General features: G+C 43.3%; 40 protein-coding genes (1 of these 40 cut by a window edge). 7 read left to right on the top strand and 33 right to left on the bottom strand.

Going from position 1 to position 41,908, the window contains the following annotated elements:
- Positions 1-257: hypothetical protein (locus tag J7I93_RS18785; RefSeq protein WP_214727498.1), on the top strand; the 257-nt coding region annotated here is incomplete at its 5' end.
- Here J7I93_RS18785 and J7I93_RS18780 read toward each other — a convergent pair.
- Complete coding sequence (locus J7I93_RS18780) at positions 249-728, bottom strand: GNAT family N-acetyltransferase (RefSeq protein ID WP_214727496.1); 480 nt, start codon at positions 726-728, stop codon at positions 249-251. The two genes, J7I93_RS18785 and J7I93_RS18780, sit on opposite strands and share 9 nt — an antisense overlap.
- Before the next feature lie 167 nt (positions 729-895).
- On the opposite strand from J7I93_RS18780, the gene J7I93_RS18775 reads away from it, so the two are divergent.
- A complete protein-coding gene (locus J7I93_RS18775) occupies positions 896-2,161 on the top strand; it encodes an ATP-binding protein (protein WP_214727494.1) in 1,266 nt (421 codons plus the stop codon).
- A 38-nt stretch (positions 2,162-2,199) separates the two neighbouring features.
- Here J7I93_RS18775 and J7I93_RS18770 read toward each other — a convergent pair whose 3' ends face one another.
- The 6 genes from J7I93_RS18770 to J7I93_RS18745 all read right to left on the bottom strand — a co-directional run bounded on the left by J7I93_RS18770 (position 2,200) and on the right by J7I93_RS18745 (position 6,491).
- Positions 2,200-2,907 (bottom strand): nucleotidyltransferase domain-containing protein, encoded by a 708-nt coding sequence (locus tag J7I93_RS18770; RefSeq protein ID WP_214727492.1) that lies wholly within the window; start codon positions 2,905-2,907, stop codon positions 2,200-2,202.
- A gap of 2 nt (positions 2,908-2,909) precedes the next feature.
- Entirely contained in the window at positions 2,910-3,500 is a 591-nt protein-coding gene (locus J7I93_RS18765) for a histidine phosphatase family protein (protein WP_214727491.1), read from the bottom strand.
- Positions 3,501-3,804: 304 nt separating this feature from the next.
- On the bottom strand, positions 3,805-4,359 hold the full coding sequence (locus J7I93_RS18760; RefSeq protein WP_214727490.1) for a DinB family protein: 555 nt from the start codon (positions 4,357-4,359) through the stop codon (positions 3,805-3,807).
- Between the two features lie 105 nt (positions 4,360-4,464).
- The gene (locus J7I93_RS18755) at positions 4,465-5,289 is read right to left on the bottom strand and encodes an MBL fold metallo-hydrolase (RefSeq protein WP_214727489.1); all 825 of its coding nucleotides are present in this window, start codon (positions 5,287-5,289) and stop codon (positions 4,465-4,467) included.
- Between the two features lie 110 nt (positions 5,290-5,399).
- Positions 5,400-5,792, bottom strand: coding sequence for a GNAT family N-acetyltransferase (locus J7I93_RS18750; RefSeq protein WP_214988596.1), 393 nt, complete (start codon positions 5,790-5,792; stop codon positions 5,400-5,402).
- Positions 5,793-6,098: 306 nt separating this feature from the next.
- Positions 6,099-6,491 (bottom strand): DUF3139 domain-containing protein, encoded by a 393-nt coding sequence (locus J7I93_RS18745; RefSeq protein WP_214727487.1) that lies wholly within the window; start codon positions 6,489-6,491, stop codon positions 6,099-6,101.
- A 133-nt stretch (positions 6,492-6,624) separates the two neighbouring features.
- On the opposite strand from J7I93_RS18745, the gene J7I93_RS18740 reads away from it, so the two are divergent.
- Positions 6,625-8,304: a hypothetical protein gene (locus tag J7I93_RS18740; protein ID WP_214727486.1), complete on the top strand. Its 1,680-nt coding sequence runs from the start codon at positions 6,625-6,627 to the stop codon at positions 8,302-8,304.
- Positions 8,305-8,989: 685 nt separating this feature from the next.
- Here J7I93_RS18740 and J7I93_RS18735 read toward each other — a convergent pair.
- The 6 genes from J7I93_RS18735 to J7I93_RS18710 all read right to left on the bottom strand — a co-directional run bounded on the left by J7I93_RS18735 (position 8,990) and on the right by J7I93_RS18710 (position 16,640).
- A complete protein-coding gene (locus J7I93_RS18735) occupies positions 8,990-9,835 on the bottom strand; it encodes an STAS domain-containing protein (RefSeq protein WP_214727484.1) in 846 nt (281 codons plus the stop codon).
- Positions 9,836-9,916: 81 nt separating this feature from the next.
- Positions 9,917-11,227: an MFS transporter gene (locus tag J7I93_RS18730; protein ID WP_214727482.1), complete on the bottom strand. Its 1,311-nt coding sequence runs from the start codon at positions 11,225-11,227 to the stop codon at positions 9,917-9,919.
- Positions 11,228-11,434: 207 nt separating this feature from the next.
- Positions 11,435-12,628, bottom strand: a complete 1,194-nt coding sequence (locus J7I93_RS18725; protein ID WP_214727480.1) for a class I SAM-dependent rRNA methyltransferase — start codon at positions 12,626-12,628, stop codon at positions 11,435-11,437.
- Positions 12,629-12,920: 292 nt separating this feature from the next.
- Positions 12,921-14,219 (bottom strand): dicarboxylate/amino acid:cation symporter, encoded by a 1,299-nt coding sequence (gene dctP, locus J7I93_RS18720; RefSeq protein WP_214727479.1) that lies wholly within the window; start codon positions 14,217-14,219, stop codon positions 12,921-12,923.
- A 110-nt stretch (positions 14,220-14,329) separates the two neighbouring features.
- Positions 14,330-15,019 (bottom strand): response regulator, encoded by a 690-nt coding sequence (locus J7I93_RS18715; protein ID WP_214727477.1) that lies wholly within the window; start codon positions 15,017-15,019, stop codon positions 14,330-14,332.
- Positions 15,009-16,640: an ATP-binding protein gene (locus J7I93_RS18710; protein ID WP_214727475.1), complete on the bottom strand. Its 1,632-nt coding sequence runs from the start codon at positions 16,638-16,640 to the stop codon at positions 15,009-15,011. The genes J7I93_RS18715 and J7I93_RS18710 overlap by 11 nt, the downstream gene beginning before the upstream one ends.
- 196 nt (positions 16,641-16,836) lie before the next feature.
- Between J7I93_RS18710 and J7I93_RS18705 the strand changes: the two genes are divergently transcribed.
- Positions 16,837-17,892 (top strand): TRAP transporter substrate-binding protein, encoded by a 1,056-nt coding sequence (locus J7I93_RS18705; protein ID WP_214727473.1) that lies wholly within the window; start codon positions 16,837-16,839, stop codon positions 17,890-17,892.
- 92 nt (positions 17,893-17,984) lie between these two features.
- On the opposite strand, the gene J7I93_RS18700 is transcribed toward J7I93_RS18705, so the two are convergent.
- Entirely contained in the window at positions 17,985-19,517 is a 1,533-nt protein-coding gene (locus J7I93_RS18700) for a succinyl-CoA:acetate CoA-transferase ScpC (protein WP_214727471.1), read from the bottom strand.
- A 132-nt stretch (positions 19,518-19,649) separates the two neighbouring features.
- The gene (locus J7I93_RS18695) at positions 19,650-20,294 is read right to left on the bottom strand and encodes a LytTR family DNA-binding domain-containing protein (protein ID WP_214727469.1); all 645 of its coding nucleotides are present in this window, start codon (positions 20,292-20,294) and stop codon (positions 19,650-19,652) included.
- Positions 20,295-20,472: 178 nt separating this feature from the next.
- Between J7I93_RS18695 and cbpA the strand changes: the two genes are divergently transcribed.
- A complete protein-coding gene (gene cbpA, locus J7I93_RS18690; protein ID WP_214727467.1) occupies positions 20,473-21,117 on the top strand; it encodes a cyclic di-AMP binding protein CbpA in 645 nt (214 codons plus the stop codon).
- A 244-nt stretch (positions 21,118-21,361) separates the two neighbouring features.
- On the opposite strand, the gene J7I93_RS18685 is transcribed toward cbpA, so the two are convergent.
- The 11 genes from J7I93_RS18685 to J7I93_RS18635 form a co-directional block, all read right to left on the bottom strand.
- A complete protein-coding gene (locus J7I93_RS18685) occupies positions 21,362-21,817 on the bottom strand; it encodes a hypothetical protein (protein ID WP_214727465.1) in 456 nt (151 codons plus the stop codon).
- A gap of 59 nt (positions 21,818-21,876) precedes the next feature.
- The gene (locus tag J7I93_RS18680) at positions 21,877-22,383 is read right to left on the bottom strand and encodes a GNAT family N-acetyltransferase (protein ID WP_214727463.1); all 507 of its coding nucleotides are present in this window, start codon (positions 22,381-22,383) and stop codon (positions 21,877-21,879) included.
- Positions 22,384-22,397: 14 nt separating this feature from the next.
- On the bottom strand, positions 22,398-22,781 hold the full coding sequence (locus tag J7I93_RS18675; protein ID WP_214727461.1) for a MazG nucleotide pyrophosphohydrolase domain-containing protein: 384 nt from the start codon (positions 22,779-22,781) through the stop codon (positions 22,398-22,400).
- Positions 22,782-22,910: 129 nt separating this feature from the next.
- Positions 22,911-24,122, bottom strand: a complete 1,212-nt coding sequence (locus J7I93_RS18670; RefSeq protein ID WP_214727460.1) for a benzoate/H(+) symporter BenE family transporter — start codon at positions 24,120-24,122, stop codon at positions 22,911-22,913.
- A 634-nt stretch (positions 24,123-24,756) separates the two neighbouring features.
- A complete protein-coding gene (locus J7I93_RS18665; protein ID WP_214727459.1) occupies positions 24,757-26,301 on the bottom strand; it encodes a BCCT family transporter in 1,545 nt (514 codons plus the stop codon).
- A 285-nt stretch (positions 26,302-26,586) separates the two neighbouring features.
- Positions 26,587-28,029, bottom strand: a complete 1,443-nt coding sequence (locus J7I93_RS18660; RefSeq protein WP_214727458.1) for an aldehyde dehydrogenase family protein — start codon at positions 28,027-28,029, stop codon at positions 26,587-26,589.
- 21 nt (positions 28,030-28,050) lie between these two features.
- The gene (locus tag J7I93_RS18655; RefSeq protein ID WP_214727457.1) at positions 28,051-29,106 is read right to left on the bottom strand and encodes a homoserine dehydrogenase; all 1,056 of its coding nucleotides are present in this window, start codon (positions 29,104-29,106) and stop codon (positions 28,051-28,053) included.
- Complete coding sequence (locus tag J7I93_RS18650; RefSeq protein ID WP_214727456.1) at positions 29,096-30,343, bottom strand: M20 metallopeptidase family protein; 1,248 nt, start codon at positions 30,341-30,343, stop codon at positions 29,096-29,098. Before J7I93_RS18650 ends, J7I93_RS18655 begins: the two co-directional genes overlap by 11 nt.
- A gap of 29 nt (positions 30,344-30,372) precedes the next feature.
- Positions 30,373-31,575 carry a cystathionine gamma-synthase family protein gene (locus J7I93_RS18645; RefSeq protein ID WP_214727455.1) on the bottom strand — a complete coding sequence of 401 codons (1,203 nt, stop codon included), beginning with the start codon at positions 31,573-31,575 and terminating at the stop codon, positions 30,373-30,375.
- Positions 31,576-31,589: 14 nt separating this feature from the next.
- Positions 31,590-32,594 carry a cyclodeaminase gene (locus J7I93_RS18640; RefSeq protein WP_214727453.1) on the bottom strand — a complete coding sequence of 335 codons (1,005 nt, stop codon included), beginning with the start codon at positions 32,592-32,594 and terminating at the stop codon, positions 31,590-31,592.
- Positions 32,595-32,610: 16 nt separating this feature from the next.
- A complete protein-coding gene (locus tag J7I93_RS18635) occupies positions 32,611-33,798 on the bottom strand; it encodes a M24 family metallopeptidase (protein WP_214727451.1) in 1,188 nt (395 codons plus the stop codon).
- A 192-nt stretch (positions 33,799-33,990) separates the two neighbouring features.
- Here J7I93_RS18635 and J7I93_RS18630 point away from each other — a divergent pair, with 192 nt between their 5' ends.
- Entirely contained in the window at positions 33,991-34,218 is a 228-nt protein-coding gene (locus tag J7I93_RS18630; RefSeq protein ID WP_214727449.1) for a hypothetical protein, read from the top strand.
- A 152-nt stretch (positions 34,219-34,370) separates the two neighbouring features.
- Here J7I93_RS18630 and J7I93_RS18625 read toward each other — a convergent pair whose 3' ends face one another.
- The 7 genes from J7I93_RS18625 to J7I93_RS18595 all read right to left on the bottom strand — a co-directional run bounded on the left by J7I93_RS18625 (position 34,371) and on the right by J7I93_RS18595 (position 40,892).
- Positions 34,371-36,077, bottom strand: a complete 1,707-nt coding sequence (locus J7I93_RS18625) for a PucR family transcriptional regulator (RefSeq protein ID WP_214727447.1) — start codon at positions 36,075-36,077, stop codon at positions 34,371-34,373.
- A gap of 387 nt (positions 36,078-36,464) precedes the next feature.
- Positions 36,465-37,475: a hydroxyectoine utilization dehydratase EutB gene (gene eutB, locus J7I93_RS18620; protein WP_214727517.1), complete on the bottom strand. Its 1,011-nt coding sequence runs from the start codon at positions 37,473-37,475 to the stop codon at positions 36,465-36,467.
- A gap of 247 nt (positions 37,476-37,722) precedes the next feature.
- Positions 37,723-38,721 (bottom strand): DUF3231 family protein, encoded by a 999-nt coding sequence (locus J7I93_RS18615; RefSeq protein ID WP_214727445.1) that lies wholly within the window; start codon positions 38,719-38,721, stop codon positions 37,723-37,725.
- A gap of 82 nt (positions 38,722-38,803) precedes the next feature.
- Complete coding sequence (locus tag J7I93_RS18610) at positions 38,804-39,589, bottom strand: STAS domain-containing protein (RefSeq protein WP_214727443.1); 786 nt, start codon at positions 39,587-39,589, stop codon at positions 38,804-38,806.
- Positions 39,576-40,220 carry a cobalamin B12-binding domain-containing protein gene (locus tag J7I93_RS18605; RefSeq protein ID WP_214727441.1) on the bottom strand — a complete coding sequence of 215 codons (645 nt, stop codon included), beginning with the start codon at positions 40,218-40,220 and terminating at the stop codon, positions 39,576-39,578. Before J7I93_RS18605 ends, J7I93_RS18610 begins: the two co-directional genes overlap by 14 nt.
- A 1-nt stretch (position 40,221) precedes the next feature.
- Positions 40,222-40,590, bottom strand: a complete 369-nt coding sequence (locus tag J7I93_RS18600; protein WP_214727439.1) for a hypothetical protein — start codon at positions 40,588-40,590, stop codon at positions 40,222-40,224.
- On the bottom strand, positions 40,587-40,892 hold the full coding sequence (locus J7I93_RS18595) for an antibiotic biosynthesis monooxygenase family protein (protein ID WP_144542073.1): 306 nt from the start codon (positions 40,890-40,892) through the stop codon (positions 40,587-40,589). The genes J7I93_RS18600 and J7I93_RS18595 overlap by 4 nt, the downstream gene beginning before the upstream one ends.
- 669 nt (positions 40,893-41,561) lie before the next feature.
- Between J7I93_RS18595 and J7I93_RS18590 the strand changes: the two genes are divergently transcribed.
- Positions 41,562-41,908, top strand: partial view of an efflux RND transporter permease subunit gene (locus J7I93_RS18590; RefSeq protein ID WP_214727437.1) — the beginning only. Its footprint extends 2,716 nt past the window's final position; 347 of the gene's 3,063 nt are visible here — the first part of the coding sequence; the start codon lies at positions 41,562-41,564; its stop codon lies beyond the right edge, outside the window.

Raw genomic sequence — 41,908 nt, 5'->3', positions numbered from 1 at the left:
ACCCATGCCGGGCGCACACGATAGAAGGCGTTCCCAAATGGAAACGCCTTCGCCTTGAACGTTTATCTACTCTATCTAAATCTCATAATCCCTGCGGAAAGTTAGTGCCTGAAGCGGATAACAGAGACAAATTTATCAGAGCCAAAATAATAGACATAAAAACTGCAGGATGTTCAACAAGGAAAAGCGGAATGAAGCAAAAACAGCGGAAAAGCTTAACTTCAGTCATGTATCTTATTTTTACGGTCCTATTCTAAAAGCTTTTCCAATTCTATTTCATCCCGAATTGGAATTCCATCATAGCCAATCAGCGGGATTTGCGGCTTGATTTTTCTCGCCTTTTGAACGGCGTCAAGGTGAAGGGCGCTCAGCCTATAACCCCGTTTTTGATAAAACCGGAGAGCGTTCAAGTTGTCATTTGTAGTAATGAGCTTTATACAGCTGCATCCGGCAGCCTTCGCAGCAGCTTCTGCTTTTTCAATAAGAGCAGTACCGACCCCCTTCCCTTCTCGGATACTATCCAAAGAAATAATTTCGCATCTTTGTTCTTTTATGATAAAAGTTATCAGACCGATGATTTCTTCCATTTCATCAAGTGCGGCTATACCGTCCAGTTTGCTGCAGTCATACACTCCGCTGGAAATAACCATTTTTGGACTGCCCCAGTAAGTGGTGAAGAAATTCCTTAAGGTTCCTATTGGCAATTCCTTTGTCTTTAAAAATATCATTCTTTACCTCCATTCACTGATTTTCGCAACGTTTATGTTACCGTATTCTTTTGATTTTTTCTGACAATTTACATGGAAATGTGCTAAAATTTTAAATCAGTTATTGTCAATAATAGTAAAACAATATAGAATTTTCTTATAACCTCTTATGGCAGGCAGGTGAAACGGTGGAAATTACGAAGCATTTTTTCTTTAATCTATCGCTTTTAATCATCATTTTATTTTTTGTGCTCGTATGGGCGGATAAAAGCTCTAAGTTCCGTTTTTCGAAAGGCTGCTCACTATTTTGGTTTTTGTTTATGATGTGGATATGCTTTCAGTTTTCCTATCAGCCGGATCCGCATTATTTCTATGATTTGAGAATGATTATAGTCATTATCGGCGGTTTATATGCTGGGATTGGCCCGCTAATGGCTGTAGCAGTTATTTTAATGAGAGGCTTTTATGGGATAGAACCCGGCTTTTATACAAATATCTTTTTATATTTTCCGCTGGGGATTATACTCTGGAGGATGTATCCGTGGTTTTGGAGGCAAGCTGCCAGGAAACGGATTCGAGTTGCAGTTCTTATGGCCACGATTATTAGTGTGCTGACCGTGATTACAATGGAAATATCGATACCGCCGCAAAATCGATTTGACGCCTGGTTTGCCTATCTGGTGATTCCGCCACTGGGAGTAGGCATGATCTCTTATTTGATTGAGTTCGCCAAGCGAAATCTTGATATACGCGAAAATATGGTCCGGACAGAAAAGCTGGAGGCTGTGGAGCAAATGGGCGCAGCGATTTCACATGAAATCCGGAATCCTTTAACAGCGGCTATTGGCTTTGTCCAATTATTGCAGGAACAAAAACTGACTCCTCGTAAGCGGCAGGAATATCTGACCATTGTAAAGTCGGAGCTTGAATCTGCCGAGCAGGTCATCCAAAACTACTTAACCTTTTCAAAACCATCTTTAGATAAAATAGAAGAAATAAATGTAAAGAAAGAACTAATGCAAGTCATTAACATATTAAAACCTACCGCTAATCAAAACTCAGTAGAGATTAATTCAGATTTTGCCCTGCTGGGTTCGATCGAAGGGGATCGGCAGAAATTTCACCAATGCTTCTTAAATATTATTAAAAATGCAATCGAAGCGATGCCGCGCGGCGGACAATTATACATAGAAACACAATATAGCAGCAGCCACATAACCATTGAAATAAAAGACACCGGCATCGGAATGACCAAGGAACAGCTTCAGCGCCTTGGCGAACCCTATTATTCCACAAAGGGCTCAAAAGGAACGGGCCTTGGAATGATGGTTGTATTCAGTATCGTGAGGGCCATGCAAGGCAGTGTGAAAGTCCAGAGTGAATTAAATAAGGGCACTGTGTTCACTTTTTCTTTTCCCTCTTATACGCCGGCTTTGAAAAAGAATGAAGCTTAAGAAAAACGGCTGAGCCTCCAAATTTTAGGAGGCTTCATTTATTTTCCGAGCGAGAATCCTTCAAATAATGGACCTCCATGCGGCTCCAGCATTTTCTCTGTAAGTTCAATAATATTGGTTTTAATGCCATCTCGATAAAAAATGTCAAAAGCGGCCATAAACTCCTCTGCAAAGACAGGGTCATATTGCTGTAACGCTCTTGCTGTCCATTTCGAAGAACCGATCCACTGCCTGTTGGTCCTTAGAACAAACTCACTCAAAAGCTCAGCCAGTGTCCCTGCAATGAAGATTTCCTCTCCCCTGTTGCTGCTGCCTCTCAAATCATCTACAGCATCTGTAATAAAGTAACGTTTGAGACGGATTGTCTCCTCTGTCCAGGCTTCCGGCCCCTTAGCAAGCAGGCTTAGTGCTTCTTTTTTAATTTCCTGAAGAATGCCGCTGTCCTTCAAGGGCATGCCTTCTGCCACCATCCTTGGCAATGACGGCCGCGCCCGCTCCGCATCGTTGCGAAAAAAATCCTTGTAAGAGTCCAGATTATGGACAAATACTTCTATCGGCCAGCCAAAAAAGATAAACGACTCCCGATAGGCAGTCTTTATTGCTGAATCGAACACCACAATATCAAGATCCGATGTGTCTGTTTCCTCTCCTCTGATCACACTGCCTGCAAGCACTGCTGCCTGGCAGGCGGGAAAATGCCGCGTGATAAATTCCTGTGAAGTCTCTGCTGCATGGATCTTTTTCATGATTATTTAATCTGTTCCTTTTCTAAATGGTTCGTGCAGTTATACAGTTCGCAGTCCCACTGGCTTTCTTTTATTAAAAGCGTGGTAAGGGAAGTATTTTTCGGTGGATGGGTGAGGTCGGCATGCGGAACCAGTTCTCTAAGGAGATGCCGGATAAATGAGCCGTGGCTGACCACCAGCACATTTTCACCCGCGTGCTTGGCTGAGATCTCCTTTATGAATTCCATTCCTCTATCGATCACGCTATTATGCGGCTCGAATCCAAGATCCATTTCACGCCAGCCGCTGCCCCATTTTTCAAGCCGTTCTGCTTCTGTGGTGCCTTCAATTAATCCGCCGCCGACCTCTCGAATTCGTGAATCAAGCTGGAGAGGGATCGTCCTGATTTTCTCCTTAATGGTTTCCGCTGTTTGCCGTGCTCTCAACAGATTACTGGCGTATATGACATCCCACTTTTCAGCACTGAGCCGTTCAGCTAATAGCTTTGCTTCAGCCAAGCCTTCCTCATGCAAGGGAATATCCGAGCTTCCCTGTGCCCGGCCCTCTTTATTCCAAGATGTAATGCCATGCCTGATCAAACCAATTTTTGTCATATGTACACGTCCTTTCGAATTCACTTAATTGGTATTCTATTAAAAAGAGAATATCCCTTAAAAAAGCAGCCGATCATTTGACCATTGCAAATAGCATCAAGAAACCTGGAAATAGAAAAGGTCACTATGCAAAAAATACAGTAGTCTCTTAATCTATGAATAAGAAGAGCGGTACCAATTAGTACCACTCTCCGCACCTAATCTACTTGCCTGATGTTTTCAAAGCACATAGTAAAGTTAAAAGAAAAATACTCTAATCACAATTCTATGCAGAGTCCAAACAAAAGAGACTTAAGCCAGCCCTTTAGATCTCTCCATTACCATCCCCTTTGTTATAACCTTCCGCTTTCATATACCGCTCTTTAATCAAGTTTCGGTGGTGAAGTTCATGTCCGGCAATGATATAGGCAATAGCCCTGGCGGTTACTTCGGTTCCGTTGGCATTACCGCGTTGCATTAGTGACTCATCATCCAGGCTTTTTAAAAGACCGAGTGTGTTTTGACGGACAATGGAGAGTTGTTCCAAAAGCTCTTTTACGTTGAAACGATTAAAATTTCCTTCTTTTACATACTGATTATCATCATACCCTGGCAGCATCGCTGTTTCTCCTCTGCTGATGCAAAGCAGACGGTAGCCCATGATGCGCTCGGTGTCCGTAACATGGCCGATTACTTCTTTAATCGTCCATTTTCCTTGCGCATACCGAAAGCTGGCCTGGTCCTCATTAAGATTTTTTAGTAGATTGACAGTCTCTTTTACTTGTTTATCAAGAATCTCCAGCAAATCCCCATCTGGTACGGAATGAACATATGCTTCGTAATATGGTGCATATTCGTTTGCTTCAGGTTTTTGCAGCATGGCTTCCACCCCTCTTTATTCCCTTATTTTACTAAAAAATGCGGATCTAGTCATCCTTCAAGTGAATAGGTTTCGTGAAAAAGAACGAGCATGCTGCCACAATCATTATGTCTGAAAAAGCTGTCCCCTGACCGCCTTTATATATCTTTCTGCCGAACGCTGGACAGCCAGGTTTGCCTCTTTTTCTATGATCTTATGAAAAGCATTGTATAGACGGTCATAGGCAAGCGGCTTCACTTTACCGGCCATTCGTTCAACGGTTTCAGGCGGCAGAGGAATGAGGTTCGGGTAGCTGTACATAAAGCTGACCCATTGTCGGTCCGCAACAACCTGGATGATATCACCGGTCAGCAATACCCCTTTTCCATCATGGCCCATTTGCCAGTGAAGGACTGCACCGCCTTTGAAGTGGCCCCCAAGGCGGTGAATGTCAATTCCCTCATGAAGCTTCAAGCTTTCTCCGCTCCAGAAAATAATATGGTCACTATTTCTCATCACCCATTGCCTGTCATCTTCATGAATGTAAATAGGAACGTTGAACGTTTCCGCCCATTCAATCTGGGAGGAGTAGTAATGGGGATGTGAAAGCGCAATTGCGTGGATGCCGCCAAGCTCCTTTATCGACTGAATTGTCGCATGGTCAAGATAGGAAATGCAATCCCATAAAAGATTAAAGCCATTGTTTTGAACCAGATAAGCGGTCTGACCGATTGCGAATTCAGGTACGGTTTTGATGCTGTAAAGATTGGATTCTTCCTGGGATATTTTATTGTTATAAGCACTGCTTTTTAGCATTTCATCCAATGTGGTCCATTCCTGGCCTTCCAGTGCCACATACTGCCGTTCTTCCTCGCAGATTTGACAGCTTTCAGGCTGATGATCCGATGGCGGATATTGAGTTCCGCACGTGCTGCAAATATATTTTTCCATAAAGGTTTGCCTCCATCTCTTTGGCTGGTTATAATATCCATTTTACAGTCAGAAGTTCACTGCTAAATCGCCGGATGGGCTGAAACTGTCTACACCTTTAGTCGCACATTTTAAGATTTATATTTTAAGCCTAATGTAAATATTTCAAAGCCTAATTTTTCATAATAGCCGGCTTTCTCTTCCTCGGCCAGCAGCTGAAGATGCAGCTGTGACTCCGTGCAGCACTCGGCCATCAGGCGCACCATTTCCCTTCCAATCCCTTTGCTGCGATACGCAGGTTCTACGATTAACCCGCAAAGATAGGCATTAATGATGCCATCAGAAATAATCCGCCCCGTGCCAATCAGGCGCTCTCCATCATAGGCGCTAACCACAAGCCAGCTCTGCTCCATCGCTTGATAAAGCCTTTCTTTCGGCAGCTTCAAAAAATCATTCCAGCCGTCATGTTCATATAAGCGGTATAATGGCTCCATTTCCGGAACCTTTTTTTCATACCTGATCACTTGGATTCTCCTTTCATACCAGATTGCTCTTTTCATTCTCTTTAAGGTTGTAAAATACCTCTTTTAGGCGAGTTGATGATATTTCGAGTTAGTTGATGATATACCGGTAGGGTTGATGATATACCTAGTTAGTTGTTGATATATCGGTAGGGTTGATGATATACCTAGTTAGTTGTTGATATATCGGTGGAGTTGATGATAAAAGTTTGTTAGTTGATGATATTTTAATCATTAGGAAATAAATCGGCCCTTTTTTAGAGCCATCCCGGCAAAAAAATTGCTATATGACAATTTAACGTTAATTTTTTAACGATTTTCCAGCATATACTCGCATGATTCTTCACTATGCTCAGTCGTTTTGGCTGTAAGGTCATAGGTTGACGCATTATCTTTTTCACAAAACTGTACAACTTCACCAAACCATTTTTTTTTGCCATAGTAGTATGTCAATTGCGGTTCATCCTTGAAAATCACTCCATAATGAGTTTGATAAAAGTCATGATTGATCACCATTTTAGGGATGACGTACTGCTCTTTCTGAATATCGCTTTTTTCATAAGCCATTTCAGTTAAATGATTTTTCACATCATGAGTTATCCATTTATTCATGAGCGGATTGCCATGGTTTAATATAGATAGAACGATAAGGGGAGAACTAAGCAGGAGAAGAACAGCAGCCATCACCAATAACTTTTTCATTTACTTCACTCCAATAAACTCTTTTAGTGTAATTTTACACTAAAATTAACCCTTGGTGGAATATTTTTCTTAACGGAACTTTTTTTGGTTTCATCCGTAGATAAACATAACGAACTTATTAGGAGAGATATTAATGGGAAACATCTTTATTTTTTCGCTCATTGCCGGACTGGCAGCCTCTGTGCTGGTGATTCCTTTTAGTTATATGGCAAAGTCTGAAAAGGAAGGTAAAAAGCTGGGGTCTGGCATCATAGCCGGAACCATTGTCGTAACCGTACTGCTTATTTTTGCCTTTTATTATTTAAGCAATCTTGACCGGAACTTAAGCAGCATTTGGCCGCTTGCCATTATTGCCTCTCTCGGCGGAGCCTTTCTTGCAGCCGGGAAGGAGCGAATGATTAAAGGAATCCTTTTTATAGGTAGCCTTATTGTCGGGGTGTTCTTTCTAACTGCTTTTCTCTTTAATGCTGATGAAAAATATGAAAGCGCCAAAATGAAGGAACAAACGGAGATTGAGACGTTTGACGAAACGGAAACGCCGGCTAGCGTGCCTCCGCAATTTGCGCGCAACAAGATGAAAAAGGCTTTTGGCCAGGTTCCGAATACCAGCTATTATGAACTCGGCAGCCTGCAGATCCAGAAGGTTAATGGGGAGTATGTATACATTGCGCCTGTTGAATTCTCCGGCTTTTTTAAATGGTGGAACGGGGATAAGACACCTGGTTATTTTACCATCAGTGCGACAGATTCCTCAGCCAATCCGAAGTTCGTGAAAAGCGATATGGTCTACACGCCATCCTCCTATTTTAATAAAAACATTGAGCGCCATATCCGCATGCAGTATCCGCAGCAGATCTTTTACGGGGATGTTCAATTAGAGGTGGATGATGAAGGCAAGCCTTATTATATCCGCTCTTACGGTGAATTTATCTCGGCCCGAAATGGTTTTGACGTTCAGGGAATGGTTATGGTCGATCCGGTGAATGGAACAACAAAAAACTATAAGCTTGAGGATGTTCCTGGGTTTATTGATGGGGCCGTGTCTCCGGAAACCGTCAGCCTGCAGAATAGCTACTACGGCAATTATATTCATGGCTTCTGGAACAGCAAATTTGGCAAAACTGATGTGAGGCTACCTTCAGATGAAGGAACGGAAGCAAATGTCAGCCCGATATTTGATGAAAATGGAGACATGTACTATTTTACGGATTTTACAAGTCCGAAAGAAGGCGTCGATTCGATGCTTGGATACTCACTGACCAATTCCAGGACAGGTGAAGCGACCTTCTTTACCGGCAATCTTGAGGAGTCGTATATGGATTCGCATGGTGCCCTGCAAATCATTGAGAAAAAGTTTATTGAAAAGAAATGGAATGGCGAAATGCCGGTTCTGTATAACTTCTACGGAGAAGCGAGCTGGCTGACACCGGTTCTCGACGCCAATGGCTTTTTGCAGAATTATTTCATCGTATCTGCTGCCAATCCGGAAATTTCCGCATATGGCACGACGCCAAATGAGGCTTTAAGGCTTTATAAAACAGCTCTGCAAAGAGGCGGCGGCACAGTGGATGGAAGCTCGAAGGCAGAGGAAAAACAGATAATCGGAACCGTGTTGAGGGTCTACAAGGAAAAAACCGGTGATTACACCGTTGTCTCGTTTTTACTCGACAACCGTCAGAGCTATGTGGTTTCAGCTGAAACCGTTCCAATGGCGATCTATTTGCAGGAAGGCGATCAGGTGAATTTGAATTATCTGGAGACAGGCGAAGCATTCCTGCCTGTGAAGGGAATGACCATTAAAGGATTGGAATAAAATGCTATTGATAAAGTGATCTCACTAAAAACACGATGAAGGCCAGCTGAAGGGGTTTACTTTAGAGGTGCAAACATTATAAAACACATAGCAAAACGCACTTGAATTCACAATATAATTCAAAGTGCGTTTTTTTATTGATTTATCAATATTTTGGCAACCTTTAGCTGCTTACTTTTGTCCTAATTCACATTGTAAATCACAGAGTATGAAATAATTATTGTAGAGTGTGTGAAGTGGATTATGTTGATATTTAAAATAAGCGGAGATTTTTCGGTTAGACTGCAGAATAGAGCTCGGTTCGGGGTATATAAGCGGAGTTTTTCCGATTAAGTAAAGAAAAATTACCCATTTCCTCGTTTTTCAAGTCACTAGTCGGAATCTTTCCGCCTATTTAAGCTATTTTCAGTGCTATTTCCTAATTAAGAGAAATTTCTCCGCTTATTTATCAAACTCGCTTTATTGTCTAATGACTTGTACAACTTACGGGAGGGGGGAATAAGTGAAAAAAAGATAATACAAAAAAGGCTTAGAGATGCCAAAAATATCTAAGCCTTTTTTGACTGTAAAAATATCCTGTGAATTGTGTTGTGAAATTTATGTGATTTGCTATCTGATTAGGTCTGTGAATGAACGTTTTGCACCCCAAGTAAACCCGTTAAGGCCAGCTTCATCGTGTTTTTTATTAGCCGGGTATGAGGCTGGCTGATTTGATCGAACTTGAGAGTGTAGACTTAATGCTTACGTGATCAAATGAAAGACCGAGCTGGACAGCGGTCTGGGCGATTTCAGGCCTTAACCCGGAGATTGTGGTCTTTACTCCGATGAGGCTTAACGCTTCAATCAATTGGAATAACTGATGGGCCACCATTGTGTCGATCATGACAACACCTGAAAGATCCATGAATAGCTGATTCACACCCAGTTTATTGCATTGCTGAAGGGTATTTTCAAGCATGCTCTTTGCCCGGGCTGTGTCAATATCCCCAACGAGCGGCAATAGGGCGATGTCTTGAGTTAAAGAGATGACGGGAGAACTTAATTCACGGATTAAATCCTGCTGGGCCTCCAGCCTTTTTTGGGAATGGTTATTATACTCTTCCGTGAACCACGTGACCACTTCACTAAAAGACTTCACTACAATCCGGCGCCAAGTAGTTACCTGGCTGCAATCAAACTGGCCTTTATTTGTTTCAGTAAACTCATCTATTAAATTCAAATACTGCTCCTGAGTTGTAAAAAATTCACGGAGAATTGATTGCAATGGCGTGCTAAGGTGTCCTTCATCCTGCGCTACTTTTACAATCCATTTTTCGAAGTCATTGAAGAATGACTCTTCGTCTTTATTAAAGACTTCACAGAACTTTTGATGAAATTCATAGTTTTGCTGTTTAACGCTTTCAATAATGGCCGGGTCGTTGGAGCTATAGATTCCAGCGTTATCGCCTTTTTCCAGATTTTTATACCATTCTTCTGTCAATTGCCTCGTTTTCTCCAGTAAAAATTGATATAGGTCCTTATTACGATGCATCCTATGACTCCCCTTACCGTTCAAATTCTTCTATTAATATTTTAACTTATGAGGAAAAAAGTGTCGATTTTAAACCACTCATTAGCTATTTTTCACAACGATATGGCTACCTGTATGCTTGTAGTTTACTTCTTGTTTAGGAAGCAGCATGCATAGGGCTGAAGCGCCAATCAGCAGAATAATGGAAGCTATAAAAGAAATATCATAGCTTCCTGTCAAATCAAATAATACACCCGGGACGAAGGAACCCAGCGCAGATCCAAGCTGGTGGCTGAGATAAATCCAGCCGATAACTGCACCGACTGAGAGGTGTTTGAAGTATTCGGTTGCCAGCTTCATGGTTGGAGCTACCGTTGCAAAATTCACGACACCAAAGCTGATCGCAAATAGAATCAGCAGATGTGATTCTGAGATGAAGAAGCCAAACAAGGAAGCATCATTAACAATGATTAATAACAGAACAATCGTAAGAGCTCTCACTCCGTATAAAAAAGCCAATATCCTTTTGCAATTCCACCGGTCTGCCAGGAACCCGGAAACGACTGTGCCCAAAATATTAAAGCCGGCCAGCAAGCTGACAGCTGCTCCTGTAATGCCCGGTGTAAAACCGCAATACTGTGCAAAAGGTATAAGGTGCGTATCCATCAAACCTGTCGTTGTGACGCCGCAGACGAAAAACGGAAGCATGAGAAACAGGAATTCTTTACGCTTCATAAGCTGGAAGATTGATAGAGTTGCTTTTAGGGCTTCTGTGCCGCCGTTCTTACTGCTTTCTGTGTCTTCCTTGGCGCCATAGGCTTTTATGTTAATGTCACCTGGATTCGATCGGACAAACAGGATAAGCAGCGGAAACACGACTAAAATCAGAAAACAGCCTAATACCATAACGGTCATTTTCCATCCGATCTGGTCGATAAGAAACAAGGACAGCGGGACGAGAACGAGCTGACCAGCTGCCGTTCCGGCGGACATGAGCCCCATGGCCATCCCCTTTTTATCCGCAAACCAATTCGCCACAGCTATCGTTCCCGCCACATTGGAGGCACCGCCAAAGCCAATGGACGCAATAACCCCATATATGATCATCAGCTGGACAGGATCGGTTGTGAAGAAGGTGAGAATCGTAGATAAACCAATCAGCAAAATGCTGCAGGATAATATGTAGCGGATCCCATACTTATCAATCAGCCTGCCGACATAGGGCTGGGAAAGAGCGAACACGATATAGCTGATAAACGCAACTAACGAAATGACGCTGCGATTCGTGGAGAATTCAGTCTCCCACGGTGTCATAAAAGCCCCAAACGAAAGCCTCACCCCTTGTGCGGCCAGCAAAGCAACAAACGTCAAAATCAAAATCACCCAAGCATAATGAACCCTCAAACGCTGCACAATGTAAACCTTCTTTCTGGTGACAGGCACCTATACCAGTCGGCCTCAACTGGTATAGGTGCCCGGTACTTTTTTATCCATAATCATACCATAAAATAGTCATATTCTTCGGAATTTTGGCGATAGATGGATGCTTATAGATAAATACAGAAGGTGCCAGGTACCTATACCACTTCCGTTAAGTGGTATAGGTACCTGGCACTTAGTTCATAGCTTTTGTATAAACGCGACCTTGAGGTAGTCTCCCTCTTTGAATTCCTTGATTGTGCGAAAGTCTTCCGGGAGGGTGAATTCTTCAAGGATTTTGTATCGGTCCCCTGTTTGCCCGAACGCTTTTTTAATAAAATCTTTGAATTTTTTCATGTTAAAGGTGCTGCAGTTGGATGAAGCGACGATAATGCCGTTCTTTTCTGTGATTTGGATGGCTTGTTCGAGCAGCTCCGGATAATCCTTTCTCGCACTGAACGTATGCTTTTTGGACCTGGCAAAGCTAGGCGGATCCAGGATGACCATATCAAACTTCAGCTGCTTGCGGACCGCATATTTAAAGTAGTTAAAAACATCTTCAACGATTATATCCTGCGCTTCATAGTCAATGCCATTGACGCTGAACATTTCGATCGTTTTGCTTTTGCTGCGGTTTGCCAGGTCAACACTTGTTGTCTTTGATGCCCCGCCCAAAGCGGCAGCAACTGAAAAAGCCCCCGTATAAGAAAACGTATTTAAAACGGTTTTGCCTTCCGCATACTTGTCCCTGATTGTTTTCCTGACATGTCTTTGGTCAAGGAAGACGCCGACCATGGCACCTTCATTCAGATAGATCGGATAGTTAATCCCGTTCTCTTTCACCATCAGCGGAAAGGATGCCCGCTCTCCTGCTACAAAATCATCATCCTCCATATAGGTGCCTTTCACGGCAAAGCGCTTCTTCTCATAAAGGCCTTTCACATCGGCTGTCTTCATGAGGGCTTCTACAACCGTTTTCTTAAATGTGTAAACCCCTTCACTGTACCAGCTGATGACATAAAAACCATCATAATAATCAATCGTGATGCCTCCAATCCCATCGCCTTCCCCATTGAAAACCCGAAAAGCGGTTGTATCCGGATCGCTGAAAAGTGCTGCACGCCTTTCGAAGGCTGTTTTAATCTTCTTTGCAAAAAACGTTTCGTCGAGAGGTTCCTGCTGATTGCGTGTCAGCACCCAGCCTCTCCCTTTATTTTGCTTGCCATAGTAGCCTTTGCCGATAAAACGGTAATTCTCATCCACAAGCTCAATCATTGCACCCTCTTCAATCCCCTTCGGAAGCCGCTGAACAGACTCCTCTGTCACCAGCGGATACCCTGATTGAAAATTCTTTTTATATTTTGACGCCACCGTTAATCTAATCGCTTTACTCATGCGTTCACCCAATCATTTTTTAATGTACTGTCATTGTAGTATTTTAACATTAAAAGTGCCAGGTACCTATACCAGTTGCTGGTATAGGTACCTGGCACCAACAGGATCCCATTTTTCGCCTTTATTCGGCATTTTGTTTTTCAATCAAACGTTTGATTGAAAGGGCTGTTATTCCTTCTGGCAACTGAGTTTTTCCCGGGAAATGAATGAGAGAATTGTCGAGAGTACAGGGAGGAAGATCGACAATTCTCATCATAAAAGGCCATTCCCTATATGGAGAATGGCCTTTCGATTATACAGCTTGCTTTGTCTGGTTATCCTGTTTCAACAGCTTCATTTCACTGATAGCTCTTTTACTCTTATTTTCATCAAATTCATTTTCGCTCTTCGCCACAACAATGGTCGCAATTCCATTTCCAATCAGGTTAACGATCGCTCTGCCTTCACTCATGAAACGGTCAACACCAAGCAGCAATGCCAAGCCTTCAAGCGGGATAACCTGAAGGGCAGCCATCGTTGACGCAAGGACAATAAATCCGCTTCCTGTAACGCCTGCCGCACCTTTCGAAGTTAGCATTAACACTAATAGAACCGTAACTTGCTGGCCGATTGTCAAGTCAACACCGAATACCTGCGCAAGGAAAACAACCGCCATCGAAAGGTAGATGGATGTACCGTCCAGGTTAAAGGAATACCCAGTTGGAATAACAAGTCCAACAACCGATTTGGAGCAGCCGATGCGCTCCATTTTATCCATCATTCTAGGAAGCACTGATTCTGAAGAACTTGTACCCAGCACAATCAAAATCTCGTCTTTGATAAACTTCAAATAATTCCAAAGGCTGAATCCGTACATCTTGCAGATAATATTTAAAACCACAAAAATAAACAGGGCCATCGTAATGTACACAGACATCATCAGTTTGCCCAGCGGCACCAAAGAAGCCAGGCCAAAGTTTCCGATTGTATAGGCCATTGCGCCAAATGCACCAATTGGGGCAGCCTTCATCACATAACCAATAATTTTAAAGAATACTAGAGACAGCTTATCCAAAAATTCGGTAACGATTTTTCCCTTTTCACCAAGGGCGGCTAATCCTACCCCAAATAAAATAGAGAAAAATAAAACTTGCAGAATATCGCCTTTTGCAAAGGCATCCACCATATTATGAGGGACAATATGAGTAACAAACTCGATCCAGTTGATGCCCTCTCCGCCATTTTGCGTATACTGGGATACATCCCCTTTTTCCAGCTCGTTAAAATTAAGGCCGGCACCAGGTTTTATGACATTTACAACGATAAGACCGATCATTAAAGCAAGTGTTGTCACAATCTCAAAGTAAATGAATGCTTTGCCGCCAACCTTGCCGACTTTTTTCATATCTCCCATTTTTGCAATTCCAAGGACGATGGTTAAGAAAATAATCGGGGCAATGACCATTTTTACTGCGTTAATAAAGGTATCGCCTACCGGCTTCATCTCTTTTCCGACTTCAGGCCAAATGAGCCCGACCATTACACCGATAAAAATAGCAGTTAACACTTGAAAGGTTAAATTCTTATAAATCCGCTGCTTTTTCAACTTCATCTCATCTCCTTTTTCTAACAATTCTTTCTATTAAGAATGATAGCGTTTTCAGATGAGAGAGAGAAGTTTATGGTCATAACGGATGTTTTGTTCATTTTGGTCTCCGTTTTTCACTTATTCGTTACATACCGGTTTACGGGTCTCCCCACTCCGCCATATTGGACATCCAGCCTGATTGCCCCGCTCTTCTCAAGAAAGTCCAAATAGCGGCGGGCCGTGACCCTGGCAATGCCGATCGCACTGGCTACTTCCTCTGCCGACCGGGGTTCATCCTGTTTCTGCATAAAGGCTGTAATTTCGTTTAAAGTGAAATCATTCAGGCCTTTGGGCAAATCACTTCGGACTGCATGTCTCTGCCCGGCATAAATAAGGGTGTCCAGCTGCTCCTGGGAGATTGTTCCTGATTCCTTCAAGCTTTCCCTGTAGTGGCGGTATTTTTCAAGCGCCTGCTGGATTCGATTGAGCTTAAAGGGTTTAATAATATAATCCCTGGCACCGTTTTGAAGCATTAGCTTAATGGTTTCCTTATCCTTGGCAGCAGAAACGACAATCACATCAGCATTCAGCTTTTGCTTTCTAAATTCCTGAAGTGTCTGGATTCCGTCCTTTTTTGGCATAAAAATATCTAATATAACCAGATCCGGGTTCAGTTTTTTCACAAGGGAGATGCCTTCCTCCCCATTCCCGGCCACTGCGATTATCTTAAAGCCCTCCACACTGGTAATAAACTCTTTATTAACCTCCTGGACCATTGGATCATCTTCAATCAGCAGCACCCTGATTTCCTCTTTACTCGCCATGTAATTCTCCCTCCGCTTCCATCGGAAAAGTGATCGTGAAGGATGTTCCTTCACCTTGCTTGGTTGCAACCTCTATGCTGCCTTCCCCTTTATCTACTATTTGTTTAACCAGAAAAAGCCCGTACCCTGTTCCGCCTGATTTATTCGCTGTGAACCCTTTTTCATAAAGCTTCGGTAAAATGTCTTTCTCTATGCCGCTTCCATTATCTTCAACCAGAACAGCGCAGATTTCTTCTGTCTGTTCCAGACTAATATCAATCCTTCTATTTTCATGCTCGGTGTGCTCAAACGCACCAAATGCATTTTCGATCAGATTTCCTAATAGCAAAACAAAGTCATGATGGTCAAGCCGTTTTGGAAATTCTTCAAGATTGCTGTTTTGATCGATGACCACAGTAATCCCCAGTTCCTTGCCGCGCCTCACTTTACTTAATAAAAGGCCGGCTACAGCATCATTCCTTATTTTATCACTCAGGAAGTTAGAAATGCTTTCCTGCTCTTCCGACGCATCGAAAGCCAGTTTTAATGCTTTATCTGATTTTCCGAGCTGTATTAATCCTGCAATCGTATGAAGTTTGTTCATGTGTTCATGGTTTTGAACCCTGAGTGCTTCCACAAAGCTCTTCACCCCAGTCAGCTCCTCCGCAAGCTTGGCCACTTCTGTGCGGTCCTGAAAAATGGCTACTGCTCCAATCCTTTCATTGTCTTTTCGGATCGGAATCCTGGTGCTTAAGATGACCTTCCCGCTCACAATAATTTGTTCATTATAAACAGCACGATTGCTCTCGACGATTTCTGGAAGTCTCGTATCTTTTAAAACGTTTCTGATATTTTCACCCACAACATTTCCTGTCACGTTAAAGATTTTCTTTGCTTTTTCATTAAAAACGGTTATATTTTCCTGATTGTCAATGGCAATGACGCCCTCATTAATTGAATGGAAGGTTGCCGTTCTTTCCTCAAGCATTCTTTTAATTTCATAGGGCTCGAGCTGGAACATCTGCTTTTTAATATGGTTCGCAAGCATTAAAGAGCCAATTAGCCCAAATATGAGCGTCAGCATCACAATAATGGTGATGTCATCGATTAATTCATCTATAATCTCGCTAAAAGAGGGTACCTTATTGCCCACAACCACAACACCAATCTGATTCAGGCTGTTATCTTTTATAGGGATGAAAGCCCGAATAAAGGTTCCGGCCTCCCCCTTTGCCTTGGAAAAATAAATATGCTCCGCAAAGGCTGGCTTTTCATCCTCGCCTTCAGATGGCTGGCCAATCATTTCTTTTACCGGGTGGGAATATCTGATGCGCTGCATATTCATGATAACAATATAGTCTGTTTCATTGATGATCCGGATTTCCTCTGCCACCTTATTAACTGTCTTCCAGCCTTGTGGCTGCAGAATTCCCTCTTTCACATCTGACAGCTCAGCCACCGTTCTGGCTGTGTTCATGGATCGGATCCGGAGTTCCTTTTCTTCCTTTTCCTGTATATTTGAAATGATAACCATTCCGCCAATCAAAAGGGAAAAAATAACGATGGTATAAGATAGAATGGTAATTTTCCAGCGGATAGGCATTTGTTTCAATTGAGGGAACCTCCCTTCTCTCACTAGCATCTTTACGGTTCTGTTTCTTCTAAGTATGATAACATTAAAGTGATTTTTCATGAGTTTGTTTTTTCGCACTCATGGCAAGATGAACCAATCGGGCTTGGGCTTTTACGGGCAGTTTGCCCCCCAGCTTTCTTCAACGATTCATAAGTAATTACTGCCCGTTAAGGCGGGATAATGTTTTTAAAAAAGGAGGCTTCCCATGAAAAGCACATTAGGCTTCGTTCTCCTTGCAGGCACGGTTATGATCATGGCAGCTATGTTTGCTTATCAAAGCCTATTCCCGCGCGAAGAAATTCCCTATGATGATGATCAGGAAGGGCTGAAGGATCAAATCGTATTTAAATTCAGCCATGTCGTCGCTGAGAATACGCCCAAGGGCCTTGCTGCCCAAAAATTTGCAGAGCTTGTTTCTGAAAAATCAGACGGCCATATAAAAATAGAGGTTTTTCCAAATGGCAGCCTCTATTCTGATATAGAAGAAATTAATGCGCTAAAGGATGGACAAGTCCACTTTATCGCGCCTTCTACATCCAAGCTTGGCATGCTTTCTCCTCAATGGGGCGTGCTGGATTTGCCCTTTGCTTTTCCAGCCCGTGAAGCCGCTTTGGAAGGGTTAAACGGAGACATTGGCAGGCAGCTTCTGCAATCCTTGCAGAGTGACGGGATTAAAGGGCTTGCCCACTGGCCAAATGGATTTAAGCAAATCACCTCAAATAAAGGACCCATTCAGAGTCCCGGGGATATGGAAGGGCAATCGTTCCGAATTATGCAGAGTGACGTAATTGAGGCCCAATTCAGCCGCTTGAATGCGGATGCCATTCAGGATTCCTTCAATTCCACTTACCAGCTGCTTGAAGAAGGCAAGGTGGACGGCGAAGAAAATACCATCTCAAATATTTACTCTAAGAAATTCTATAACTTACAAAAGCATTTGACAATCAGCAATCATGGCTATCTAGGTTATGCAGTTATGATGAGCGAGAAAGTCTGGGACGAGCAGACAGAAGAAACAAAGGAGATTTTGCTGGAGTCCATGCAGGAAACAACCGCCTGGAATAACCGGCAAGCCTTTGCCATGAACGAAGAACAGCTCACAACTATTAAGCAAAACTCCTCCATTCAAATTCACAAGCTGACAGATCAGCAAAAACGGGAATGGAAGACTGCCCTTGATCCTGTCTATGAAGAATTCTCGAAAGAAATCGGCAGCCAATTAATAGATGAAATAAAGGAATTGCGTGCTAAATATGAATAAAAAAGTACCAGGTACCTATACCAGTTGGCTGAAGTGGTATAGGTACCTGGCACCAAAAAACTCCGGGCAAAAGCTGCCCAAAGTTTTTTATTTTAGCGGAAGCTCCATTGCGGGGCAGCTGCGGCTGTTTCTTTTAGCATGGTTCCCTTTGCGGCAAAGTCTGTGTGCCAGGAGAGCGCTTTTTCGAGTACATGCGGAGTTTGTCCTCCTCTTGTGAGGGCTTCCTCGTAATATTCGCGAAGCTGGTCACGGTACAGCGGGTGTGCACAGTTTTCGATGATCAGCTCCACGCGCTGTCTTGGAGCCAGGCCACGCAGGTCGGCATACCCTTGTTCTGTGACGATGACATCCACATCATGCTCGGTGTGGTCAATATGTGAAGCAAATGGCACAATGCTTGAGATCTTGCCGTCTTTGGCAATAGATTTTGTAACAAAGATAGCCAAGCGTGCGTTCCGTGCAAAATCACCCGATCCGCCGATGCCGTTCATCATTTTCGTTCCGAGAACATGAGTGGAATTGACGTTTCCATAGATATCAAGCTCGAGCGCCGTATTGATCGAAATGAGTCCGAGGCGGCGGATGATTTCGGGATGGTTGGAAATCTCCTGCGGACGCATGATTAATCGGTCTCTGTAACGGTCGAAGTTAGAGAAAACTTCTTTCATTTTTTCATCTGAAAGAGTAATCGAGCAACAGGATGCAAAATTCACTTTGCCTGCATCCATCAAATCGAATACAGCGTCCTGCAGTACTTCTGAATAAACTTCCAAATTCTCAAACTCAGAATCAAGCATACCGTGCAGCACCGCATTGGCCACTGAACCGATTCCGGATTGAAGCGGTGCCAGACGATTTGTCAGCCTGCCTGCTGCAATTTCCTTGCGGAGAAACTGAATCAGATGCTGGGCCATAATGACGGTTTCTTCATCTGGCGGCACGATGGTAGAAGGGGAATCTTGCTGATTCGTAAACACGATTCCTCTTACCTTCTCCAAATCGACCTTGATTCCAGGCGCTCCAATTCGGTCATCCGCTTTTGTCAAAGGAATCGGATCCCTTTCCCCTTGCTTGCCCGGATCATATAGATCATGCAATCCTTCGAGCTGTGTGGATTGCGCAAGATTGATTTCGATAATAATCGATTTGGCATTTTCTGCAAAAGATAGCGAGTTTCCGATTGAAGTAGAAGGAATGATCATTCCATCCTCCGTTACCGAAACCGCTTCCAAAATAGCGAAATCAATAGGGTCCATGACATTCGCGCGCACAAGCTCAGCTGTGTGAGACAAATGCTGGTCCACAAACAAAAAGTCTCCCTGGTTGATTCCCTTTCTCATCGTTGGATCTGCCTGGAATGGAAGTCTTTTCCCCAAAATGCCCGCCTCGGCAAACAGCTTATCCACATCAGACCCGAGAGAAGCCCCTGTATAAACATTCACTTTAAAACGTTCATTTTTGGCACGGTCAACCAAAGCAAATGGAACCGCTTTCACATCACCCGCACGTGTAAAGCCGCTTAACCCCAAAATCATTCCGTCCTGAATCCAGGATGCTGCTTCCTCCGGTGTGACAACTCTGTCGTGCAATCGTGTATCCTTAATCCGATCTAAACTTTTCTCCATGCTGCTCATCCCCTCTACCATGATATATATAATCATTTTACCCGCCTAAAGAGAGAGGATTGAATTTTTGGATTATATTACGGAAAATTCCGATAAAACAGCAAATTCACCGTCCAAAACAGCATGAATTTTCTAAAAACCGAGCAATTTCCGAAAATAGCTGGAATACGATTGGCTGACAGGCACCCGGTCACCATTTTTCATGGCAAGCAAAAAAGTTGAATGGGTATCAGGATAGATCTCCTTTATATGATTCACATTTACGATGAATGAACGGTGGCAGCGGATAAAACTATCTTTCGGAAGCGAGTACTCAAAGTCCTGAAGGGAGTATTTATGAGTGCCAGATTTATCACCTGTATGTACATAAGTCTTCTTATCCTTTGCTTCTAGATAGACGACCTCGGAAAAAGGAATCGGAATCCAGCCATCATTCGTTTTCATGGTTACAACGGATTTACCGTCTGTCAAAGCCGGAAAAATCGCTGTCACACAGCCTTCCAGCTTGCCTTCATGCAAAAACGGCACAGCCATTCCGTGATAAGGAACCCCGAATACATCCCGATCTATAAACTCGGAGACTCTTTGCTGTGTCCGTAAAGCCTTATGGGCAATGGTTCCTTCTTTAACAATGTCACCAGGCCTGATTTTCAAATCAATTCGCTTGCTGGGCCGGTAATAGATATATTCATTCGTATTGGAAACTGCAATGGAAATCTCATCGGAAAACAATTCTCCGATCACGTCCAAAAGAGACACAACTGTAATGCTTTCCACGTTCCTTCAGCACCTTTCATGATGATTGCCTATTTCTATTTTACAAGTTTTCGCAGAGGGATTCTATGAATGAGTTTTAATAAAAATCTTATCATTCACCGGAGCTCTCCAGCATAGAATAGAGGATTATAACCCATTAGAGACCATATAAGGGTTAGGGGTAAAGGAGGATGCTGATATGTTAATTCGCCATCAGATGGTGGAGAAAACAGATGTCCGCTATTGTGATGAAACCTTTAATTTGGAAAAGGCGCTGCAGTTTTTAAATAAAACAGGTTATCGCTGTGTCCCGATTCTGGATCAAACACATACAAAGTTTATCGGCAATATTTATAAAGTTGATATCTTAGAATATAAAGAGAATCATTCGCTCGATGAGGCCATAACTGCTCTAGCCACTGATCAGGAGACAGTAATTGATGAAAATGATTCCTTTATGAAGGCTTTTTTTACGCTAAAAAGATTTCCCTATCTCCCTGTGGTGAATAAAAATGATAAGTTTGTCGGCCTTCTCACGCACGCAGCTGTACTGGAGCTGCTGGAGGAAGCATGGGGATTGAACCGCGGCAGCTATACACTTACAGTGGGCAGCTATGGTACGCAGGGGACCTTGAAGAAAATGACCAGCATCATCAGCAAACACAGTGATATTCAGGGAGTCATCTCACTCGATTCCTCTAATTTCCACGTCAGCCTCATTCGCCGGGTTCTATTCACATTGCCGAAGGATACCACAAAGGCAACCTTGGATAAAATAAAAAAAGAGATGGATCAAAACGGCTTCCGGGTGATTGGTGTCGAATGCCATGATGGGAAATGCTAATCGATAGGGAAAACTGGATGTTTATAATGGCCCCTATAGGATAGAGCAAGATTCGCACTTCCTTCATTCGATATGGATGTGGGGATGCTAGTTTGAAAAGAGCGTCAAAAAAGGGCTTTACAGATGCATGGGCGCCGATTAGCAACGGACCGCGCACGATCTCGGAGTGCCTGGATCGAAATTCAACAGGCGAATTTAGAAGGTAAGGATAAAAAGCCGTTCCAGCAATGGATCGGCTTTTTTCCTAACGTTTATTGCGATGTACGAATTCCTGGTATCCATAAATAATCCAGGCATATGAGGTGAAAAATAAGAAAATATGTACAGGCTTAAATTTGACCAATCTATATAAATCAAATCGTTGATACAAGTAATTCAGCGGAAAGGCAAACAGAAAATCCACGATCGCATTAAGTGCAAGATAGCGTTTGAAGTTTCCAAAGGTAAAATGAAAAATCCATAATGTTCCTATAAAGAAGGGGCCAAGAATAAAAGTGAGGTCATTCAAGACTTTATGTCTGTTTCCGCCTTCTACCGTCCACCATTTAAAGGGTATGGCCAGTATGCTCATCGCAAAAACTAAAATCCCGGCAAAAACAGAAACCGTATAAAATTTATTAAATGACTTTTTAGGCAGAAAGAATATGGTCAGCCAAGGTATAACCAGGTGAAGCAGCCTAATGGCTGTTGTCGCTTTCATATTAAATTCCCCTTTCTGCCATATTATTCTACGGGGAATTTAGAAATATTCACCAATTATTACTTTTTACAATCTAAAAGCTTCCCCATATAATACTCATCGACAAACTCTCCGTTTATCAGCAGCGAGTGTTTTTTAGTGCCTTCAATTTTGAATCCGGCTTTTTTATATAGTGCTACCCCGGCATCGTTTTTTACAACTGTCGTTAATTCAAGCCGGTGGATGCTGTGCTCTCGTGCCCAGCGATCCAACTCCTCAAAGAGCTTTGTGCCAATTCCTTTTCCCCTGTGACCGCTGGCTATTCCAGCGACCAAATAGGCAGAGTGATTGTTTCTCCTGGCAGCGCCCCCAATGGCCATTAAAAAGCCTATCAATTGGTTGTCTTTCTCCGCAACGATGATAGTTGAATTGTCTTCTTTTTTTATCGCTTCGATTCTCTTTCTTTGTGCTTCCGGAGTTGTCTGTCTTTCACCAGGTTCGAACAGCATATAGTCTGCCTCGTTTTCCACCTGTGTAATCAAGCTGGCCAGCGCTTCGGCATGGGATGGTTTTATGTGGCGGATCATTGGAAATCTCCCCTTTATTTTTCTATTAAACGAACATCCTTATTTTTCCGGCTCTTTACTTCAGCCATCTTCCCGTAAAAGCTTTCTTCCATCTCGATGCCAAAGAAGTTATAGAATTTGATTAAATAGGCCAGGCAGTCCGCCAGTTCTTTCCCAATGTCTGCTTTCACCTGGTCCTTTGCAAGTGCAAAGGCTTGTTCTTCATCCATTCCTTCTTCTGTATATTCACGTACCAGGTTGAAGGCTTTCCGGAGCTCTTCAGCCACCTCCGCTACTTCGGTCGTCAGCAGCATATAGTTGTTCAAAAGAGAATCCCGGCTCTCCGCATAGTTCTCGGCACTAATCTCCCAGCCCATCTCCTTCTGATAATCTCTCATAAAATGCTGAAGTTCCTTCATGATCTATGCACCTCTTACTCTATGATTATTCGGCAACATTCGGGTGGTACTTGCGAAAAGAAAAACCTATGTCATGTTTTTCACATTGCAGAGAGGTAATTCATTGTATTAAATGGTTCCTCTACTGCTTTACCGCTCTACCGTCCGGGCCAATACCGCTCCAGCAACGAGTCCCCAGACGGGTGCGCTGATGTGGAGAATGGATATGCCGGATAGGGTGACAATGAAGGCGGCGAGTGCGCTTAGGCGGTAGCGGTTACCGGAAAAGCCCATTTGCAGGCTTGAGTGCAGAACGCCAATCAACGCGAATCCAGCGAGGAGCGAGACAAATGCCTGCGGCAGCGACTGAATAAAGGGCACAATTTTCCACGCAAAAATTCCGAATACAATGGTGATGGCACCCGCCACGACGGCTCCCATATATCTTTTCTCCCTTGGCCCTGAATCCGGCCCGGCACAAATGGCGCTCATCATTCCGGCGATGTTGGCACACTGTCCGCCAAAGAAGCTCGTAATGACAGAGAAGACGCCGCTTGAAGAAACAATTTTTCGAATCGGCGGCTTAAAGTTAGAGCTTTCCAGTGCTCCAATTCCCGGTGCTGCATCATTGCTTAAAATTAGCATTGCCAGCGGAAGCGCAATCGTCACAAGGCCCATCCAAGTGAATTCCGGTGTCTGCCATGACGGCAGAAAATAGGAAATTTCCTTGGCCGGATTCAGGTCTGCTGTAAAAAATAAAACGGTAAAGGCTGCAACCACAGCGGCCAGTACCGGCGGAAATTTTTTAACGTATCGCGTAAAAAACAGAAAACTGATTAAAGCGGCACCTCCTACCAGAGGCATTTCTTGTATAGCCGGAACGAGCTTCACCACATAACCGGCAACCAGCCCTCCCAGCATGGAGGCGATGACTTCTTTCGGCACCCACCCGATGATTTTTGTAAATAGCCCTGAGATGCCAACCAGAAAAATCAGTAAACCCGACATCACATAACCGCCAATCAGCTCAGGATACGTATACTGCGCTGTAATAGTCGCCAAAAAAGCTACACCTGTTATGGAATGGCCTCCTGCAATCGGAATCCTGTACAGCAGCGGCATAAGGATGCTGTACACGCCCCCGAAAAAATAAACCGCGAACATCCAGTTGATGGTTTGCTGATCGGTAAATCCCCCGGCAGCCGCTGCCTGTAAAATAATAAGCGCTGGCCCCGTCATCACCATCGTACTTGCAATAATTCCCGATGATATATTTTCACCTGTTAAATCTTGGATCATTGAATGCTTATTTAATTTTACTTTTGATTTGTATTCGTTGTGCCTTTCCTCTGGCAAACCCATTTCCCTGCCCCCGACTTCCGTATATTTTAATTACTATCATGATTTTAAACGGAAAAATTGTCAAACTATTTAGCATACGGAAGCAACTTATAAGCAACAAAGTAATAAGACATAAAAAATGACCTATAGCGGTCTATTTAAATTTATACACCGTTTAATTACATTGCTTCACAAACTATCTCGAACTGTAAAAACCTGTTTGGGCGGATAAAGGTTCCTCCAAATATTTTTCAAATGAATGTAATGCGGTGGAATTTTCACCAAACCAGCTCCTTAGATTCTTATAGAATCAATACGTTCAAATAAGAGACTAATGTTCGTTAAAGTAACAGGCAGTTTTTTATCCTTTTTCATCTTTCCTGTTCAAAAAGTTCAAAAAAAAAAGGCGTTTATCCTGCATGGATAAACGCATCTCATTATTTAAAATAACCTTTTGCTTTTTCCGTTATTTTTCCGATTTATTCGATCATGCTCCATAATCTACAATTGCTTTTCGTTTATTTAGTATAGTATATAGCTATTAAATTACTTATATTATTTTTACTAAATCATTAAAAAAAATTTCGACTACTTCATTCGAATACCTCTTTTATTAACCCCCTCTTGAAAAGTTTAACTTTTTCAGAAAATAGGATTACTGGGCTTTCTGCAAGGGAATCGTCTTAGCCTGTGCTTTTGCTTCTTTTTTCTCCCTTGACAATGATTTATAGAGCGATATGCTGATGATGCCCAATATGAGTGTAAAAGGAAGAGCGGTGACCAGTGAAGCGGTTTGCAGCCCTTTTAATCCGCTGCTGACAATTAACACGGCAGTAATTCCGGCCATTAATACCCCCCAGATCACTTTTACCATGTTGGATGGATTCAAATCCCCATCCGATGTCATCATGCCAAGAACGAAAACAGCTGAATCCGCCGAGGTTACAAGGAATATGACGATCAGGACTAGCATGATCACTGATAACAGTGTGTATAACGGAAATTCCTTTAACAGAACGAAAATGGCGGTTGTTACATCTTGCGAAACAGCTTCGGATATGGCGGTACCCTGGAACAAATCCATGTACAATCCCGTTCCTCCGAATATCGCCATCCATACAAACCCAATAGCTGGAGGGACAACCATTACTCCTATTACAAATTCCCTGATCGTTCTCCCTTTTGAAATCCGGGCAACAAAGGAACCAACGAAAGGAGACCAGGCAATAACCCATGCCCAATAAAACACTGTCCAATCCTGAACCCACGCCTCACCTGTGTATGGAGTCAAATAGAAGCTCATTTCTACAAAATGCTGGATATAATCCCCTATAGCAAGGACGAAGCTTTCAAAAATGAAGACGGTGGGACCCCTGAACAGGAAGAACACCATCAAAGCAAGCACCATAATCATGTTCGTATTACTCAAAACCTTAATTCCTTTATCAATACCGGTTGTAGCTGAAATAAGATATAGGGCAAGCATGATACCAACAATGCCGATTTGCACCCAAGGATTGTTTGGAACTGAGAAGACATAGTTTAAGCCGCCATTAATTTGCAGGACACCCATTCCCATAGAGGTGGCAATTCCCGTTACCGTAGCGATGACAGCCAGTATATTAACCGCTGACTTCAGCCTTTTTCTTTTTTCGGGGTGATTTGCGCTCAGGACTTCGCCCACTAGAACCCTCCGTTTATGACGGTATTGATAATAAGCAAGAGCCAGTCCGACAATGGCAAAGACTGACCATTGATGAATGCCCCAGTTAAAAAAGGAATATCGCATGGCTACCCGGGCAGCTTCTGCTGATTGCGGCTCGACTCCAGGAAGCGGCGGAGAAGAAAAGTGAGTCAGCGGTTCTGCTACACCCCAGAAGACAATTCCGACCCCAAAACCCGCGCTGAACAGCATACTGATCCAGGCAAATAAGGAATATTCGGCTTTTTCTCCATCCGGCCCGAGTTTTATGCTTCCATATTTACTAAAAGCAAGGTATAAACAGAAGAAAACAAACACAGCAACACTGAGTAAATAAAGCCATCCAAATGATTTACTTGTAAAGCTAAAAACGATAGAGGCATTTTTAGCAAGACTATCAGGTGAAAAGGCTCCCCATATGGTAAAAAGTCCAACGATTATGGCTGAGATTTTAAAGACTGGATTGTTATATGAAGCGCGGTCCCGATTTTTCTTCAAAATAAAATCCTCCTTATTAGTCTTTTTTCTTTTATTTAGCTCTGTTAAGCAGTGATTTAGTACTTTTGTCCCTGCTGAAAAACTTCCATGCAAGTTTGATAGAGCCTTTAATATAAAGCCTGTCTGTATTTCAAGGTTAATTTTGAATGTGGTTGAATGACATAAATTATGACTTCAGCTATCTAAAAAGGAAAGGAAGACCCTCCGGAGCAGCCGGATCCGTTCTTCCTCACACTATACTCAGGCAGCTTGCGGGCTGTCTGATCCTATTCAGTTTAAAAATTCTTAATAGTTAGATAATTTAAAACAGACTACTTTCGGTTCTGTCATTTCCTGGATGGAAAATTTGATTCCTTCCCTGCCTAACCCTGAGTTTTTTACACCCCCAAATGGCATCGCATCAATGCGGTAGTCACTGCTGTCATTAATCATTATTCCGCCTACATCCATTTTGGCAATGGCTTTATGTGCTTTTTCGATATCCTTGGTAAATATTCCGGCCTGCAAGCCATAATTTATGTCATTCGATTTACTGATTGCTTCATCAAGACAAGATACTTTGTACAAGAGAACAACCGGACCAAAAATTTCTTCTTTCGCAATGGTGCAATCTTCAGGGACATTTTCGAGAACAGTAGGTGAGTAATAAGCCCCGTTCCTTTTCCCGCCTGTTAATACGGCTGCTCCTTTTTCTTTCGCTTCATTGACCAATTTTTCAACCCGGATAGCCTCTTTTTCCGTTATAAGCGGCCCCATATCCGTCAGTTCGGATTGCTTATCCCCTACGCAATATTGATTTGTCCTGGCAACGAATGCCTGTTGAAATGCCTCATAAACAGAATCTTCAATGTAAACTCTTTGGACACCGAGGCAATTTTGCCCTGCTGCCCAAAATGCCCCGGAAACCGTTGATTCAACAGCCTCGTCCAGATCAGCATCCTTCAGCACAATGACAGGAGAATTGGACCCCAGCTCCATGCTGATTTTTTTCAATCCCGCTTTCCGGGTAATTTGTTCCCCGGCGTCCAAGCCGCCAGTAAAGGTAATCATTCGTACAGCAGGATGGGTTACAAGAACATCCCCAATTTCGCTTCCATAACCGGTGATGACAGATAAAACTTTTGGCGGCAATCCGGCATATTCAAATGCTTCGGCGATTAAAAGGGCGCTGAGAGGAGTCACTGTTGCCGGTTTTACGATAATGGCATTCCCGGAGGCAATAGCGGGACCCACCTTATGTGCTACAAGATTTAATGGATCGTTAAAGGGGGTAATGGCGCCAATAATTCCAATCGGGAAACGGTGGTAGTATCCCAGGCGGTTTTCACTCCCAGGCATCTGGTCAAATGGAATGGTTTCTCCATGGATCCTTCTTGCTTCTTCTGCACTGATCCGGAATGTCTGAATGGCTCTTGCCACTTCTTTTGAGGCTTCCCGAATGGTTTTACTTCCTTCCTTTGCGATCGTTTTTGCATATTTTTCTTTTTTTGCTTCGATGTAGTCTGCAGCCCGATTAATAATCGTCATTCTCTGATGGACAGGCAGGGAAGCAGCAATCTTCGCCCCCTCTTTCGCTTCTTCAATACAATTAAGCATATCTTCCTTCGAAGCTGCTGGTACAGTATCAATGATGCTATTATCCTGCGGATCACGAACTTCAATTAATCTTTCGCCCGTCGCCCATTTACCTGCGAGAAACATTCTTTGTCCGGTTAGTTGAGTGGTCATGCTTATTACCGCCTTTCCGTTTTAGATTGAAACAAGCTGCCTTTCACGATTAATGGAAATTAAGTCGATCAAAAGGGAGAATCCTGTCTCTATTTTTCCTGCGCCTGCACCGCATAATGTGACTGTGCCCAAAAGATCGCATTGATACGTAATGGCGTTGACAGCGCCTCTGATGGAAGCCAAAGGATCTTCAGCATCCAATTTCTCAGGAGCTATCGAGGCGATAACCTTGCCGTTTTCCTTTTTGGCTTTTGCAATGAGCTTCCAGCACTTCCCTTCCGCCTTTGCCTTTTCAATATCCTTTAAAGTGATGCCTGTAATTCCCTTGCATTCCACTTCCTCGACTGATAAAGGAGCATTCATGACATGGTTGGAGAGAATGACAATTTTATATCTTGCATCATAGCCCTCTACATCGCTGGTAGGGTCCGCCTCTGCATAGCCGAGCTTTTGTGCCTCTTTAAGAGCCGCTTCATAAGAAACGCCTTCCTGTTCCATTTGGGTCAGAATATAATTGGTTGTCCCATTCAATATGCCGCGGATTTCCGTAATGTCATTCCCGGCCAAAGTGGCAGCCGGCATCCGTAATGCTGGTGTACCGCTCATGACCGTTCCCTCGAATCCCCAGTAGGCTCCATGCTTTTGCGCCATTTCAGATAACTCCCGGTAAGCGAGGGCAACTGGTCCTTTATTGGTCATCACCACATTTTTTCCTTTTTCAAATGCAGCCTTACAGTGGTCTATGGCAGGCTGGCCGGTTTTAACATCTGTATAGGAAACCTCAATAATCGTATCTGCATTGGTATCCTTGATCGTCCTGAGGCTGTCCCATCCCCTGATTAGCCCCGGTGTTTCAGGATAACTCTCCAGATTCCCTGTTTCATGCAATACTTGCAAAGCTGTACTGATATCCAGGCCGCCCGGATGATAGATCGACCCTTTCATTAAATCAGAAATGGCTACAACCTCAGCTTCAAAGCCCTCGTTCTGTTTAAGCGATTCTTTCTTATCACGCAAAATTTCCGCCAGCCCCTGGCCAACAACTCCAAACCCTATAAACGCCAACTTATGTGCCAAGCATTTCCACCTCCAAATTTTGGTCTATTTGTAATTTCGCTTTCTTTGTTAAAAACATGCCCGCCGTTTGTGCCAAAATGGCAGTTCCGATCGGCAAGCAAGCTTCATCCAAATCAAAAATCGGGGTATGAAGATCGCGCTGGACCCCGTCTAGAGGTGCACACCCAAGGAAAAACATGGATCCTGGAATTTTTCCAGTCACATAGCCGAAGTCTTCCCCGCCAAGGCCGAATGGGCGTCTAGTAATCCCCATGCCTGGATATATCCCTGTGATGGCGTCCGTTATCCATTGATTGACGGCAGGATGGTTTTTTAAAGCTGGTTCCCCTCTTTGGATATTCAATGAAAAGGTTCCCCCCAAATGCTCCACGATAGAGAGTGCTTTCTTTATTTCTGAAGCCAGCAAATCACGGACTTCCGGTGTATAGCTGCGAATCGTCCCCTGAATAACTGCCTCTGTCGGAATGATGTTGCTTGCTGTGCCGGCATGGATTTGGCCAATGCTGATAACGGCAGCATCCATCGCTGAAACTCTCCTGGCTGTAATTCCATACAGTGCCTGCATGACAGGGCCAAGCATCCAAATAGGATCGGTGCCAAGCTCCGGATAAGCCCCATGTCCGCCTGAGCCATGGATTTTCACTTCAAAAACATCCACATTTGCCATGCTGTAGCCATCGCTGATTTGCACTTTCCCTACAGGGAGCCATGGACAGACATGGAGGGCAAGGGCAGCTTCAGTCTTGTCATAAGCCCCGGCACGGACCATGTAAGGAGAGCCGGAAAGTCCGTCTGCGTCGGTACTCTCCTCTGCCGGCTGGAAAATAAATTTAACCGTCCCTTTCAATTCGCCCTTTTTAAAATGGTCCGAGAGGATGGAAGCAGCCCCGAGGAGAATAGAGGTGTGTGCATCATGCCCGCAAGCATGCATCACACCTTCATTTTTGGACGAATAGCCTGTTCTATTTTCCTCCGTAATCGGCAAGGCATCCATATCCGCTCTTAGTGCAATGACTGGTCCATCCCCCGATGTCAAAGTGCCAACTACTCCTGTTTCGATCCCAACTCCTGTTTCTACTTCCATTCCATCCATTTTCCTTAACACATTTGCAACAAAACGGGAGGTCCCGAACTCCTGAAAGCTAAGTTCGGGATGCTGATGAAAATGACGGCGCCATTCAACAAGACGGCCAGCCAAATTATTCGCTTGCTCAACGATAGGATGATTATCTGACAAAATCTCTCACCTCAATCGAAACTAGTCATCTACTTTACTTGCAAAACACTTTCTGCATGGCTAAATGCCTGTTCAAAGTCTGCAATGATATCCTCAATTTCTTCGATTCCGCAGGAGACACGGATTAACCCTTCCGGAATGCCAACTGCTGCACGCTCCTCTGGTGTACATTCCACATGGCTGGTTGTTCGGGCCGGCCCTACTGTTGTTTCGACAGCTCCAAGGTTTGCAGCGCGGTTGGCGAATTGCAATTTCGGAAGCAAATCACGGACTGTATCCACTCCGCCTTTAACTGCAAAGCTGAGCATCCCGCCAAAATCCTTCATTTGTCTTTTGGCAATATGATGATTTGGATGTGTTTCAATCCCTGGATAATAGACAGATTCCACCATATCTTTTGTCTGAAGATATTTTGCAAGCGCCATTGCATTTTTACATTGCTGGCGGACACGAAGGTGAAGAGTTTTCATGCCGCGGATCATCAGGTAAGCTGCCATCGGATCCATTGTAGCGCCATTGATTTCGCGATAGTGATAGATTTTTTCCACAAGTTCCTGCGGGCCGCAAACGACTCCGCCAAGTGCATCAGCATGCCCGCCGAGGAATTTTGTAGCACTGTGGATAACAAGATCCACACCCAGTGAAATGGGATTCTGATTCATTGGTGTTGCAAATGTATTATCCACAATGACAATGGCTCCGGCATCGTGTCCGGCTTTTGCCATACGCTCGATGTCGGTAATCTTGACGGTTGGATTCGTCGGTGTTTCGAGGTAAAGAATTTTGCAGCCTTTTGCCACTTCCGTTTCTATTTGTTCGTGATTCCCTGTTTCGCAAAGAACCACATCGATTTGCTGGCGGGGCAGAAATTCCGTAAAAATCTTGTTCGTTCCGCCATATGTGTCCTTCATCGATACAATGCGATCGCCCGGCACCAAAAACGTCGATAATGTATTACTGATCGCTGCCATGCCTGTTGAAAAGCTTGTCGCTGCTTCGGCGCCTTCCAGAATTTTCACTTTATCCTCAAATGCCTGTACGGTAGGGTTTGTATTTCTTCCGTAAATATGTCCCTTTTTCTTCCCAATCGCCACATCATACCATTCATCCATATCATCATATCCATATGCCACACTGAGTACGACAGGCACCTGGGTGGCTCCATGCACCAAATAATCCTTTTCCCCTGCCCACACTGCTTTTGTACCTGCTTGAACATTTTCTTTTACCATAAGATCACTCCTTCTCAGTTTTTTAATGCCAGTTTCTTGTTTTCAACTTTCAATCCGATTTCCCGCTTCACCATTTCGCTGTATGCAAACAGGGCAATGGCAGTATCCTGGACTCCTGTCCCAGTTAGATCACAAACCGTGATTTCCTCGTCATTTATCCGCCCGCTTAGCTTTCCGGATGTTAATTGGCCCAGTTCAATAATGGGCGATTCATTCGTTAATACTCCTTTGTCAAGTGCGTGATGCAATTCTCCAAGCCTGGCACACTGTGCTTTTGTATCGCATATAAGCTTATCCGCCCGGACAAGAACTTCAGCTTCAAGCTCCTGCTTATGTTCAGCATCTGATCCCATAGCCGTAATATGAAGTCCGGGATGAAGCCACTCCGCTTTGATCACCGGCTCTTTTGCCGGGGTAGTCGTAATGACCGTATCACTGTTACGTACCAGAACTTCTGCACTCTCCGCCACTTGGACCTCTACCCCCAATTCGGCGGACATGTCATGGGCATATTTTCTCGAGCGGTCATCTGACCTGGAATAGACCAGGATCCTTTTAAAATCCCTTACGAGTTTGAGAGCCCTTGCCTGGTACCTCGCCTGGCTTCCAGCTCCTATCACGCCAACTGTTTCAATGTTTTCACGGGAAAGATAGTTTGCAGCAATCGCTCCCGCTGCGGCTGTCCTTACCTCGGTCAAATAGCCGTTATCCAGCAGCATTGCCTGCGGGATGCCTGTTTGCGTACTGATCAAGAGCATAAGTCCATTTCCGCTTGGCAGTCCATGCTTATAATTGTTGAAAAATCCGGAAGATACTTTGATCGCAAACATGTCTTTCCCTTTTACATATGCGGTTTTTACATCCACTTCCCCATTTTGGTCGTGCAAATCCACACGCATAATCGGCGGCATGACGGCTTCATCTTCTGCAAGCTTCGTAAATCCCGCTTCCACAATAGCAATCGCTTCATGGTTCAGCTGCACATACTGTTTAAGTTCCTGCTCTGTAAAAATTAGCATCCCCTCACTTCACCTCCTAGATTTTTGTAAGTGACGCTTCTTTTATAGATAAGTGCCTTGGGAGTTCTGCAAATGTTTCGCATCCATTTTCGGTGACCCTGAATGATTCACTTGCTTCGAAACCATATTGATCAAGCCAGATACCCGGGATCAAATGGAATGTCATATTGGGCTGAAGGATGGTTTTATCTCCTTTGCGAATGCTCGCTGTATGCTCGCCCCAATCTGGAGGATAGTTCAGACCCATGGAATATCCCAGGCGCGATTCCTTTATAATTCCGCTTTTTTCAATCGATTTTCTCCATGCTTCCTCAATTTCTTCGCAGGCAATCCCTGGCCTAATCATATCCAGACAAGCGTTCAATCCTTCGACAACCACTTCCGAAAGTGCTTTAATTTTTTCGGAAGGCTGGCCGATATGGACGGTTCTGGCAAGTGGGGAATGATAGCGCTTATAGCATCCGGCCAGTTCCAGAATCACAAGCTCGCCTGATTTATAACGCTGATCCGTCCAGGTTAAATGCGGAGTAGAGGTTCTTTCTCCGGATGGGAGAAGAGGCATGATCGCCGGGTAGTCCCCGCCGAATTCATCCGTGCCTGTTATTTGTGTATGAAATATTTTCGCTGCAACATCACATTCCCGGACGCCTTCATTAACCAGCTCAATTCCTGCTGCCATTGTATTTTCCACAATTTTTGCTGCTCTCTTCATATACTCAATCTCTGTTTCGGACTTTATAATGCGGACCCAGTTTACCAGCAGGGATGCATCCCGGAAACTAGCATTCGGGAGTCCCTTTTTCAGCTGCTCATAGCATTTTGCAGTGAAATAATAGTTTTCCATCTCGACACCGATAAAACGGTTCTGCTGTCCGATTTGCTTTAAAATATCTGCTACAAAATCCATTGGATGTTTGGTTTCAGATTGTACATAATCGTCTGGGTAGGGAATGATATTTTCATGATAAAGCCATGTCGTTACTTTGGCACCATTTGCATCCTGTCCCCTGCCAATCCAAATCGGCTGTTCTTCATCAATGATGATGACAAGCATTTGATGCACATAGAAGGACCATCCGTCGTAACCGGATAAATAATTCATATTAGCGGGATCCGTAATAAGCAATACTTCAATCCCTTCTGCTGCCATTCTTTCTTTTGTTTTCAAAATTCTTTCTTTATACTCTGCTGTTCCAAATGACATGGTGGTGCTCCCTCCTACCAAACCGTATTTAATTTTCAGGTATTTCGTTTGTAGGTTAATTATAGTATCAGGGTAAAAAATCTATCATCCGCAAAGTTGTATGAAAATTCAAATTTTATTTTAGTCAAATTATCAAAAAATTTAGAATCCTCTAGTCTTAAAGGATCAGTATTTAATAGGAGATGGTCAAAGATGGATGCTGATTTAGCATCGAAAATGATTAAAGGAATGGTTCGAGACTCTTCTGGCAAAGGGAGACCAATAGCAGAGAGAGAGCCGGAGAGGGGAGCTGATCCCGAAGAAAGTGAGGTTTGTGAGCGGAAATCAATCCTCAAGTTTAACAAAAAAATAAAAACTGCGGAAAAAATCCATAAAGGATTTCTGCCACAGTTCTTTTTTTTCAATAAGGCTCTTTTCTAAAAGATTGTTGTTTTTGAATAGTTTATAAGACATAAACAAGGTTGGGTGATTGGAGCGGAAGCCGCTCGACTGCAGTCTGTAGCGAAAATCAGCCACTACTCTATTATTATTAAATAGAAAGTTTGCGAAAACCGCTTTCAATAAAATTAGTGTTAACCGACCGTAACGGGGTGTTCTCCTATTTTCCAAATCTTTATGCTCAGATCCAAAAGAAATAAATCATCCGGATCAATAAGGGAAAGACCTGTCAAAGATTCAATCTTTCTTAACCGGTACAGCAGGGACTGCCGATGAAGATTCAGCGACCTCGCTGTCTGGCTTACATTTCCATGAAACTGGTTATAGGCGATGAAAGTGCCGATCAAATCCATGTGCCGCTGCTCGTCATATTGCACAAGAGGCTCAATCGTTGACATGATTATTTCTTTCATCTCTTTATTGCTGGCCAAATTTAATAGCACCCTGTCCACTCTTGTTTGCTCATACATCATCCGCTGCCCGGAACCCTTTTTCCGCAGCCCGATACTTAAAGCAGTGCTTGCATGAAGAAAACTTTCCCCAAATCCTGAAATTCCTTCAAAAGCATTGCCGATGCCCCAGGATAAGACAACCTCCGGAAGCAAATTCCCTAGGCGCCTTTCTACAAGATCAAGGAAATTTGTCGCATTTTCATTTTCCTTTACCCCTGGAGTTTCCAGGAAAATGACAAGCTGTTCACCCTGATAAGTCATCATCATGTCCTTTTTAAGGGACTGGGCAGCATAGTAAATTTCTTCCTCGATATAAAGAATCATACTTTCGAGCCAATGTTCATAGGAATCATAGTCCTGTTTACGCTTTTGGAATAGTATTTTCATATTTTCCGGATATCCGACAATACACACATATGGGTGTTTAAGGTTATATCCAAGCAATTTTGCCCTTGAATCAGCTTGTTCAAATGAGAGGAATTCGCCTTTAGAAAGCTCCTGGACAAAATCGCTGCGAAGACGCATTTTTGTTTCTTCAATGGCATTTTTCCTTGAAAGCCAAAGAGCAATCGTGGTTGCGGCATGCTCCAACACATTAACCCGAAAAAGAGTGAGAAAGGATTCGATCGATTCGGAACTCGGAACCATTACAAATAAATAGCCTTGTGGATTGTCGGCTACCTGGAGTACCGGAATCTGAAAAACAATCCGGTTTTCTACCTTAACCATTTGGAACTTTTGGAACATGGGGTCTCCTTTTAAAAGAGTGTTTTTTGTCCTTGAGGGAAGGATTCCTTGCAGGACATATCTTTTCCACTCATTTATAAAGGCTTGTGTGTGGATGCTTTTTTCCTGAAGGGTGCCGGATCGGTCTGTAATGGCGATCGGGTACCCAATATGCTTTTCAACGAATTTTGAGATTTCCTTCAGGCTGGTGTCTTTTAGAATGAACTTAAGAAGCTCCTGCTGAACCTTTTCTGATTTTTCACGTTCTTTATATTCAATGTCATTAATCTCTTTCATGACCGATTCGATAATACTGGAAAACCGGATTTCCCATGGAATCTCAATAATAATAAAGTTATTCTTTTCGGCCAATTCTATTACCTCAGTGGGAATATCGAAAATGTATCTTCCCAAAGCGACCATCAGGGCGGAAGCGTCGGAGTCGATCACATCCTGAACGAACTTTTTGAAAGTTTCAGCGTCCTCCCCGCAGCCGATCCCTGTTGTCAATACCGCTTCATTTTTTCGGACAAAGTTTTCCACCGGCATTTCGATGGCTGAAATCCATTGAATATGCCGTTTTTCGGCATATTCCTTTCCGGTAACAATCTTGGCACAATTGAGAATCTTGTATTTTAGTACATCTTTAACTGTTAATCTCATATTGGCTCCCCTCTGAACACCTTAAGATTAATAAGATAAAAGACTTTTATTATAGGAAACCATATTCAGACAGCAACGTCTACTATTAATTTTACGCTCTTCCAGTTAATATTTTATTAATATAACAATATCAGCACACTACCATAATAATCGAGGGGAAAGGATTCTTTTGCCAAAATACGCTCTGGAATTCCCTGTCTCTGTCATTTCGTAAGGACTTAAAATAAGCTAATGCCCGCGACTTTTTTGCTAAAGCCAAAACTTTATTGAGGTTTCTTGAATGCAGTGGCCCATGAGGGGAAATTTCCAGCGGCACGCAAAGTTTGAGTGGCATAATAGCATCTTTCGGTACCTTTCTTATACGGTAATTCCGGCATTAACATCTTCTCATCCTTCATTACAACTGGCATAATCTTGAATTATCCGATGAATGACAGAAAGATCCACATTATGTCCGCTGATGATTACAGCAACGTCCCCCTCCTGCCGGGGAATTTTCCCGCCTAAAACCGCTGCAATTCCAGTGGCTGCCGCTCCCTCCATAATCATTCTGTGCTTATCTATCATAAAAGCCATACTGTATGCAATCTCCTCTTCGGGAATCAGATAAGCGTTATCCATGTATTTCTGAACCATACGGAAGGTGTAACTGTTATCCAGACCGATTCCGCCCAGCAAGCTGTCGGCAAGAGTTTCACTCTCTTCAAGCAATACAGGTTTCCCTGCTTTTAAACTCTCATGCATGACAGCAGATTTTTCCATACAAACACCTGAAACTCTTATCCCCTTGTCATTTGATTTCACCGCGAGCCCAATCCCTGAAAGAAGCCCTCCGCCCGAAAGAGGGACAATCACATCTGTTAAGTTCGGAAGTTCCTCCAAAAGCTCCAAACCAATCGTTCCCTGTCCGGCAATCACATGGGGATCATCAAACGGCTGAATCACAGTCAGCCCTTCCATCCTCTCCAGCTCATAGCATCGTTCCCCGGCGGCATCCTGGCTGTCACCGTATATTTCTATTTTGGCTCCCAGCCTTTTTAATGAATCGACCTTAGCTCTGGGGACACGGTTCGATAAACATACAACTGCCTCAATTCCAAGCTTTTTTGCCACATACGCAACAGCCATTCCATGGTTCCCCGTTGAATATGTAGCGATTCCCCGCCCTCTCGCTTCAGAGCTTAAACTCAAAATTTTATTCGCTGCCCCTCTGACTTTAAAGGCTCCAATTTCATGAACATTTTCCAGTTTAAAAAAAACCCTCCGGCCCATTTTTTCAGACAGGATAGTCGATTGAATCAATGGAGTCTTATATACCAGGGAAGAAATTCGCTTCTTTGCCTCCCAAATATCGCGGATGGAAATATCTATTCTCCCCTTAACAGATTTTGAATGCATCAATGTTTCCCTCCATAAAAGAATTTCTTACATTAATAGTAGTCCGATATTTCAGATAATTCAATTGTCCAAAGTGCTTATAAAAAGCAAAGGTTTTTCATACAATTTTTTTTATTAAACATTAGACGCTGTTGGAAGGCCAATTGCTGCATAAAAACCCCTTCTTTAAGAAAATTAACACCCTTTAGAAACAAAAAAGAAATACCCATAAAGGATATTTCGACAAAATTCGGGTGGTACCTGGTACCTATATGAGATTCCTTCGTTCTTCCATTTGCGGCGGTTCTTCCATCCAGCCGTTTTGGATCATGATTTTGGCTCCGCGGTGGGCGTATTCGAATATGTCTTTTGAGAAGATCCCTGCTTTGGTCGGAATGTCATTCCGCAAACTGAAGGCTGTGCCGATTGCATTTTTTCCTAGTGAGAAGCTGCAGAAAAGGCTGGTGCAGTACATCATCAGTTTATCGGAAAATGGGGCTGCAGTTGAGCGTGTGGCATTTCCTCCTGCTCCCAATGGGGTTTGAATCCCGTCCTCGAGCATCATTTCCGAAAATTCTTTAATGATGCTTTTGGCCAATTCCGCACCCTCCGAAAAGTATTTTCTTACTTCTTTCTCCTGTGCACATTGGGCAAAACCGGTAATCAGCTGCATCCCAGTTGCATTTGCATCAATTGAATAATGTAGCTGACTGACCTCGACTGTATTCATCGTCCGTTTCTGACCGAACGGGCTTGTTCCTTTTAAATAGCTTGTATCCTTTACGAACTCCGCTTTTTTTGGCATGGTCACATAAGGCGCACGGCTAAGCAGACCTTTTTCAAGCAGATATTGGGTGCATTGCCGCGAATAATCCTGGGTGTGAGCTGTAAGGTCTTTATACAGCAAAATAATATCTTCCCGGTAGGACATGCTTAAATGCAGGGTATGCAGACCCATGCTGATCGAGTTCATCAGGCGCACAAACATAATATCAAACCCGTTGCTGTATAATTTCGGTGCATCGGGAATCACATCCTGTTCCGTGAACCCAACCGGAATGGCTGCCCCTTCATCCTTGAATATTTGTACAATCTTCTGTACATAAGGGTTCACTTCTTCACACAGACCGGTCATAATATTCTTCGCTTTTTCATCATCCGCTTTTTCAATAAAATAATCGAGCATTCTTAACAGCATGGTTTTCTGCTGATACGTCATCCATAAAGTTCCGAGTTCATTTGATGTAATCGCTGGGCTTTCAGGCATATATTTTCCCCCATCAATAAAGTTATTACTATACTTCCTTTAACTGTAAAAAAAATGCATTTAGGGCAAAAAAAAGAACCTCCTAAGAGGCCCCTAGTTCTTTCCGATCAAAATAAACACGTAATACTTGTTTGAGGGATTGGTCAAGCTGCACCCATTCATTAATCTCATAGTTATTTAATAACTTTGCAAGGTTTGGCTTAATGCCGATTAATTTTATAACGCTGCCTGTCATGAAGTTCAAGGTTTTAATAAGCTGGGTGAACTTCTCGATGCCTTTGTCCTCCACTTCGCCAACGGCTGTAAGATCGAAGAGAATTTCATCATACTCACCGGCAAACACAGACTTTAGGCAGCTTTCGGAGATCACATTGATTTTATCTGCCGTAATATCCCCATACAAAGGAATCAGGCACATGGATTCCGAAAGAGGAATAAACGGGCCTGATAATTGGTTCAAGCGGATCAGAACCTGTTCAAGTTCTTCCTTTTTCTCCAAAAGCTCAAAATCAGTTGAGGCAAGGCGTCCCTGCAGCTCCATCAGCTTATTCATCAGGCCTTCATTTGAGCTGTCTTTCGGCAAAAAGATCATATTGGCGCAATCATCACTGTCCCACAGAATGTGGACATCAAATAGTGCCAGCGGAGCATTCTTTGTCTTCATGTTAAGCTCCAGCTTAACCGGTTTCATCCCAGGCTCCCGGCTGTAATGGATCAGCTTCTCGATGCTTTCTTCATCTATTATACTTTTCAGATGGCCATCGTTAAGGTCAAAGTACTCCCTCGCCAAAGTGGAATAGCTTAGTATTTTTCCGTGCATGTCCGCGACTAAAAAGGCGAGCGGAAGCTGTTGGTCAAAATATTGCATTTTGTTGTCCTCCCGCCTGGTAGTTTTGCAGCCAATTTTTTGTTTCCGGCAAATTGCGGAGAATAACCGTATCTTCCGTGCAATAAGGAAGCAAATCATATTTATCCGCTAAGCGCCCGCCAAGAATGACGGCTGGTTTATGCGGAAGCTTTGAAAATTTTGCCGCATATTCCTTAAGCTTTGGCAGGTGATAGACAATGCTGACCGACATGCCAATTACATTTGGCTTCCATTCCTTTGCCGTTTTAAGAGCGTATTCCAATGGAAGGCTTGGGCCAAAATACTTCGTCTCCCAGCCGTTCTCTTCAAATAAACTGTTCACCATTTTCAGGCCAATATAATGCTGCTCCCCATCCAGGCAAAGAAACATGGCTTTCTGTCCTGATTCTATTTTATCGCGGTTATAAGCCAGTTTTGACAGCACAAAATCACATGTAGCCGTAGCTAAATGTTCATCCGCAACCGTTATTTGATTTGTCTCCCATAGAAAGCCGATATGCTGCATCGCAGGCGTAATTAAATTTTGATAGACTTCCAGCCGCGAAAGATCCTGATGCTTCTGAATATGCGCCCACACTTTTGCAGAATCTCCTTCAAGCAAAAAGGAAGCAAGTGTCTCAGCATGCTGCATATTACACCTCTCCCTTCTCTCGTTCGCCTTTCAGTACAGCAATGGCTTCGGATAAATAAAGAGTGAACATATCTGCTTGCTGTTCATCTTCTCCTCTTTCCTCTCTCAGCACAGTTTGAATCAATTCAAAGTTGTCAATCAAATGCTGCGTTTTCATTCCATGCTTCGTTAAAATGCCATCAAGCCAAACAGCATAATCCGTAAAAAAGGCAGATTGATTTAATTCAAAGGCCGATTGGAGATGCTTCATATGGTGATGGTTATCTTCGCCGCACTTCTCTTTCCCTTTCTCGCCAAACCGCTCCAGCAAGGAAGGCTCCCGTTCATAAATCATTGCCGTTACTTTGTTGACGACCGCATCAAAATTCACTTAGCCACCACCTTATATTGCGACACCTTTGGAACGACCGCAGCCAATTCCTGGTCCGGGTACTTTTTCTCCAAATCATGGATTCTTTTAAAATCCTCGCTTCGGACCCAATTTAAATAGCTCTCCTTTGTATCAAAAATCAGCTGGACCGTCAGCTCGCCCGGCCGCTTATCATTTTGCAGCAGCAAAAAGTCGACAAACCCCTCAGCTCCATCAACCGACCGTGAGCGATTTTTATATATATGAATGACTTCCTCCGATTTTTCATCGGGTACATCAAAGGTTGAAAAAACCGTATACATGTATTCTCCTCCTTTTTGGGAGTTTTCAGGCTTCTCAAGTATAACATAGTGATGGAGTTTGTCCTTTTTGGAGGGTGGGGAGATGTTTCATTGCGCAGGGGGATAATTAGATTCATTTTTTGGTCGTTAATCACTCTTTAACTTCCATACCCATTCCCTCTCCTCACTTTTGGTCGTTAATTCGGCTTTAACTACCAGATCCATTCCTTCTCCTCGCTTTTCGTCGTTAATCCTTCTTATTTACTACCATTTCCTCACCCTTCTCCGATTTTTGGTCGTTAATCCGGCTCTTTAACTACCATACCCATTCCCTCTCCTCACTTTTGGTCGTTAATCCAGCTCTTTAACTACCCTACCCATCCCTTTTCCGACTTTTGGTCGTTAAGATAACGCCAGCCTTCAATTTCATACATTAGCTCTAACGATCTCAGCCTTAAGCCTGAGAGAAAGATATGTCTCTGGCTCGTTATGACTCTTGTTCATCCGCGTTAAGATGGTACATGTAGGAATTGTTAAGTTTTTCCTGCAAACAAGGTCTGATATTGGCGAAATAGGTCGTACGAATTATTGGTATTTTAAAGAAAAACTAGTTATTATTACCTATTTTTCTGTGTATAATTAGATCTTGGGTGCGAATTTCCACTATTTTAGGGAGCAAGGAGAATGTTTATGAAATTATTGAAACTGATTGTACAGAGAAAGATTTTGGTTGCATTAATGACGGTATTGATTTTAGCCATCGGCAGTTATTCGATTTTTGAATTGGATAAGGAATTGATGCCGCCTGTGACAATGGATGGCGCTTATGTGGAGATAAGCGCAGGTGAGATGGCAGCCATAGAAGTGGAGCGATCGATCACCACCCCCTTGGAGCAGCAAATCAGGGGGATTGAAGGAGTAGAAGGCATAGACTCGACTACAAATATTGGGCGCAGCTCTCTGCAAATCACCTTTGAACAGGGCCGTGGCGATGATTTGTTTAAAGAAGTGGAGTCAATCGTAAATGCGGCCAAAGG

It is taken from the genome of Bacillus sp. ISL-47 (assembly GCF_018613175.1).
GTDB lineage: Bacteria > Bacillota > Bacilli > Bacillales > Cytobacillaceae > Cytobacillus.
The sequence above is the reverse complement of the archived record's forward strand: the minus strand, read 5'-3'. Positions and strand labels throughout refer to the sequence as shown.

Excerpts from the sequence above, each read along its gene's own strand:
- J7I93_RS18635 (WP_214727451.1), bottom strand. The coding sequence starts at position 33,798 with ATGTCATTTGGAACAGCAGAGTATAAAGAAAGAATTTTGAAAACAAAA.
- J7I93_RS18615 (WP_214727445.1), bottom strand. The coding sequence starts at position 38,721 with ATGCCTGAAAGCCCAGCGATTACATCAAATGAACTCGGAACTTTATGG.
- J7I93_RS18760 (WP_214727490.1), bottom strand. The coding sequence starts at position 4,359 with ATGCTGCAAAAACCTGAAGCAAACGAATATGCACCATATTACGAAGCA.
- J7I93_RS18715 (WP_214727477.1), bottom strand. The coding sequence starts at position 15,019 with ATGGCGAGTAAAGAGGAAATCAGGGTGCTGCTGATTGAAGATGATCCA.
- J7I93_RS18670 (WP_214727460.1), bottom strand. The coding sequence starts at position 24,122 with ATGGGTTTGCCAGAGGAAAGGCACAACGAATACAAATCAAAAGTAAAA.
- J7I93_RS18745 (WP_214727487.1), bottom strand. The coding sequence starts at position 6,491 with ATGAAAAAGTTATTGGTGATGGCTGCTGTTCTTCTCCTGCTTAGTTCT.
- J7I93_RS18630 (WP_214727449.1), top strand. The coding sequence starts at position 33,991 with ATGGATGCTGATTTAGCATCGAAAATGATTAAAGGAATGGTTCGAGAC.
- cbpA (WP_214727467.1), top strand. The coding sequence starts at position 20,473 with ATGTTAATTCGCCATCAGATGGTGGAGAAAACAGATGTCCGCTATTGT.
- J7I93_RS18765 (WP_214727491.1), bottom strand. The coding sequence starts at position 3,500 with ATGACAAAAATTGGTTTGATCAGGCATGGCATTACATCTTGGAATAAA.
- J7I93_RS18725 (WP_214727480.1), bottom strand. The coding sequence starts at position 12,628 with ATGAGTAAAGCGATTAGATTAACGGTGGCGTCAAAATATAAAAAGAAT.
- J7I93_RS18610 (WP_214727443.1), bottom strand. The coding sequence starts at position 39,589 with ATGCAATATTTTGACCAACAGCTTCCGCTCGCCTTTTTAGTCGCGGAC.
- J7I93_RS18605 (WP_214727441.1), bottom strand. The coding sequence starts at position 40,220 with ATGCAGCATGCTGAGACACTTGCTTCCTTTTTGCTTGAAGGAGATTCT.
- J7I93_RS18755 (WP_214727489.1), bottom strand. The coding sequence starts at position 5,289 with ATGGAAAAATATATTTGCAGCACGTGCGGAACTCAATATCCGCCATCG.
- J7I93_RS18770 (WP_214727492.1), bottom strand. The coding sequence starts at position 2,907 with ATGAAAAAGATCCATGCAGCAGAGACTTCACAGGAATTTATCACGCGG.
- J7I93_RS18640 (WP_214727453.1), bottom strand. The coding sequence starts at position 32,594 with ATGCTAATTTTTACAGAGCAGGAACTTAAACAGTATGTGCAGCTGAAC.
- J7I93_RS18660 (WP_214727458.1), bottom strand. The coding sequence starts at position 28,029 with ATGACCACTCAACTAACCGGACAAAGAATGTTTCTCGCAGGTAAATGG.
- J7I93_RS18705 (WP_214727473.1), top strand. The coding sequence starts at position 16,837 with ATGAAAAGCACATTAGGCTTCGTTCTCCTTGCAGGCACGGTTATGATC.
- J7I93_RS18740 (WP_214727486.1), top strand. The coding sequence starts at position 6,625 with ATGGGAAACATCTTTATTTTTTCGCTCATTGCCGGACTGGCAGCCTCT.
- J7I93_RS18735 (WP_214727484.1), bottom strand. The coding sequence starts at position 9,835 with ATGCATCGTAATAAGGACCTATATCAATTTTTACTGGAGAAAACGAGG.
- J7I93_RS18675 (WP_214727461.1), bottom strand. The coding sequence starts at position 22,781 with ATGAAGGAACTTCAGCATTTTATGAGAGATTATCAGAAGGAGATGGGC.
- J7I93_RS18700 (WP_214727471.1), bottom strand. The coding sequence starts at position 19,517 with ATGGAGAAAAGTTTAGATCGGATTAAGGATACACGATTGCACGACAGA.
- J7I93_RS18595 (WP_144542073.1), bottom strand. The coding sequence starts at position 40,892 with ATGTATACGGTTTTTTCAACCTTTGATGTACCCGATGAAAAATCGGAG.
- J7I93_RS18680 (WP_214727463.1), bottom strand. The coding sequence starts at position 22,383 with ATGATCCGCCACATAAAACCATCCCATGCCGAAGCGCTGGCCAGCTTG.
- J7I93_RS18710 (WP_214727475.1), bottom strand. The coding sequence starts at position 16,640 with ATGCTAGTGAGAGAAGGGAGGTTCCCTCAATTGAAACAAATGCCTATC.
- J7I93_RS18780 (WP_214727496.1), bottom strand. The coding sequence starts at position 728 with ATGATATTTTTAAAGACAAAGGAATTGCCAATAGGAACCTTAAGGAAT.
- J7I93_RS18645 (WP_214727455.1), bottom strand. The coding sequence starts at position 31,575 with ATGGTAAAAGAAAATGTTCAAGCAGGTACAAAAGCAGTGTGGGCAGGG.
- dctP (WP_214727479.1), bottom strand. The coding sequence starts at position 14,219 with ATGAAGTTGAAAAAGCAGCGGATTTATAAGAATTTAACCTTTCAAGTG.
- J7I93_RS18625 (WP_214727447.1), bottom strand. The coding sequence starts at position 36,077 with ATGAGATTAACAGTTAAAGATGTACTAAAATACAAGATTCTCAATTGT.
- J7I93_RS18685 (WP_214727465.1), bottom strand. The coding sequence starts at position 21,817 with ATGAAAGCGACAACAGCCATTAGGCTGCTTCACCTGGTTATACCTTGG.
- eutB (WP_214727517.1), bottom strand. The coding sequence starts at position 37,475 with ATGCATTCAAAATCTGTTAAGGGGAGAATAGATATTTCCATCCGCGAT.